This is a genomic window from Nonomuraea coxensis DSM 45129 (genome assembly GCF_019397265.1).
Lineage (GTDB): Bacteria > Actinomycetota > Actinomycetes > Streptosporangiales > Streptosporangiaceae > Nonomuraea > Nonomuraea coxensis.
The window spans coordinates 8,907,455-8,963,901 of record NZ_CP068985.1 but is presented as its reverse complement, the minus strand read 5'-3'; the positions used below and the strand labels follow the sequence as shown (position 1 = coordinate 8,963,901).

Here is a 56,447-nt window from a genome sequence, read left to right as displayed (position 1 = left end):
CTGCGCACGCGCGAGTTCGCCGACCTGGCCGACGCCTGGCACGCGGGCGACGTGCCCCGCGCCCGCGCGCTCGGGCACCGGCTGGCCGCCCTGTCGGCCGCGCTGTTCGCCGAGCCCAACCCGACCGTGCTGAAGGGCGTCCTGCACGCCCGGGGCCTCATCCCGACCCCGGACGTACGGCTTCCGCTGCTGCCCGCGAGCCCCGCATCGGTGGCCGCGGCTCTATAGAGCGCGACCGGCCTCCCTGATGGCCGTGCCGACCTCGCCCACCCGGTCGGCCAGCAGGCCGATCGCGCCCACCGTGCGGGTGGCCGGGTCGTCCTCCGCGCCGCCGAGCGCCTTGGCCTTCAGGTAGGCGCGTTTGATCTCCGCCCACCTCTCGGCCTGCGCCGGGGTGAGCCGGCCGCGCAGCTCGGCCAGCTTGAGCAGGTTCGCCTCGGCGTCGGAGGTGAGCGTCTGCGCCTCGCCCAGGTAGTGGTCGTCGATCACGGCCTCCAGCTCGTCCTCGTTCATGGCGGGGACGATCCGCTCGGCCAGCTTGTTCATGTTCCGGTAGGAGCCCTGCAGCCGGTACGGCGGCTCGGTGCGGGCCGCGTCCGACTGCCCGGCCGAGGCGATGTAGGCCCGGTTGTTGGCCAGCACGACCTCCTGGGCCCGTACGAGCTTGGCGAGGACGGCGAGGATCTGCTCCAGCTCCGGCTTGGTGTACGGGTGCCTGAGCTGGTCGGCGCGGGCCGCCGGGTCGCCCTTCGCCAGCCGGATCAGCAGCTCCACGTCCGCGTGGTCGCGGCCGGCGAGCGGGGCCAGCACCGGGTTGCTGGTGAGCGCGTTGTCGACGTAGCTGAGCGCGAACAGCTCGTCCCTGCCGGACAGCACGTCGCCCAGGTTCCAGACGTCGGCCCGGTTGGCCAGCATGTCCGGGATGCGGAAGCGGCGGCCGGACTCGGTGTACGGGTTGCCCGCCATGCAGACCGCGAACCGCTTGCCGCGCAGGTCGTAGGTGCGGGTGCGGCCGTTCCAGACGCCCTCGATGCGGCGCTGGGCGTCGCACAGCGAGATGAACTTCTGCAGCAGCTCCGGCGAGGTGTGCTGGATGTCGTCCAGGTAGAGCAGCGTGTTGTTGCCCGTCTCCAGCGCGAAGGAGATCTTCTCGACCTCCTGCCTGGCGGTGGCGTCGGGGGCCTCGGCCGGGTCGAGCGAGGTGACCTGGTGGCCGAGCGCGGGGCCGTTCACCTTGACGAAGACGAGGCCGAGGCGGCTGGCCACGTACTCCATGAGGGTCGTCTTGCCGTAGCCGGGCGGGGAGATGAGCAGGAGCAGCCCCATCTGGTCGGTGCGTTTGCCCGCCCCCGCCGCGCCGAGCTGCTTGGCCAGGTTGTCGCCGATCAGCGGCAGGTAGACCTCGTCGAGCAGGCGGTTGCGGACGAACGCGCTCATCACCTTCGGCTTGTACTCGTCCAGGCGCAGCCGGGCCCGCTCGGCCTCGACCAGCTCGGTGCGGCGGCGCTGGTACGCCCGGTAGGCCGGCACCCGCTCCTCCATGAAGCGGCGGGTGCGCGGCAGGAACTCCTCCAGCCGGACGTCCAGCGCGCGGTCCTTGACGCGGGGGTGGGCGCCGAGCAGGCCGGTCACCGTGGCGGTGGTGGCGGCGCTGGAGTCGTGGCGCGGCAGGTCGCCGCAGAGCAGCACGGCGACGGCCTCGGCCGTCTCCGGCCCCTGGTGGTAGGCGGTCAGCCAGGCGTGGGCGAGTTGCACCCGCTCGGGGAGCGGCACCGCGCGCAGGTCCTCCTCGAACTCCCGCGTCCTGACCGGGCCGAGGCCGGCGCGGAACCCGTCGAGGACGTCGCGGGCCGCCTTGCCGGTCACGAATCCGTCCGGGCCGCTTCCCAGCTCCTCGACCAGGTACTCGCCGGCCGCCGCCGTGTCTTCCGCCGCACCCGTGCCCAGCTCCGCCGCGAAGGCGGCGATCAGCGTCCCCAGCTCGCCGGCCAGGGCGTCCAGCGCGGGCGTGGGGCCGAACAGGTCGCGGGCGCGCGCCAGCGACACGGCCCGCGTGGCGAATGTTTTACGTGAAACGTCGTCGGCGCCGAAGGCCCAGAAGAGCTGGGCCAGGGCCCGCGCCTCGGGCGGGTAGCGCAGCAGCCCGGCGCCCTCGCGCAGGCGGACCAGCGTGTCCAGGATGGCGGTCGCGTCGTGGTCGTGGACGCCGCGCTCGTAGCCCTCGTCGTAGCGGGATTCGGCGGCCTGCCGTACGAGGTCGGCGAGCGGCGCGCCGGGGGCGACGACGGGCAGGAGGGAGGCGGCCAGGTGCTCGGCGCGGTAGACCTCCGCGGTCTCCGAGACGAGGAGCTGGTCCCAGAACGGCCGGGTGTCGGCAAAGGAGGCGGGCGTGGGGGAGCGGTAGTCGGTGCCGGTGACGGCGAAGTGCATGGTGCCGTCGTGCGGGACCAGCGTCAGGTCGATCGGCTGGGTGTTGACCGCGAAGCGGTGGTGGCCGAGGCGCAGGGTCTCGCCGCCGTCGGAGAACAGCTCCAGGCGGTCCCGCAGGGCCCGGCCGGCCTCCTGCTGGGCGGCCTTGATCCGCCCGTCCAGCTCCTCGGCCCGTACGGCGTCGCCCAGCGACCGCAGCTCGCCGGCCGTCGAGCGCACCTTGGCCACCATCGGGTCGGTGGCGAAGTAGGTGTTGACCTCGTCCGGGGACCCCAGCGCCGCCAGCCGCCGGGTGATCGTCCCCAGCACCCGGTCGGCGGAGGCGAACAGCCGGTCGGCCCGCCGCGCCAGCTCGTCGAGCTGCGCCTGCTTGCGCGCCGAGAACGCCTCGTAGACGTCGTCCCGCTTGGCGGCGAGCTGCGCGGCGAAGTCGTCGAACTCGCCGAAGCGCGACTCCAGGCCCTCCAGCCGCAGCATGAGCCGGCCGAGCTGCTCGTCGCACGCGGCGGGCGTGCCGGCCACCGCCAGCGCGCCCGTCACGGCCTGGCCGAGCAGGGCGAACTCGGCGGCGAACGCGGCCCGCCCCTCGGTGCCCAGCAGCTCGCGCCGCCGCCCGTCGAGGAGGGCCCGCGCCCGGTTGACGCCGCCCAGGACCTCGGCGATGCGCGCCAGCACGGACGTGCGCACGGTCGCGTCGGCGATCTCCAGCGAGCCGACGACCTCGGTGACCACCTCAAGCCCCTCGGCCTGCTCGGCCAGCCGCTCGGCGACGGGCGCGGCCTCGGCGACCGTCGCGATGGCGGTGGCCTCGGCGGCGAGCCGCTCGACGGCGGCGTGGTAGGAGGTGAAGGCGTCCGCGCCGGACAGGAAGCCCACCGCCCGCCGCCCGGTCGCGGCCAGCTCCTCGGCCACGGACTCGGTCAGCGCGTCCAGCGCGGCCAGGTCGATGTAGCGGACCTCGCGCAGCGTCACCAGGTGGCCCTGCGCGCGGCGCAGCGCGGCGAGCGTGCTCACCCAGGCGTCGGCGTTCCCGGGGCTGCCGGCGCGGGCCTGCCGGACCAGGTGGGTGGTCTCCTGCGTGACCTGGTCGAGGGTGCCGCGGGCCTGGCGGGTGAGCTGCTCGACGTTCTCGTACTCGTCGAGGACCTGCTCGGCGGTGGCCCGTACGTCGGCGAGCGGCCCGTGCAGGCCGTGCTCGCCGAGCCAGTGGTAGGAGTCGAAGGCCCGCGCGCAGGCGGCGATCAGCCCCTCGAACGTCCCCGCCGACGGCGCCATCTCCTCGACCATCCTGGCCACGGACAGGCAGTCGGAGATGCCGCGCACCAGCTCCGCGTTGCCGATGCGCTCCAGCGGATGCCCGCCGGCGGGCTGGGCGGCGGCGTAGGTGTCGGAGACGTACGGGGTCTGCCACACCTGCATCGGGTGGACCCGGGTCGGCTCCTCGGAGGTGGCGCGGAAGACCACCATCGTGCCGTCGTCGAAGAGCGAGTACCCGTGACAGACGATGGGCGTGGCCACCTCCTTCCTGATCACGTTGTACGGCAGCAGCAGCGAGCGCCCGTCGCCCCGGGCGTGGAAGACGTACAGGACGTCCTCACCGTTGGGCGCCCGGACCGTCCGCTCGAACTCCAGGTCGCTCACGTCCGTGTCGAACGTCCTGCTGACCCCGGTCGACAGGTAGTAGCCGCCGGGGAAGATCAGCCCCTGGTCCTCGGGCAGGCGCCGGCACGCCTGGCCGATGCCGTCCAGCCGGGTGACGGCCTTCGTGCGGGTGTTGAAGACCAGGTGCCGCCACTCGGTCTCCTTGTACGGCCGGATCCGCATGAGCACGAGCGGTCCCACGCGGGCGTACTCGACGTCGGCGTCGGCGAGGCTCTGCAGCGGCTCGTCGACCGGCTCGCTGTAGATGCCCGCCCCGGTCTCGGTGTTGTCCTCGACCTTGATCGTCAGGTCGCCGCCCAGGGTCTCGACGAACACCTCGCCCTGGATCGAGATGTGCGGATGCCGGCCCAGAACGTGGTCGTCGCGGGTGGTCGGCGTCCACTCGAAGTCGTGCGACGGCGGGAAGACGTGGTCGCGCTCGCCCCGGTTGTCCAGGTACGTGGGCACGCCGGCCGCGTCCACGGCCCAGCGCAGCACCCGAATGTCCGCCGGGCCGGTCCTGAACACCGCCAGCAGCTTGCCGTCCACCCGGCGGAGCTGCTGGAGCCGCGTCTCCTTGTAGTAGCGGTAGAGCTCGGCGAAGTCCTTCGCGAACGTCGGGTCGGCCAGCGCGTCCAGCCGGTCCGCCGCGAACGTGAACGCGTCGCCGTCACGGGTGAAGCGGTGCACGGCGAACACGTCGGCCACGCTCGTCTCGGGCTTCAGCCCGATGAAGACGTTGTAGCCGAACAGCATCACGCCGCCGACGGAGACGATGTCCCTGGGGACGCAGTTGTTCTCCGTACGGATGCGCTCGGTGCCGAGCAGGCGCAGCTCCGCGCCGCCGAACACCTTCAGCCGCTCCCGGTTGAGCGCCCCGGCGGCCGCCGCCAGGGCCTTGGCCTGGGCCTGGAGGCGGTTGCGCAGGACTTCGTACGTCCCCGCCTCCAGCCCTGTGTCCGTCACGCTCACTTGGCCCCGGCCAGCGCGTTCACCGGGGAGTCGGCCAGGCCGAGGCGGCGCGCGGTGTCCAGCAGCTCGCCGAGGGCGCCGGCCTGCGGGCCGCCGTCCTGGATGAGCCTCATGAGCAGCGCGGAGACGGTGACGTTCTTCAGGTCCTCGGTGCTGACCCCGCCGACGACCCGGGCGAGGTCGGCGGCGATGCTGGCCTGCCCGTTGACGTACGGCGCCGCGAGCGCCGTGGCGATCTGTGAGTGCTCGACGAACCCGTCCACGGCCTTGCCCGCCGTGATCGAGCCCACGACCTTGTCGAAGAACGTCGACTCGCCGCCCACGATGTCGATGCTGGCGTTGGCGAGCCCGGCGGCCAGCACACTGGCCTGCGACTCGGCCACGGCCCGGGAGACGTCGATGTGCTTGAGCCGGATCTCCTTCTCGGCCTCCAGACGCAGGCGGTACTCCTCGTGCGCCCGGCTCGCCTCGTCCAGCGCGGCCAGCGCGGCGGCCTTCTCGGTGAGGCCTTCGGCCTCCGACTTCAGCTTCTCGCCCACGGCGGCGGCCTCGGCGGCCAGCCTCTCGCGCAGCGCGACGGCCTCGGCGCGGCCGACCTTCTCGATGGCCGCGGCGTCGCGCTCCTTGACCTGCACCTGGGCCAGCCCGCTCGCCGCGGTCTCGGCCTGCACGCCCTCGGCGAGCCGGATCTTGGCCCGCGCCTCCAGCTCGGCGGCCTGCTGACGGGACTCGGCCAGCACCAGCTCCTCGCGGGCCCTGAACTTCGCGGCGGCCTCGGCGGCCTCGGCGGCCTTGATGTCCTTGACCAGGTTCTCCTGGGCCTCGGCCTCGGCGGCGATGACGACCTGCTGGCGGGTGCGCTCGGCCTCCTCGACCACGCGCAGCCGCTTGATGGCCTCCTCCTGCTCGGCCACGGTCTTGTCGACGGCGACGCGCTCGCGGATGACCTCGGCGATGAGCCGCTTCTCGGACTGGACCTCCTTGTCCTTGGCGATGCGCGACAGCTCGGTCTCCCGCTCGCGGGCGATGACCTCCAGGACGCGGTCCTTCTCGATGCGCTCGCTCTCGATGGCGATGACCCGCTCGCGGTTCTTCTCGGCGACGGCGACCTCGCGGGCCAGGTTCTCGCGCTGGACGCCGATCGACTCGTCCGCCTTGATGTTGGCGCTCTGGGCGCGCAGCCGCTCCTCGGCCTGGACGCGGGCGATCTCCGCCTCCTCGCGGGCCTTGACGGTCTCGATCTCGCGCCGCTGCTTCAGCTCGGCGTCGGCCTGGCGGCGCTGGAGTTCGAGTATGGCCTCGCGGGCGTCGACGTTCTGGCGGGTGATCTCCTTCTCCTCCTGGCGCTGGAACTCGTTCGTGCGGACGTGCTCGATGGCCGTCAGCTCGGTGATCTTCCTGATGCCCTGCGCGTCGAGGATGTTGTTCTTGTCGAGCTGGAGCATGCTGGTCTGCTCCAGGTAGTCGATGGCGGCGTCCTCCAGGCTGTAGCCGTTGAGGTCGGTGCCGATGAGCCGGACGATCTCGTCACGGAACTCGTCCCGCTTGGTGTAGAGGTCGACGAAGTCGAGGTGCTTGCCCGCGGTCTTCAGCGCCTCGGAGAACTTCGCGTTGAACAGCGCCTGCAGCGTGGCCTCGTCGCTGGCGCGGGCGGTGCCGATGGCCTGGGCGACCTTGATGACGTCCTCGGCGGTCTTGTTCACCCGGACGAAGAAGGTGATCCTGATGTCCGCCCTGATGTTGTCCCGGCAGATCAGGCCCTCCCGGCCGGTCCGCTCGATCTCGATGGTCTTGACCGAGATGTCCATGATCTCGGCCTTGTGGACGACGGGCAGCACGACCGCGCCCGTGAACGTCACGTCCACCTTGTTGACTTTCGAGACGATGAGCGCTTTGCCCTGTTCGACCTTACGGAAAAGCCGGCCGATGATGACGATCAGACCGATCGCCACCACCAGGACAACCGCCAGGAATACCCCGAACCCTGTCGAGATGACGTCCATCAAACCTCGCTTTCATGCGGCATGACCCAGAAGAATTCGCCGTCTTTGTCGTAGTCGAAGATGAGGGCGCGGTCGCCGCGGGACAGGCGGTCGGCGCCGGTCGTACGGACCTGCACCAGGGCTGTCGAGCCGTCGGCCGCGGTGACCTCGGCCTGGCCGAAGTCAGGGGTCGCCGAGCCGGTCCGGATGACGCACGCCTGGCCGACGAAGTCGCCGCGCGAGTGCCGGTCCCCGTCCGGGACCAGCCTGCGCAGCGGTCCGAGCAGGCCGCGGGTGACGAGCCAGGCGAGGCCGGCGGCGGCGAAGGGCACGGCGATCAGCGGGCCGCCGCTCACGACCTGGCTGCCGATCAGGCACAGCAGCCAGGCGAGCGCGATCAGCAGCGAGAGCGTGACGCCGGCCGGAGCTCCCCCGAGGCCCAGCCAGACGGCGTCGCTGTCGTCCAGCTCCAGGACGCCGGTGACGACGATCAGCCAATAACCGACGACCACCACGAGAAGGAAGCTGAAAACGACAGTCGGAAAACTCAACACCGTGCTGAAGAACTCGCCCATCTTGCCCCGTTGTGTCCATCCCCGTATCGATGTCTCGACGGACTATATCTAGATAAAGTACGAGTAAAGAGGAAAGTTCCCGAAATGGGATACAAAGTCGGATGGACTTGATCTCAACCTCGGTTGAGGTAGCACGCTGGGCCCATGAGTGAGTCGATGAGGGCCGCGGCGTTCGCCACGCCGGGCGGCCCCGAGGTGCTGAAGGTGATGGAGCTGCCCGCCCCGCAGGCGGGTCCTGGCCAGGTGCGGGTGCGCGTACGGGCCGCCGGTGTGCAGCCCTTCGACGCGGCGGTGCGCGGCGGCTGGCTGCCGCCGTACCTGGGCGAGGTGGACTTCCCGCGCATCCCGGGCAACGAGTTCGCCGGGGTGGTGGACCAGGTCGGCGCGGGCGTGCGCGGCGTGGCCGCCGGGGACGAGGTGCTGGGCTTCTCCCGGCTGTTCGCCTACGCCGAGTACGTCGTGGTGGACGCCGCCGACGTGGCCCCCAAGCCGTCCGGCGTGCCGTGGGAGGTGGCGGGCGGGCTGACCGCGGGCGTGCAGACCGCCGAACTGGCCCTCGACCAGCTCGGGCTGAAGGAAGGGGAGACGCTGCTCGTGCACGGCGCGGCCGGCGCCGTCGGCACGGCCGCGGCGCAGATCGCCCGTACCCGCGGGGTGCGGGTGATCGGCACCGCCCGCGAGGTCAACCACGACCACCTGCGCGAGCTGGGCGCCGAGCCGGTCGTGTACGGCGAGGGGCTGGCCGACCGGGTGCGGGCCCTCGCGCCCGGCGGCGTGGACGCCGCCCTGGACGGCGCGGGGGGCCACGCGCTGGACGTCTCCCTGGAACTGGTCGCCGACCCCGGCCGCGTCGTCACGCTGGTCGAGCACGGGCGGGCCGCCGGGCTGGGCGTGCAGGTGACGCGCGGTGAGCGCACGGCCGAGCGGCTGGGGCGCTACGCGCGGCTGTACGCGGAGGGGCGCTTCGCCTGGACGGTGCGGCGGACGTACCCGCTGGAGGCGGCGGCGGACGCGCACCGCGAGATCGAGACCGGCCACGGCCGCGGCAAGATCGTCCTCACGGTCTAGGGCCGGCGGCCGTGCCGAGGGCCTGAGGGCGGCGGCAGTGCCGAGGACCTGAGGCCGGCGGCCGTGCCGAGGGCCTAGAGCCGGTGCTGGATCGCCGCGGCGAGCGTGACGTGCGTCTCGTCGAGGTGGTCCGCCCCGGCCTCGACGTCCCACAGGGCGTTCTGCAGCACCCGGCCGAGCGTCCAGCGGGCCGCGCGGGCGGGGTCGAGGCCGAGCCCGGCGGCCATCAGGTCGAAGCGGCGCAGCACCGCCCGCCCCACGTCGCCGGTGGCCACCAAATCGTCCCACCGGTTGCGCAGCGCGGGCAGCAGGTCGAAGCCGGGGTCGCCGGCCAGCGGCTTGGGATCGATGGCCAGCCACGGCTCGCGGTCGGCCGCCAGCACGTTGTCGTAGTGCAGGTCCCAGTGCAGCAGCCGGTCGCCGGGCTCGGCCACGACCTCGGCGAGCGCGCCGGCGCAGTCGCGCAGCAGGCGGCGGTCCCGCTCGCGCGGCAGCGCGGTGTGCGCCTGGTCCACGTCGTCGAGCAGGTCCTGGGCGATGTCCGCCAGGCGGCGCAGGCCGGGCGGGGCGGGACGGGAGACCAGGCGGGCGAGGAGGGCGGTGAGGATCTCCAGCGCCGCGAGGTCGTCAGGCAGCGCCGACAGCGAGCGCCCGGCGTGCAGGCGCTCCAGCAGCAGGGTGCCGGTCGCCGGGTCGGCGGCGAGCAGGCGGACCACGCCGTCGCCGTCCCAGGCGGCGAGGCCCACGGCCTCGGTGGCGTTCTCGTCGTTGACCGGCTGCAGCTTGAGCGCGGCCGGCCTCGCCGTCCCATTTGACGTGCGAGGCGGTCAGCGCCTCAGGGACCACGATCCTCATGGGCGACCGGCGGCCCTAGAAGTGCCAGGGGAAGGGCGACCAGTCGGGTTCGCGCTTCTCCAGGAACGAGTCGCGCCCCTCGGCCGCCTCGTCCGTCATGTAGGCGAGCCGCGTGGCCTCGCCCGCGAACACCTGCTGCCCGACCATCCCGTCGTCGATCAGGTTGAAGGCGAACTTGAGCATCCGCTGCGCGGTCGGCGACTTGCCGTTGATCTTGCGGGCCCACTCCAGGGCCGTGCTCTCCAGCTCGGCGTGCGGCACCACGGCGTTGACCATGCCCATGCGGCAGGCGTCCTCGGCGGTGTAGGTGTCGCCGAGGAAGAAGATCTCCCGCGCGAACTTCTGCCCGACCTGGCGGGCGAGGTAGGCCGAGCCGAAGCCGCCGTCGAAGCTGGCGACGTCGGCGTCGGTCTGCTTGAAGCGGGCGTGCTCGGCGCTGGCCAGCGTGAGGTCGGCCACCACGTGGAGGCTGTGGCCGCCGCCCGCGGCCCAGCCGGGCACCACGCAGATCACGACCTTCGGCATGAAGCGGATGAGCCGCTGCACCTCCAGGATGTGCAGGCGGCCGGTCGAGGCCGAGCCGTCGGCGTACTGGTAGCCGTCCTTGCCCCGGATGCGCTGGTCGCCGCCGGAGCAGAAGGCCCAGCCGCCGTCCTTGGGCGAGGGGCCGTTGCCGGTGAGCAGCACGCAGCCGACGTCGGTCGTCTGCCGGGCGTGGTCGAGTGCCCGGTAGAGCTCGTCCACCGTCTGCGGGCGGAAGGCGTTGCGCACCTCGGGACGGTTGAAGGCGATGCGCACGGTGCCCTGGTCGACCGCCCGGTGGTAGGTGATGTCGGTGAAGTCGAATCCCTCGACCGCCTGCCACGCCTTGGGATCGAACAGCTCGGAGACCATGGCCAGGAGCCTACTTGATCTGGCCCTCCGCCCATTCGGCCCCACCGCGCGGCGGCCCCGCTAGGTGACCTCGGCTCTCAGCTCGGCGAGCAGCTCGCCCTGGTCGGCGAGCATGTCGGTGAGAATCCGGCGGGCGGCGCCGAGCAGATCGGCCAGCTCGGGCGTGGCCAGCGTGTAGACCACCGTGCTGCCCTCGCGGATGGCGCTCACGATCCCCGCCCTGCGCAGGACCGCGAGCTGCTGGGAAAGGCTCGACGGCTCGATGTCGATCTGGGCCAGCAGGTCCCTGACGGGTAGGGGCCCTTCCTGAAGAAGCTCCAACACTCTGATGCGAGCGGGGTGGCCGAGCGTACGGAAGAAGTCGGCTTTGGCCTGATAGACCTCCACGTGCATACTGCAAGACTAATCCAGTGCGGTTGCATAATTCTTCAAGTCGTAACGTCGTTGGATAGTATGGCGGCGGGGACTAGGGAGTAGCCATGGGCCGAGGAAGAGCCAAGGCGAAGCAGACGAAGGTCGCTCGCCAGCTGAAGTACGCCAACCACAACATCGACTACGACCGGCTTCGCGAGGAGCTGGGCGCCGACACGCGGCGCGAGGAGCTGTACCCGTCCACGGCCTCGGAGCAGGAGTCCGAGCGCGGGCGATGACCCGCCCGGCCCGGCCGGGCGGGCGTGCCCGCGGCGCCGGAGCCGGGCGGCGACCCACCCGGCGGGTCACGGCGCGGTGTGACGGATGATCGCGGCGGCCAGCTCCGCGTGGACCTGGGGCGGCATCGTGTGCCCCATCCCGTCGATCATCAGCAGCTCCGCGCCGGGGATCCGCTCGGCGATGAGGGCTCCGTGCCCGGGCTTGGCGGGCTCGTGGGTGCCCTCGATCACCAGCGTCGGCGCCTGCACCCGCCCGAGCACGCCCTCAGGCTCGAAGTCGGGGCAGGCCGCGTGCGCCAGGCGGTGGTTGGTCACGGACGACAGGTCCCGGGCCCGCTCCAGCACCCGTTCCTGGAGCCGGCGCTCGGCGTCCTCGTCGAACGGCAGCGCCGTGCCGTGCAGCACCCGGGCCTCGTCGATCATCCGCCGCACCTGCTCGCGCCGGTCGGCGGGCGGCGGCGCGGTGATCATCCTGGTGTAGTACGCCACGAACTCCGGCCGGGGCGGCGGCAGGCTCCCCTCCGGCTGCGGCTGCCCGGTGAGCGCCCGCAGGATGGTCGCGCCCTCGTGCCCGCCCAGCGGCGAGGAGCCGATCACGGTGAGGGTGCGCACCCGTTCGGGCCGCTCCACGGCGATGAACTGGCCGAGCAGGCCGCCCGCCGAGTGGCAGACGAGATGCGCGGACTCCAGCCCGTACCCGTCCATCACCCGCAGCACGTCGTCCCTGATGTCGTGCCAGGTGTACGGCTGCTCGGCGAAGTCGAAGGTGGCGGAGCGGCCGGTGTCGCGGTGGTCGTACCTGATGACCCGGCGGCCCGCGGCGACCAGTCGCCCGACGAGCTCGTCCGGCCACAGGACGCCCTGCGACATCGACCCCATCACCAGCAGGATCGGCGGGTGCGCGGGGTCCCCGAACTCCTCGGTCCACAGGTCCCCGCCGTTGATCTCGATCATGTTCGTTGTCATGGGCTCAACCCTGCCGGGCGCGGGCGCGGACGCCTTCCGTAGGACTACTGGCCGTCACGAGCAGCCGGGCCAGCTCGGTACGGGTCGTGACGCCCAGCTTGGGATAGATCTTGTAGAGGTGGTACTCCACGGTGCGCGGGCTGAGGAACAGCCGGGCCGCGACCTCCTTGCTGGAGGCGCCTTCCGCCACCAGCCGGGCGATGCGCAGCTCCTGCGGCGTCAGCACGGTCTCGGGGTCGCCGGCCGCGGGCCGGGCCGCCGCCTCACCCGCCGCGCGCAGCTCGCCGCGCGCCCGCTCCGCCCAGGGGGCCGCGCCCAGCCGCTCGAACGTCTCCAGCGCCGCCCGCAGGTGGTTCCTGGCCTGGCCGGGCCGCTGGGCGCGGCGCAGCCGCTCGCCGTACAGCAGCGCGGTGCGCGCCCGCTCCACGGGCTCGCCGTGCCGGCTCAGCGCCTCCTCGAACAGCTCGGCGTCCGCTCCGGGGGCGGCGAGCAGGGCGCGGCAGCGGGCCAGCAGCGCCCGCGCCTCGTCGGTGACGGCGTGCGCCACCCACCGCTCGTACGCCGCCAGCGCCTCCGCCGCGTCCGCGTGCTCGCCCGCCGCGAGGGCGGCCTCCACCCGGTCCGGGGTGGAGCGCCAGGTCACCGTGGGATGGCCGGCGCCGGGTCCGGCCGCGGCGAGCGCCGCGAACCGGGCGTGCGCCGCCGCGTACCGGCCGAGGCCGAGGTCCAGGAGCGCCAGCGCGTACCCGGCGACGCCGGCGCGCAGGCCGATCCGGTGCGGGACGGCGATGGCGAGCGCCTCCTCCGCCAGGTCGCGGCAGCGTTCCTCCTCGCCGCGCAGCGCGGCCACGACGGCCAGGTTGGCGAGGTGGGCGGCGACCGAGTTGGTGTAGCCGGCCTCGCGGGCGAGCTGCAGGCCCTCCTCGGCGACGGCGGCGCTCTCGGCCAGGCGGCCCTTGAAACGCTCGCCCGTGGCCACGAACTCCAGCACGACCGGGAGCTGCCCCACCATCCCCGACACGCGGGCCACGCGCCCGGCCCGCTCGACCAGCTCGGCGGAGACGTCGGACTCCCCGAGATAGCTCGCCGCCGCCGACGCCCACAGCAGCTCCGCCGCCAGGCTCAGCTCGCCGGTCCGGGCCAGCGCCCCGCGCAGCAGCTCGCCGCCGCTGCCGTCCTCCAGCATGGCGCCGATGCCGGTCACCACGTCGCGGAGGAAGCCGGGCGGGTGCCTGCTCGCCCGGCGGCCCAGCTCCACGATGGCGGGCACGTCGCCCACATAACCGGCCGCCTCGGAGGCGTCGGCCAGCAGCTCGATGCCCTCGCCCGCGGAGAGGATCCTGACGGCCTCGGAGGCGTCGCCGCTGTTCAGCTCGAACCGGCCGCGCAGCTGCGCGATCTCCTCCAGCAGCCCGCCCTCCCCGCTCTCCCCGCGCTCGGCGAGCTCGCGGGCCTCGGCGAGGTGGCTCTGGGCCTGGCCGGGACGGCCGGCGAGCCAGGCGGCGGTGGCGGCGTCCTTGAGGCGTCCGGCCCTGCGCAGGGGATCGGGGGTGAGCTCGGCGGCGCGGGCGAACGCCGTGGCCGCGTCCCCGTGGCCGCCGCGCTCGCGGGCCCGCCCGGCGGCGGCGGCGAGCTCGGCGGCGATCGGCTCGTCCGGGCCCAGGGCGGCCGCGGCCAGGTGCAGCGCCCGCCGGTCGCCCGTCACCAGGCCGGCCAGGGTGGCGTGCGCGGCCCGCACCTCGGCGGACGTGGCGGCGGCGTGCGCGGCCGACCGGACGAGCGGATGCCGGAACCTGACCGTCCCGTCGGCCACGGTCACGAGCCCGGCGGCCTCCACCTCGTGCAGCACCTCCGCGGCGGCCGCTCCGGCCCGTACGACGAGGGCGAGGTCGGCCTCCAGGGACGCGAGCAGCAGGAACCGGCGGGCGGCCGGGGACAGCCTGGCCACCTGCTCGCCGAACAGCTGCTCGCCGCCGGGCAGCGGATCCGGCAGGGGCGCCTGCCCGGCGAGCTGCGCGGGCGACAGCGCGGCCACGCCCTCGCGCAGCACGAGCGGGTTGCCCCCGGTCAGGGCCGCCAGCCGCCGTACGACGTCCGGGGCGACGGGCCCGCCCGTGGCGAGCAGGGCGGCGCAGCTCTCCTCGTCCAGGCCGCCGACCCGCAGCTCCGGCACGCCCGTGAGCGGCGCGTCCCCGCGGACGGAGAAGAGCACGGCGACGCGCTCGGTGCGCAGCCGCCTGGCCGCGAACAGCAGGGCGTCGGCCGAGGCCCGGTCCACCCACTGGACGTCGTCCACCAGGCACAGGAGCCCGTCCGGGGCCGCCGCCTCGGCCAGCAGCGACAGCGCCCCCGCCCCCACCAGGAACCGGTCGGAGTGGGGGGTGTCCGCGAGGCCGAGGGCGGCGGACAGCGCGTCGCGCTGCGGGCCGGGCAGCGCGTCCAGGAGGCCGGTCACCGGCCGCAGGAGCTGGTGCAGGGCGGCGAAGGCGAGGTCGGACTCCGGTTCGATGCCGTCGGCGCGCAGCACCCGCATCCCGTCCGCGACCGCGAGGGAGGCGGCCAGGTCGAGGAGGGCGGACTTGCCGACGCCGGCCTGCCCGCGCAGCGCCAGGGCGCCGCCCTCGCCGTCGCGGGCCGAGTCGAGCAGAGCGGTGACGGCGGTGGTCTCCCCAGCTCTCCCATAAAGCACGAAAAGGACTTTATCCGGCGCGGAACGGTCGTCAGGTGGCGCAGGAGTCGTGCGTGGCGTCGAAGCCCTTGATCGCCTCGCTGTCGTCGGCGCGCAGCGCCTTCAAACCCTTCCAGTCGTCGCCGATCACCAGGACCAGGTTGTTGGTCCGGGCCGCGGGCAGCTCGCGCAGCGTCGCGCCGAGCAGGTCGCCGGTGAGAGTGGGGACGCGGGTCTCGCCGTTGGGGCCGTAGAGGACGGTGGTCTTCGCGTACGGCTTGCGGGCGGTGTCGCCGATCTTGGTGATGTGGTAGCCGCGCTGTTCGAGGAAGGCGGCGACCTGGGTGCCGAGGCCGCCGCGCCAGGTGCCGTTGCGCAGCTCGATCTGGATCTTGGAGCGGCCCACCTTGGCCTGGCCGCCCTTGACGCCCTCGACGCTCTGGTCCTTGGCGACGATCTGGAACAGCCGGTTGGCCTGCGGCTGTGTCCACTCCACCCGGCCCGGCTGGGTGAGGGAGTAGTGCCACGGGGTCGTGATGAACCGGATCTTGCCGACGTCGAGCCCCTGGAGGCTGGTGGCGAGGTCCTTCATCACACCGGTGGTCAGGTCGCGGTCGGTGGTGACCGCCTTGGTGGCGGCGTCGAGCAGGCCGAACAGCTTGGCCGGGTCGGTCAGCGTCTCGCCGCTCATCACCTGCTTCACCATCGAGGCGATGAACATCTGCTGCCGCTGGATGCGCCCGATGTCGGAGCCGTCGCCGAAGCTGTAGCGGGCGCGGACGTAGCCGAGCGCCTGCTCGCCGTTGAGCTTCTGCCGGCCGGCGGGCAGGTGCAGCAGCGCCTTCTTGTCGTCCACGCGCTGCGGCAGGCAGACCTCGACGCCGCCGAGGGCGTTGACGATGCCCTTGAAGCCGGTGAAGTCGACCTTCACGAAGTGGTCGATGCGGATGTGGGTGAGGTGCTCGATCGTCTTCCACGTGCAGCCGATGCCGCCGGAGTTGAACGACTCGTTGATCATGCCGAGGTGCGCCCGCTGCCCGGGGAACGCGCCCACGGCCCGGCAGGCCGGAAGCTGCACGAGCGAGTCGCGCGGGAAGCTGACGACCATCGCGTTGTCGCGCTTCGACGACACGTGCATCAGCATGATCGTGTCGGTGCGCTCGCCCGCGATGGAGCGGCCGTACCTGGCGTTCTTGCCGTCGCGCTGGTCGGAGCCGACCACCAGGACGTTCATGGCGGTGCCGGCGACCTTGGGCGGGCGGGTCGTGCCGAGGTCGTCGGCGGTGACGGCCTCGTGCTTGATGTTGCCGTTGAGCTTGGCGAGCACGCCGACCGCGACGCCCACCACCAGCAGGACGACGGTCACCGAGATCGCCAGCGCCCACCGCAGCCAGCGGCGGCGCCGGCGCGGCTGCGCGCCCGGCCCGGAGGGCGGCGCGTCGACAAGCCCGCTGCTCACGTGACTCCCCAAGGGACAGGGCCGAAGGGAGGCCGCCCCCTGGCCAAGAGCCTCGCCGTACAGATCTCGGCCGTGGATCGAGCCCGAGTGTACTCAGTCGGAGGGCCGTGCGGGCCCGGTCCCGGACGTACGGCCGAGAGGACCCGATATGTTCACCTGCCCGCCATGCTCACTCGGGCAGGGGCACCCGCAGGGACACCACGCCGCGCAGGTCGAGCCAGGCCGCGCCGGGGCCGCGGACGAGCCGCATCAGCACCTCCTCGCAGCCGGGGCAGCGGGCCACCAGGCCGGGCTCCGGCCCGTAGACGCGCATCTCGCCGACCGGGCCGGTGCGCCCGCAGTGGACGCAGCGGCCGGTGGCGGCGGTGAGGTCCACGGCGAAGAGCTCGCCGAGCGGGCCGGCCAGGACGTTGCCGTCCAGGTGGTCAGCGGTCATGTCACCCTCCGGTCGGGCCGAATCGTTCGGTACGGACGCGCTCCGGCGCGTGCCCGAGCGCCAGCAGCAGGTCGGCGGCGGCCTCCACGAACCCGGTCGGCCCGCACACGTAGCAGTCGGCCTCGAACCCGGTCGGCCAGCCGCCCTCCGCCAGGTCGGCCAGGGTGACCCGCCCGGCCGGGCGGGACACGCCGTCGGGCGCGGCCCTGGTGTAGAGGTAGGTGACGTCCAGGCCGGGATCGGGCCGGCGCAGCTCCTCGGCGTAGTAGCGGCTCTCCGGGTCGCGCAGCGAGTAGACCAGGCGGAACGGCGCCCGGCTGCCCACCCGCCGGCGCTCCCTGATCATCGCCATCAGCGGGACGATCCCGGACCCGCCGCCGACCAGCAGCACCGGGGCCCTGCTCGCCGGCCGCCAGACGAACCAGCCGCCCACCGGCCCCCGGATCTCGACCAGGTCGCCGGGCTCCATCACCTCGGTCAGGTACGGCGACACCTCGCCGTCCGGCACGGTCTCCACCGTCAGCGCGACCAGCTCGCCGTCCGGCGGCGCGGCCAGCGAGTAGCTGCGCTGCGCCGTGTAGCCGTCGCCGGCCGTCAGCCGCACGTCCACGTGCTGGCCCGCCAGGTGGCCCGGCCAGCCGGGCACCTCGAACACGAGCGTGCGCGCGGTGGCCGTCTCCACCCTGACCTCGCGCAGGCGGGCGGCCCGCCAGGGCAGGCGGCCGCGCACCTCAGTCGCCCTCGTAACGCTGCTCGCGCCACGGGTCGCCGTAGTTGTGGTAGCCCGCGGTCTCCCAGAAGCCCGGATGGTCCTCGTCGAGCAGGTGGATGCCGCGCACCCACTTGGCCGACTTCCACAGGTAGAGGTGCGGCACGAGCAGCCGGGCGGGGCCGCCGTGCTGGGGTGCCAGCTCCTCGCCGTCGAAACGGTGCACGATCCACGCCTTGCCGTCGAGCAGGTCCTCCACCGGCAGGTTGGTGGTGTAGCCGCCGTAGGAGTGGACCAGGGCGTGGTCGGCGGCGCTCTCGACGTCCTCGAAGAGCACGTCGAGGGAGACGCCCTGCCACGTGGTGCCCAGCTTTGACCACTTGGTGACGCAGTGCAGGTCGACGGTCGGCGTCTCCTGGGGGAGCGCCATCAGCTCGTCCCACGTCCAGCGGTGCGTCCGGCCGTCCTCCGTGCCGACGGTGAACTCCCACCGCTCGCGCGGCACCCGCGGCGTCGGCCCGGCGGACAGCACGGGGAAGTCCTCGACGAGGTACTGGCCGGGAGGCAGCCGGTCGTCGTCGTCCCTGCGCCTCCCCTGGAAGCCGCGCGAAACGATGCCCACGAAGCGCTCCTCCCTAGTGATCCACGTCCATTCCACCATGCCGGGGGGCGACCAGCCCGGATTCGTAGGCGAACACCACGAGTTGCGCGCGGTCACGGGCGCGGAGCTTGGTCATCGCCCGGCTGACGTGCGTCTTCGCGGTGGTGGGACTGATCACCATATGGGCGGCGATCTCGTCGTTGGACAGGCCGCGGGCGACCAGCGCGGTGACCTCGCGCTCGCGGTTGGTCAGCACGCCCAGGGCCTCGGGGGACGGGCCGGGGCGGCGGGAGACGTACTCGCCGATCAGGCGGCGGGTGATCGCGGGGGACAGCAGCGCGTCGCCACGGGCCGCCACGCGCACGCCCTGGAGCAGGTCGGCGGGCTCGGTGTCCTTCACCAGGAAGCCGCCGGCGCCGGCGCGCAGGGCGTTGACGACGTACTCGTCGAGGCCGTAGTTGGTGAGGATCACGACGTGCGTGCCGGACAGGCGCTCGTCGGCGGCGATGCGGCGGGTGGCCTCGATGCCGTCCATGACCGGCATCTGGATGTCGACCAGCGCCACGTCGGGGCGGTGCTCCAGGGCCAGTGCGACGGCCTGCTCGCCGTTCGCGGCCTCGGCGACCACCTCCAGGTCGTCCTCGGCCTCCAGCAGGGCGCGGAAGCCGCCGCGGATGAGCGCCTGGTCGTCGGCGAGCAGCACGCGGATCACGCCGGCTCCCGCAGCGGCAGCGCGGCGTGGACGGTGAAGCCGCCCTCGGGGCGGGGCTCGGTGCGCAGCCGGCCGCCGAGCGCCGTCACGCGCTCGCTCATGCCGCGCAGGCCGGTGCCGGGGACGGGGGGCTCGCCGGCCGACGCCCTGCCGTCGTCGTCCACCTGGACCACCAGCTCGGCGTCCGCGTACTCGACGCGCACCCGGGCCGCCGCCGCTCCCGCGTGGCGGGAGACGTTGGTGAGCGCCTCCTGGACGATCCGGTACGCGGCCCGGTCCACCTCAGGCGGCAGCGCGCGCCGGGCTCCCGAGACGGTCACCGTGGTCGGCAGGCCGATCGAGCGGGCCCGCCGCACCAGGTCGTCGAGCCGGTCCAGCCCGCTCGGCACGTCCTCCTCCACGGCGGGCGGCTGCGGGGTGTCGTCGCGCAGCACCTCCAGGGTGGCGCGCAGCTCGCGCATGGCGTCACCGCTCGCCTCCTGGATCGCCAGCAGCGCCGCGGGGACCTCCTCGCCCCGCTTGCGGGCCAGGTGGACGGCCACCCCGGCCTGCACCTTGATGACGGAGATGCTGTGGGTGAGCGAGTCGTGCAGCTCCCGGGCGATGCGCAGCCGCTCCTCGCCCGCCCGCCGCCTGGCGACCTCCTCGCGGGTGCGCTCGGCCTCGGCGGCCCGCTGCTCGGCCTGCTCCAGGTACGCCTGCCGGTGCCGCGTCACCGTCGCCGCCACCCCCGCCGCCACGAACCAGCCGAGCAGCAGCGTCGTGCTCTGGAGGATCTCCTTGTCGCTCCGGTTGGTGACGGTGGCGAGGTCGGCGGCGAGGCCCGCGCCCAGGAAGACGGCGGCGGCGAGCGCGGGCAGCAGGCGGTGGCCGTGCCTGACCGCGCCGAACACCGCGATCAGCACGGGGAACGCGGCCGGCGGGCCGGGCTGGGCGTGCACGGCGTAGCCGAGCATGGCGGCCGTGCTGACGGCCAGCGCCGTCAGGGGAGCCCGCCGCCAGGCCACGAGCGCGAGCGAGCCGGCGAGGACGGCCCCGAGGTCGATGGCGAGGCCGATCGCGAGGCCGTTCGCGAGGCCGTTCGTGCGGCCGGCCGGGCTATCGCCCGCCGCGCCGGCGAGCACGTTGACCGTCAGCATGACGGCGACGACCCCGGCGAGCAGCGCGTCCTGGGCGGACGGCCCCAAGCGCTCCAGATACCTCACCTCTGCAGATTAGGGTTTTTCCCGGCGGCGATCCTCCGCAGAAGGGCGTAATCTCCGGCTACTTCCGGCGTAGTACGCGGCGGGCGTCCCGGTTCGCCGGCGTACGGGGAGATGCATCCGGCGGCACGACGACCGCGAGCCGGCCGGGGCCGCACGATGTCCGGCATGGACACGACCAGAAACAGGGGCCAGTTCCGCTACGTGACCCCCGTGCCGCCCGACGCCGCGACCGGGCGGGTCGCCGACGTGTACCGGCAGCTCGCCGACGACTTCGGCATGGCGCGCATGGCGGTCTTCCTGACGCTGTCGCCCGCGCCCGAGGTGCTGGCGGCCACCTGGGCCGCGCTGCGCGAGACGCTGCTCGCGGGGGACGTCTCACGCACCGGCAAGGAGGTCGTGGCGCTGGGGGTGTCGCTGGCCAACCGGTGCCCGTTCTGCGTGGCGGCGCACACCACGCTGCTGCACGCGACCGGCGACCACCGGCTCGCCGAGACCGTCGCCGCCGGTGGCGTCCCTGACGATCCCGGGCACGCGCGGCTGCTGGCCTGGGCCAAGGAGCGGGGCCCCGCGCCGTTCCCCGCCGAGCAGGCGCCCGAGTACGTCGGAACGGCGCTCACCTTCCACTTCGTCAACCGGGTCGCCTCGGCGCTGCTCACCGAGAACCTGCTGCCGGGCAACCTGCAGAAGTCGCGGCTGGTGCGGAGCGTGGGCGGGCGGGCGATGGCGCGGGCGGTGCGCAGGCGGCTGCCCGGCGGCGCGAGCCTGCCGCTGATCGCCGACCTCGGCGGGCGTCCCGCGCCCGGCTGGGCCGGGGGCACGCCCGCGGGCGTCGCCTACGCGGCGCTGCGCACGGTCGCGGGCGACGGGGGCGACCTGCTCAGCGCCGCCGCCCGTGCCGCCGTCGCCGGCGCGGTCGCCGCGTGGGACGGCGAGCACCCGCCGATGGGCAACGCCTGGCTGGACGGGCCGCTCGCCGGCCTCCCGCCCGCCGACCGGCCCGCGGCCCGGCTGGCCCTGCTCGCGGCGCTGGCCCCGTACCGCGTGACGGACGCCGACGTGGCCGCCTGGCGCGACCCAGGAACGGACGCCGCGCAGCGGATCGCCGCCACGACCGCCGCCGGGCGCGTGCCCGGCGCGGACGTCTCGCGGCCTCTCGTGGCCGGGGACGCCGCGCTGGTGCGGCTCGTCGCTCATGGGGCGATGCTCGCGACCGAGCGGGCCGAGACCCTGATCACCGCGGGCCTCCCGGCCCCCGTCGCGAAAGGACGATCATGAGCACTCCCCACTGGACCCTGCGGGCGCTCAGGGTCGTCGTGCCGCTGCATGTGGTGGCGCTGCTGTTCCAGGCGGTCACGGCGGGCCTGCTGCTGTCCGAGCCGGGCGGTCGCGCCGCGCACATGGCGTCGGCGGTGGTCCTGGCCGTCGTCGGCGTCCTGCACCTCGCCGCCGCGCTCCTGGCCTGGCGGAGCGGCGGCGCGCCGGTGACGTACGTCCCGCCCGCGGCCCTGCTCATGGTGGCGACCGTCGTGGTGTCGATTCTCGGCATGATGCACGTGAAGACGCTTCACGTGCCCCTCGGGGTGATGATGTTCGGCACGGGCGTCTTCCAGCTCACCCGCGTGGGCTACGCCTGGGGCGGGAGGCGGTCGGAACGGGGCCAGACGTACTCCAGGTCGTCCGGCTCCTCGTCGCCGAACTTCGGCCGGTAGTAGGCCGGGTCCTTGCGCAGCAGGGCCGACCGGTGGCTGCGGTGCAGGGCCTCGTCGCCGAGCCAGGGCGGCAGCTCGCCGGCCGTGGCGAGCTCGGGCTGGCGGCGGATCTCGGGGGTGCCGCGGAGCCGGGCCAGCTCGGCGGTCATGGTGGCCGCGCAGGTGTCGGCGCGGCCCAGGGCGCACCAGGTGTCGCAGACCTCCAGGCCGTAGCGGATGAGCGCCTCCTCGTACCCGGCCCACATCTTGACGACGGGGTGGTGCCGCCAGCCGTACCCGGGGACCGTGAGGGCGCGCAGGATCTGCAGGGTCTCCACCCGCTGCTTGCCGAGCCGTAGCGGGTCGAGCACCTCCGCGGTCGCCACAAAATCCGGATAAGGCAGGAACGTCTGCATCGGCCACCCCCTCTGACCTGGGTCTACCCGTGGATCGTATGGACCGCCCGCCGGAGCGCGCTCACAATCGGCCCATGGGAGACGGATATGTCGGCGCCAGGACGCCGCGACGGGAAGACGCCCGGCTGCTGACCGGGCGGGCCAGGTACGTCGGCAACGTCCGGTTGCCCGGCCAGGCGTACGCGCACGTGATCCGCAGCCCCATCGCCCACGGGCGGCTGCTCGGCTGCGACGCCAAGGGAGCCTGGTCGGCCGAGGGCGTGCTCGACGTGATCGTCCCCTCGGACGCCGCGGGCCTCCGCCTGCCCTGCGTCAACCTCGCCCCGGGCCAGCGCCTCACCGGCTACCCGGTGCTGGACGAGACCATCAGGTACGCGGGCCAGCCCCTCGCCCTCGTCGTCGCCCGTACCCCCGAGGCGGCCAGGGACGCCGCCGACCTCGTCGACCTGGAGCTCGCCGAGCTGCCCGCGGTGGTCGGCGTGGAGCGGGCGGCGGCGGAGGACGCCCCGCTGCTCCACCCCGACCTCGGCACGAACGTCGTCACCGACTTCCGGCTCGGCGACGACGACTGCGCGGCCGTGATCGAGGCGGCGCCGCACGTGGTGGAGATGACGTTCCGGATGGGGCGGGTCTCGCCGCACCCCATCGAGCCGCGCGGCGTCGTGGCCGACTGGTCCGGCGACGAGCTGACCGTGCACATCTCCACCCAGGCGCCGCACCACGTGCGCGAGCACCTGGCCGAGGCGCTCGGCCTCTCGCACGACCGGGTACGGGTGATCGCCGGCGACACCGGCGGCGGCTTCGGCGCCAAGGAGCACGTCTACCCGGACGAGACGCTGGTCTGCCTGGCCGCGACGCGCCTCGGCCGGCCCGTGGCCTGGACGGAGGCCCCGGGGGACCGCCTGCTCGCCACCCTGCCCGCGCGGGCCGCCGTGCACCGGGCGCGGCTGGCCCTGGACCACGACGGGCGCTTCCTCGCGCTGGAGACGGACGTGCTCGCCGACCTCGGCGCCCACCCGTCGAACGCGGGCGCCTCGACGGCGGCGGTGACCGCCACGATGCTGCCGGGGCCGTACCGGTTCGAGCGCGCCGCCGTCCGCGTGCGGGCCGTGGTGACCACGACGACCCCCACCGGCTCCTACCGCGGCTTCGGCCAGCCGGAGGGGACCCTGACGAGGGAGCGGCTGATCGACGAGGCCGCGCGCAGGCTCGGCGTCGACCCGGTCGAGCTGCGGCTGCGCAACCTGCTGGGGCCGGACGAGCTGCCGTGCGTGACCCGCGTCCACCAGCGCTACGACTCCGGCGACTATCCGCGCGCCCTGCGGACGCTGCGCGACCTGGTCGAGCCGGTGGTCAAGGACGACGGCAGGCGGCGCGGCATCGGCTGGTCCTGCCACGTCGAGAGCACCGGCATGGGGCCGTCCGACGACCTCAGGGCCATCGGGGTGCAGGCCGGCGGCTACGAGACGGCGGTGCTGCGGATGGAGCAGGACGCCTCGGTGGTCGTCTCCTCGGGCGTGGTCGGCATGGGCCAGGGCATCGAGACCGCGCTGGCGCAGCTCGCCGCCGACCGGGTGGGGGTGCCGCTGGAGCGGGTGCGGGTGGTGCTGGGGGACACGGCGGCGACGCCGTACTCGTCGGTGGGGTCGATCGCCAGCCGGGCGCTGACGCTCGGCGGCGGGGCGCTGGTGCAGGCGGCGGCGCGGCTGCGGGACAAGCTGGTGGCCATCGCCGCGCACCGGCTGGAGGCCGCGCAGGAGGACCTGGAGATCGCCGGCGACGCCGTACGGGTCAAGGGCGACCCGCAGGCGTCGGTGCCGCTGCGCGAGCTGGCCACGTCCGCCTGGCGGGGCTGGGACCTGCCTCCAGGCATGCCGCCAGGACTGGAGGAGCGGGTCAGCTACGACCCGCCCGGCTACACCTACGCCTACGGCGCGCACGCGGCGGCCGTCGCCGTGGACCCGGAGACGGGCGCGGTCGAGGTCGAGCGCTACTGGGCTGTCAACGACGCGGGCGTGCTGGTGAACCCCGCCGTGGTGGAGGGCCAGATCCACGGCGGCGTCGCCCAGGGGCTCGGGCAGGCGCTGACCGAGGACATCGGCTACACCGAGGAGGGCCAGCCGATCATCGACTACCTGCTGCCGACCACCCGGGAGGTTCCGGACATCCAGGTCGTCCTGCTGGAGACGCCCTCGCCGATCACGCCGGGCGGCATGAAGGGGGTGGGCGAGGCGGGCACGATCGGCCCGCCGGCCGCCGTCGCCAACGCGGTCGCCGCCGCCCTTCCCGAGATCGCCGGCCGGGTCACGGACGTGCCGCTGACCCCGGCGGTGGTGTGGTCGCTGCTGCGCGACCGCTGAGGTTCCGTTCGCCTTTCCTGACGTTCGCGATTTCTCACCGGAAACATCGAGCCGGACGGCCGTCTCGTGCGTACACGTTTCGACAGCCGCCTCAGTTCACCCGTGAACCCCCGGAAGCGAGACGGAATGACGACCACCCTGCGATCGCCCCGCCGGCGCGGGACGCGGTACGTGTGGCCGCTGCGGGAGGACGCCCGGACGGTCGCCCACGCGCGTACGGTCATCCGCCGCCACCTGTCGGCCCTCGGCCTGCGCCCGGACCTCGTCGACGACGCCGTGCTCATGGTGAGCGAGCTGGTGACCAACGCCTTCATGTACGGCGAGGCCCCGTATGAGCTGCTGCTGCACGTGGACGCCAAGGACGTCGTGTGCGTGGTCGTGGACGGCGGCCCCGCCCCGCCCGCCCCCGCGCCGCCCGACCTGGAGGCCGAGCACGGGCGCGGCCTGCGCATCGTGGCCCGGCTCTCCGACGGCTTCTACGGCTGCCACCCCCAGCGGTACGCCACGCACCCCGAGCTGGTGGGCAAGGGCACCTGGTTCGCCCTGCCCCGCGAGGGCGCGGCGTGCGCCGTGGTGCCGATCCGTCCCGGGACCTGACACGTCGTTCGCGGGGATGACACCCGCCGGGCGGACGCCGACAATCAGGAGGGTGCGGCGGCGGGCGTTCCTGCGGGCCGGCGGGGTGGCGGCGGCCGGGCTGGCCGGGGCGCTGACGCCGGCCGGGGTCGCGCGCACGCCCGACGACTGCTTCGTCCGCTTACGCCGCCGCTGGCGCGAGCTGGCCACGGGCTCCGGCTACGACCCGGCGGCCGAGCCGTACCGGACGAAGCTGGCCGTCCTGGGCCGGGCCGCCGCCCGCCACCGGGACACGATGGCGGCGGGTCCCGGCGGGCTCTGGCCGGACCAGCCGTTCCCCTCCTTCGCCGCGACGCCGGGCCGCCTGCGGACGATGGCGCGCGCGTACGCGCTGCCCGGCACCGGACTGACGGGCGACCCCGCGCTCGCCGAGGCGGTGGCCGCCGGGATCGACCACTACCGGCGGCACGTGTATGCGGCCGGCGCCTACCCGGCGGGCAACTGGTGGCACTGGCAGATCGGCGTCCCGAAAGCGCTGCTCGACGCTGCCGTGCTGGTCGAGCCGCTGCTCGGCGAGCAGCGCCGGCGCGCGCTGGCCGGAGCCGTCGACCACTTCGTCCCCGAGCACCGCCTCGGCTCCTACAGCGGCACCAGCACCGCCGCCAACCGCGTGGACCTGTGCCTGGTGACGCTCCTGCGGGCGATGCTCGACGCCGACCACGGCAGGGCGGACCTCGCGGCCGCCGCGCTGGCGCCGGTGTTCCGCTACGTCGGCGAAGGCGACGGCTTCTACCGGGACGGCTCGTTCATCCAGCACGAGTACGTCCCCTACCAGGGCTCCTACGGCGTGACGCTGCTGTCGGGCGCGGCCCTGATCTTCGCGCTGCTGCGCGGCTCGCCGTGGGAGGTCACGCATCCGGTGGCCTTTGAAGTGGTGGAGCGCTCGTTCGCTCCTTTCGTGCACGACGGGGCGTGCATGGACCTCGTACGCGGGCGCGACATCGCCCGCCGCCCCTTCGGCGACCACGAGCGCGGCCACGCGCTCGCCGCCGCGATCCTGCTGCTCGGCGAGGTGGCCCCGGCCGCGTACCGGGCCCGCTGGCAGGCGCTGGTGAAGGGCTGGGCGGCGCGGAGCGGCCATCGGCCCGCGCTGGAGCCCGCCGCGCACGCCCGCCTGGCCGCGGTCGAGGCCGATCCCGCGGTGCCCGCCGCGCCAGAACCGGCCGGGCACCGGCTGCTGCCCATGAGCGCGCGGGCGGTGCACCGGCGGCCCGGCTGGTGCGCGGCGCTCAGCATGTCCTCCTACCGCATCGGCCACTACGAGCACGGCAACGGCGAGAACGCGCGCGGCCGGCACACCGGCTCCGGGATGCTCTACTGGTGGGCCGACGGCCACGGCGACCAGTACTCCGACTCCTTCTGGCCCACCGTCGACCCCTACCGCCTGCCCGGCACGACCGTCTCGGCCAAGCGGCTGCCGGACGGCGCGGGCGGCGCGTGGGGCGACACCCGTACGCCGTGGCGGTGGGTCGGCGGGGCCACGGACGGCACGTACGCGACCGTCGGCCAGCACCTGAGCGGGCTGGAAAGCACGCTGGAGGCGTTCGCGTCGTGGTTCTTCCTCGACGACGCCGTGGTCTGCCTCGGCGCGGGCATCACCGCCGAGGACGGCACGCCGGTCGAGACGATCGTCGACAACCGCAGGACCGCCGCGAGGCTCGTCCTGGGGGAGGGCTGGGCGCACCTGGAGGGCCACGGCGGCTACCTGGTGCCCGGCGGAGGGCTGCGCACGCTGCGGGAGCGCCGTGCGGGCGGCGGGGTCGCCCGCGACTACGTCACGCTCTGGCTCGACCACGGCACCGACCCCCGCGCGGCCGGCTACCACTACGTCCTGCTGCCCGGCGCGACCCTGGAGGAGACCCGGGCCCGCGCGGCCGATCCCGGCCGGCCGCGGGTGCTCGCCAACTCCACCGGCGCGCAGGCTGTGCGCGTGCCCGCCCTCGGCCTCACCGCCGCGAACTTCTGGCTCGCCGGATCGGCCGGCGGCCTGACCGCCTCCGCCCCGTGCGCGGTCCTGGCCCGCGAGCACGGCGACGGCACGGCCACGCTGGCGGTCTCCGATCCCCGGCGCGACCTGGAGGAGCTGGCCGTCACCTGGGACCGGCCGGTCGCCGGCCTGCTCGCCGGGGACGCCCTCCTGGCCGGCTCCACCCTGTCCTTCCGTGGTCTCGCCGCCAGGGAGGGCGCCTCGGTCACCGTCCGCCTGGCCCTTTGACAGGGCGTACGCGGGTCAGAGTGGGTTGTCGGGCGATCGGATCCACACGTTCGTGCCCTGCGGGCCCACGGTGACGCCGAAGTCCCGCCAGGACGGCTCGCCCAGGTCCACCCAGCGGGCGTACGCCCGCAGCACCTCGTCCCACAGCGGCCGCTCACCGGCCTGCTGCACCGCGATCCGCGAGCCCGGCCGGCAGGTGACGGCGGCCCACGAGCCGGGCACGTCGGGGTCGGACAGCCACATGCGCCACCAGTCTCCCTCTTCGTCGCTGCCGCTGCCGGTCGTCGTGACCGCCCCGGTCAGCGCGGAGACGGTCAGATCGACGCCCGCGTCGAGCTGGTCGAACGCCCGCGGATCCAGCGCCGTCCAATACTGCCGGCGCTCGTCCCCCGGCGGGGCCTCGTCCGTGGCCGGCCGCTGGGAGCGCATCCACATGTACTCCGCGAAGTCCACGATCCCGCCGCGCGCGGTCCTGTCCTGCTGGACCTGCAGCCGAAGGCAGAAGCCGATGCCGAAACCGGGCCGCCACGGCGCCACGATCAGCGCGCCGGGCCGGCACTGCTCGACCCACGCGTACGGGACATGCCGGATGCCGCATGTCACGTGCACGCGGTCGTACGGCGCCCGCCCCGGAACCCCGGCGGCGCCGTCGCCGACGACCAGCCGCGGCCGGACGCCGACGGCGGCGAGGTTCCTGGCGGCCTGCTCCGCGACGCCGGCGTCGACCTCGACCGAGGTCACGCTCCCATGAGCGCCGACCAGGTGGCAGAGCAGGGCGGCGGTGTAGCCGGTGCCGGTGCCGATCTCCAGCACGCGCATGCCGTCCTCGACCGCGAGGTGATGCAGGAAGTCGGCGACGGTGCCCGGTTCGGACGCCGATGAGGTGAAGTCGCCGCGCAGCTCCGTCAGCGGCGTCGCGCCGTCGTCGAGCTGGGTGACGATCGACTTGCCGCCGTACACCGCCCGGTACCAGGCGTCCGGGTCGGCGTGGCGGTCGATCAGGCGCGGTTCGCCGGCGTCATCCCGGATGATGCCGAGGTCCGGGATGAACTGGTCGCGGGGCACGGCGCGGACGGCGTCGGCGATGGCCGGGCCGACGTGGCCGCGCTTCCGCGGGTCGAGCGTGGCGACGAGCCGGTCCAGGTGGCTGGTCAGGTCCACGGCTACTTCTTGCCGCCCTTGCCACCACCGTGCTTACCGCCGCGAGCGGTGCCCTGCTGGTCGCTGGTGCTGCCGCTGCCTTTGTCCTTGCCCTGCTCGAAGGGCCGGTCGGTGGGGCCTTTGCCGCCGTGCTTACCGCCCATGAGGTCTGCTCCTTCGCCGGATCGTCGCTCAACGTCACCATACGTGTACGCGTCGCGGGCGGCAATGGCGTGGGGGTCAGCCCCGGAAGGGCGTGCGAACTCCCCGAACTCTCCCGCGAAAAAAATCCCGGCCGTCGTGTCGAATCGGCCGGATCCCGGTCGACGCGTTGATGACGAAACGCCCTACAGGCTGGTGAAAGGGTTCAGACAGATGACGCAGAAGATCAGGACGTACCTGTGGTTCGACAACCAGGCGGAGGAGGCCGCGGTCTTCTACACCTCGTTGTTCGCCGGCTCGCGGATCGTGCACGTCCAGCGCAACGGCGAGGCCGGCCCGGGGCCGGCCGGCACGGCGATGCTGGTCGAGTTCGAGCTGGCCGGCCAGAGTTTCCTCGCGCTGAACGGCGGCCCCCACTTCACCTTCAACGAGGCGGTCTCGCTGTACGTGACCTGCGAGACGCAGGAGGAGGTGGACGAGCTGTGGGCCAAGCTCACCGCGGACGGCGGCGAGGAGTCGCAGTGCGGCTGGCTCAAGGACCGGTGGGGTCTGTCCTGGCAGATCGTGCCGAGCCGCCTGCCCGAGCTGATCACCGACCCCGACCCTGACCGGGCCGGGCGTGCGATGAAGGCGATGCTCGGCATGCGCAAGATCGACATCCGGGCGTTGGAGGCGGCCGCCGCGGGCTGACCTGGGGCGGGGCGCCTCACCGGTCGGCCAGCCCGTACGGCAGGTCGGGCCGCTGCGCGGCGATGTGCATCAGCCGGTTGTACTTGATGACGCGCTCGCCGCGCGCCGGGGCGCCCCCCTTGAACTGCCCGCAGCCGGTGGCCACGGCCAGCTCGGCGATGAAGTCGTCCACGGTCTCGCCGGAGCGGTGGGAGACCATGCGCGCGTAGCCGTGCTTGCGGCACAGGTCCATGGCCTGGAGCGTCTCGGTGACGGTGCCGGCCTGGTTGACCTTGATGAGCGCCGCGTTGGCGACGGCGCCGGCGATGCCCTGCTCGATGACGGCGGGGTTGGTGCAGAACACGTCGTCGCCGACGAGCTGGAGCCGCTCGCCGAGTCGTTCGGTGAGCCGCCGCCAGCCGTCGGCGTCGTCCTCGGCCATGCCGTCCTCGATGCTCCAGATGGGGAAGTCGGCGGCGAGGTCCGCGTACAGCTCGATCAGCTCCGGGCCGGACAGCCGTTCGCCGGCCACCCGGTAGGCGCCGTCGGCGTCGCGGAACCGGGTGGCGGCCGGGTCGAGCGCGATGGCGACCTGGTCGCGGGCGGCGGTGTAGCCGGCGTCGTCGATGGCCCGCATCAGCGCCGTCAGCACCTCGCGGGGGCGGGTGAAGTCGGGCGCGAAGCCGCCGTCGTCGCCCTGCCCGGTGGGCCGTCCTGCGGCGGCCAGGTTCGCGCGCAGCACGGCGTAGATCTCGACCCCGGCCCGTACGGCCTCGGCCATCGACGGCGCGCCGATCGGGGCGATCATGAACTCCTGGAAGTCGAGCTGGTTGGAGGCGTGCATGCCGCCGCTCACCATGTTGAAGTGCGGCACCGGCATCCTGGGCCGGACCGTGGACGGGGACAGGAACTCCCACAGCTGCTGGCCGTGCGCCGCCGCGACGGCCCGCGCGACGGCCATCGACACGCCCACGGTGGCGTTGCCGCCGAGCCGGCTCTTGTCCGGGGTGCCGTCCAGCTCGATGAGGGCCTGGTCGACGTCGGCGAGCGAGTACCAGGGCCGGCCCTTCAACCGGTGGAAGATGGTGCCGGTGATGCGCGCGGCCGCCCGTGTCACGCCGGCGCCGGCGTACCTGCCGCTGTCGCCGTCACGCAGTTCGACGGCCTCGCGGGCGCCGGTGGAGGCGCCGGAGGGAACGCCGGCCCACCCGGTCGCGCCGCCGGCCAGGGTGACGGTGACCGACAGGGTGGGGCGACCGCGGGAGTCCAGGATCTGCATGGCGCCCAGGTCGATGATGTGGAACGCGCACACGGCTCCTCCAGATGGGTACGTCACCGTCCCCTTGACGGTGTCATGGTCGTCGGCACGTACATAGGGCAGATCAACCTGACTTTCTTGGACAAGTCCGGCACAAGTCACATACAACCCACTGTTTAGCGCGGTGGTCCATCCTTGGCGATCGACAACACCGTCACGACAGGGGGACCACATGACCATCGACCACAGGGCGCTGCGCGGGCTGACGCTGTCCGCCGGCGACGACGGCTTCGAGCAGGCGGCGCTGGCCTGGAACCGCGCGGTGCCGCAGCGGGTCTCCGCCGTGGTCGAGGCCGAGGGCGCCGCCGACGTGGCCGCCGTGGTCCGCCAGGCCGCCGCGTCCGGGCTCCGGGTCACCACGCAGCCGAGCGGCCACGGCGCCACCAGCGGCCTCGACGGCGAGATCCTCATCCGCACCTCCCGGATGCGCGCCGTGGAGGTCCGCCCCGGCGAGCGCGTGGCGCGGGTCGAGGCCGGGGCCTCGTGGGGCGAACTGCTGACCGCCGCCGCCAAGCACGACCTCACCGGCCCCGCGGGCAGCTCGCCCGTCGTCAGCGTGACCGGCTACACCCTGGGCGGCGGCCTCAGCTGGTACGGCCGCGCCCGCGGCCTGGCCGCCAACTCCGTGCGCGCCCTGGAGATCGTGGACGCCGACGGCGCCACCTCCCGGGTCACCGCCGACTCCGACCCCGACCTGTTCTGGGCCCTGCGCGGCGGCGGCGGCGACTTCGCCGTGGTGACCGCGCTGGAGCTGGAGCTGTTCCCCGCCGCCCGCCTGTACGGCGGCCGCATGCTGTGGCCCGCCGCCCGCGCCGCCGAGGTCATGGCCGCCTTCCGCGAGATCACCGCGAGCGCGCCCGAGGAGCTGACCCTGTGGTTCACCCTCGCGGAGTTCCCGCCCTTCCCCGAGGTGCCCGAGCCGCTGCGCGGCCTCGCCGCCGTCATGGTGGACCTCACGTTCCTCGGCGACGCCGCCGCCGGCCGTGACCTGGTGCGCCCGCTGGAGTCGGTGCCCGGCCTGCTGCTGGACACCCGCGGCGAGCTGCCGGTCGCCGAGCTGGGCTCCGTCTGCGCCGAGCCGACCGAGCCCATGCCCGTCCTGTCGCGCGGGGAGCTGCTGACCGACCTCGGCGACGACGCCGTGGCGGCCCTGCTGGCGGCGACGGCCGAGGGCATCGCGCCGCTGGCGACGGTCCAGGTGCGCCACCTCGGCGGCGCGCTGGCCAGGCCCCGCGCGGACGGCGGCGCCTGCGGGCACCTGGCGGAGCCGTACCTGCTGAGCATGATCGCCCCCGCGCCGGTGCCCGAGCTGGTGGCGGCGGGGACGGCCAGGATGGGCGCGATCGCCGGGGCGGTGGCGGCGCACACCACCGGGCTCAAGCCGTTCACGTTCCTCGGCGACGGCGAGCCGGCCGCGGCGGCGTTCCCGGCCGCCACGCTGGAGCGGCTGCGCGCGATCAAGCGCGCCCGCGACCCGCGCGGGGTGTTCCGCTCCAACTTCCCGGTGCTCGGCTGAGCCTCCGGCCGGGTCGCCGTCGCCCGGCGACCCGGCCGTTCTTTGGGTCAAACACATTGAGTCGTTCTCAGTAACCGAAGATCGCGTTGTGTGATGCCGATATGGTCCAATCGTGCTCGCGGTGCAGTAGCACGAGTGCGGCTCGGACGATCTGCCCGATGCGCCAGGGGTCGAGGCTGACTCGGCGCAGAGCCTTGAAGGTGACGGTGAGCAGGGCGTTCGCGCGTTCGCCGACGCCGCGCAGGCCCCGCAGCAGCTTGTTGTAGGTGTGCTGGTCGTCGCTGAGTATGGCCTGGCCGCGCTTCTTCTTCACCGGCACCCGGATGACGTCGGCGGCGCCTTCATATCCCAGGTCGGCCAGGGCCGGCACCGTGTCCCGCGCGGTGGCCAGGGTGGCGATGATGCCGTGGGTGCGGGCGCAGGTCATGTCATGTTCGCGGCCGGGGCGTACGTCGGAGACCCACAACGGCCAGCCGTCCGGGGCGGAGATCACCTGGATGTTGCCGCCGTGGTGCTTGTGTTTGCCCGACCACCACAGGTCGGCGCCGTTCGGGCCGGGCGTGGCGACGCGGTCGGTGGCGATGACGATGCCGTCGAGGTTGACGTGAGTCAGGCCCGTGTCGGCTGCGCTGTCGAGCACCTGCCGCAGGCCGGGGGCGTGGGCTGCCAGGACGTCGATGCCTTCGTGCAGGTAGCGGTAGGCGGTCTTGCGGCTGATGTGGTGGTCGGTGGCCAGTTGCTTGATCCGGGTGTTGTCGAGGAACCAGCGAAGGATCAAGACTGCCTGGGCGAAGCAGCCCAGCGCCCGGCGTCCTTTGCGGGTGCCGCGACGGCGGCGTTCAGTGTGCAGCAGGGCGGCCAGGAACAGCACAGTCTCGCGACGTACGTCGAGGGTCGCGGTGTATGTGACACTAGTGGGCACGTGAAGCCTCTGGTTCTGAAGTTGATCTCTAGTCAAGACCACTTCTACCAGGGGCTTTACGCTTGCTGATCACTAGGTTGGCTTGCCGGGTCCAAGGAGATCACGCACAGCAACTGTTCGTTACCGACAACGGCTCATTGGGAGGAATCACAAGAAGGTTGGCGATCGAGCCAATCGACTCGTATGGCGTTATCGTTGGTTGGGGCTTTGACCGCTGTACGAGGAGAGCGGCATGCCTGGTCTTGGTCGGGATGTCCTGATCGGGAGGCAATGCAGGCAGCGGCGTCAAGCATCCAGAAGTTGTCCGACGGCAGTCAAGGGGCGGTCTCCATCGGTAACATTCCAGATCATCTATCGGATTTGGGGGAAGTTAACGAACCCTGGGCTATATCAACTGTGCGAGTACGGGGCTCAGGTGCTCCCGGCGCGGATATTGAAGGCATGGCTGCTCCTGGGAAGCTGGTTCTTGACCAGGATGGCTGGCACGTCGACTACCAGATGGAGTCGGATCGTCCGTTGAGCGTCCAGCTAGAGGCGATCGAGTCCTTTCTGGTAAACGCTCAAGACCTCCTACTGGTTGATGGAGCGACGCCGCCTGAAGTAAGTCTCCATCTAAGCTGGACTCCGCGTGAGCCTCAAGACGGAATAATATTGGGTCATCGAACTTACGCGGGGATAGCTCGGTTTCGGCTTGAGCGGGTGGTTGCGCAGCGTGATCGGAGGCGTTGATTGCTCGTGTTGCGGAAGCCGTACGCGCAGCGCGCTTCGAGCTTGATCACGCGATTGGTCCCTTCGCTCTTGGCATTGGTGATGCCCGTGCGGATGAACGCCTCGATCTCGGCCCACCAGGCGGCGATGCTCTGGGCCAAGGTGACCAGTTCGGGCAGGTAGGCGTGGTCGGCGCACCAGGCGAAAAAGGCGTGCAGGCGGTGGGCGATCCGCGAGCGGGCCGGGTTGGTCCGGGCCAGCGCGAGCAGGTGACGCAGTTTCTCCTTGGCGTGCCAGCCTGCCAGCAGATGCCTGCCGGCGGTGCCGATCCTGCCCACGTCGCGTTCCAGGACGGCACGCTGCTCGGCGGTCAACTCCTCGGCATTGGCGCGCAGCAGGCGGCGGTGGTCGTATTCGGGGTCGCCCTTGCGTCCACGGCGTCCGCGCATCTTCCAGGTCAGCCGCCGCCGCAGCTCAGCGAGCTTGGCGTTGGCCAGTTGCACCAGGTGGAAATGGTCCACCACGATGATCGCGTGTGGCAGCGCGGCGCGGATCGCCGAGCGAAACACCGCGCACATGTCGATCGCCACGTAGGAGACGGCGTTGCGCCATGCGGCGGGCCGGGCGTTCAACCAGGCCGTGACCGACGTCGCCACGCGGCCTTCGACCTGGCCGAGCAGCCCTTGCTCCCCGCACAGATCGGTGAAGCCGACATGCCATCGGTCGGCGATCAGCCGGTACTTGCCGGTGGCCGCATCCTGTTCCCAGCGGGGAGCGCCCCGCCGGATCTCATCGATCCCGATTGCCGAGGTCGGCAGCGGCTCGGCGGGCAGCACCTCGGTGGCATAGGCGCGCATCTCGCGCATCGCCACCGGCCAGGACAGCCGATGGTCACGCCCGGCCTGGGAGATGGTGCGCCCGCCGTCCACCACGCTGCGCCCGCAGGCCCGCCGCAACCTGGCGGTGGTCCGCATCCTCGCGCCGACCTGCGGAACCTGCTCGGTGAACGATCCGCGCCGACAGCGTTCCTCCCGGCACACCCAGCGGCGTTTGTGCCACAGCAGGCTGATCGTCTCACCGCCGGCGCACAGGTCGCGGGGCGAGGTGAGCACACGTTCCTTGACCCGGGTGGCGAACACCCCGCACGCCGGGCAGGCCCGTGCCGTCTCATCATCAGTGATCATGTGGACCACCCGATGGCCGTCATCGTCGCGTTCCACCCGCACCACCGCCACGCCTTCCAGGCCCAGCAGCAGTGTCGCATCCGAAGAAATCTCTATAGTGTTCTGCACGCCCGTGGTTTCTTGAAGATCGACTGCCTAGACAACAGTCATGATCCACAAGAGCCGCGGGCATCTTGCATCCGGGGTGATCTTCAGCCTTAGCCGTCACTCAACGTGACCAGAGAGCGGACTCCTGCCGCCCCTCCCCGATCAAACTCGAAGACCCATAATATTCACCCAGAGTTTGATACGGGTGATGGCGAGGTTGAATATCTTTGTGTTGCTCGATACTTACATTGATCGCGACTGAATCCCAATGCGTCACGTAGCTGGAGTCAGCGGCGATTCAACTATGAGCGGCCTGGTGAAGAGGTGGTTCGTCACCTTGCCTGACCGGCCATGAGCTGCCGCCACAGAATCTCGGCCTCGCGGATCTTCACTCGCGGGCTCTCGGCGATGGCCCACGGTACGACGGAGCGGTCGTACCGCCGGATGAATGCCTGCCCGCCGGCCCGGCAGTCCTCGAAAATCAGCGGGCGGCATTCGCAGGTGTAGCGCCGGACGCGTGCCGGACTCGGGCTGGGCTGCACCTCAACCCACTTCACTCGCACCGCGTCCGGCCGCGTTGCGGCGGGGTGCGTTCCGTGGAAGTCGTAGTCATCCGACACAGGCTCACCGTCCTTCGTCAACGCCACGCCTCAAGCTAGCAGTCCTGTAAGTACCTGTCTATTCCATGCAGCTCCGTGAAGCTTCACGATCCGGCGTGAAAGGGCGTGAAACGCCCTCCTACTCTCATGGTGTGGCCAGATATGTCGAGCACACGCGCAGCTGGGAGTTCGACGAGGATCGTTCCCGCTGGGAGCAGATCCTCGAAGTCCTCAACGCGCGCATCGACTCGGGCGAGTGGGGCCCGAAGTTCAAGATCTCCGAAGTCAAGCTCATGGAAGAGTTCGGAGTCGCCCGCCCCACCATACGCAAGGCCATGGAACGCCTCAGAAGCGCCGACAAGGTCTACACCGTGCCCAACCTGGGCAGCTTCGTGAAGGCCGACAGCGAGACCGATTAGCGCGCAAGCACTTCAGTCCGGGTCGCCGGGGACGGTGAGGCCGGTCTCGTACGCGGCGATCACCGCCTGCACCCGGTCGCGCAGGCCGAGCTTGGTCAGCACGTTGCTGACGTGCGTCTTCACCGTGTGCTCGCTGACCACCATGGCCTGCGCGATCTCCGCGTTGGACAGGCCGCGCGCGATCAGCCGCAGCGTCTCCCGCTCGCGCGTGGTCAGCGCCGCCAGCCGTTCGGGCGCCACCTGCCCGGCCGGGCGGGCGGCCCTGCCGGCGAACTCGGCGATCAGCTTCGTGGTGATCGCCGGGGCGAGGAGGGACTGCCCGGCGGCGACCACCCGTACGGCGTGGACGAGGTCGTCGCGGCGCACGTCCTTCAGCAGGAACCCGCTCGCGCCCGCGCGCAGCGCGTCGTAGACGTAGTCGTCGAGGTCGAACGTGGTCAGCATGATCACCCGGCAGGGGCCGTCCGCGCAGACCAGCCGGGCCGCCTCGATGCCGTCCATGACCGGCATCCGGATGTCGAGCAGCAGCACGTCAGGCCGGTGCTCGCGCACCGCCGCGACGGCCTGCGCGCCGTCGCCCGCCTCGGCGACGACCTGGATGTCCGGCTGGGCGTCGAGGATCATGGCGAACCCGGCCCGCACCAGTTCCTGGTCGTCGGCCACGACCACCCGTACGCTCACGCCGCCGCCTTTCCCGGAAGCGGCAGGCGGACGCGGACCCGGAAGCCGGCCCCGCCGGGGAGTGGCCCCGCCTCCGCGTCGCCGCCGCAGGCCGCCGCGCGCTCGCGGATGCCGATCAGGCCGTTGCCGCCGGAGGGGAACGCCGGTCCCCGCCCGCGGCCGTCGTCGGTGACGTCGATCGTCAGCGCGTCGTCCCGCCAGGTGAGGGCGAGGCCGGCGCGGGTCGCGCCGGCGTGCCTGACGATGTTGGTGAGGGCTTCCTGCACGATCCGGTACGCCGCCACCTCGGCGTCCGGCGGCAGCCGCCGCGGCTCGCCGTCCGCGGTGTGGACGACCTCGATCCCGGCCGCCCTGACCTGCTCGGCGAGGGCGGGCAGCCCGTCGATCGTGGGCTGCGGCGCCCGCGGGCCTTCTTCCTCCTTGAGCACGTCGAGCAGGCGGCGGAGCTGGCCCATCGCGTCCCGCCCCGCGGCGGAGATGGCGTCGAAGGCGGCCACCGCCCGCGCCGGGTCCGCGGCCACCGCGACGGGGCCGGCCTCGGCCTGCACCACCATGAGACTGACGGCGTGGGCGAGGATGTCGTGCATGTCGCGGGCGATCCTGGCCCGCTCGCGCTCGGCGGCCCGCTCGGCGGCGACCCGCCGCTCGCGGACGAGCTGGGCGGCGCGCTCCTCCAGCGCCGCCGCGTGGGCGCGGGAGGCGGCCGCCGCCCGGCCGACGGCGTAGGCGGTGACGAACAGCACCACGCCGCGGATCGCGGTGTCGGACGAGCCGACGAGCAGCAGCCCGCCGCCGGACGAGACGGCGAACAGCACGATCCTGACCCATCGGGCGCAGGTCGCGGCCACCGTGTAGAGGGCGATCAGGGCGCCGTACCAGACGGGCTGGGCGGCCACGCCGTCCACGAGGTCGTAGCAGGCGATGGCCAGGAGCGCGGCCACCAGGGCGACGGCCGGGGCGCGCCGCCGCCACACCAGCGGCAGCGTGGCGAGCGTGACGACGACGTACCCCCACCAGTGCCAGGGGCCGCCCGCCGGGTTGTCGCGGCCGAGGAACGGCCAGAGCTGCGCGACCCAGACCAGCGCCGCCAGGCCGGCGTCCACCCAGATCGGGGGCAGCGTGTTCGCCCACCGGCGGAGCGGGACGAGGAACCGTACGTCGGACACGGCATCCCATCCTGCCGCCCGCGTCATGCGTACGCGGCGGCGGGCCGAACAGGAGCGGCGGCGGAGGCGCGGGCCAGCGGGACGAACGACACGAGCAGGCAGAGCGCGCCGAGCGGGATGAGGTCCTTGTCCACGAACGGCAGCGCGAGGTCGGCCAGCACCAGCACGGGCGTCCACAGCTTGACCCGGCGCTGCACGGCGAGCTGCGTGACCAGGGCGAGCTGGCCGACGTAGAAGAGGAACGGCAGGACGTCGTAGACCGCGAACGACACGCCGGTCACGGACTGCACCTGGTCGAACAGCACGCCCATGGCGGCGTGGTCGGCCGCCATGAACCCGACGACGAGGTCGATCCCGAACTGCGCGAGCAGCGCGGCCACGCCGACGGTGCCGGCGGTCGCGGTGACGGTCGCGAGCGCGCCGCCTCCCGCCATCCGCCGCATCCGCCAGTAGATGGGGACGAACAGCAGCAGGGCGGCGACGAAGGCGAGATGCCCGGTGGTCCAGGCGAGGCCGGGGCCCCGGCTGCCGTCGAGCCCGTCGAGGATGCGGATCACGCCGTAGGCGAGGACGAGCAGGGGAGCGGCGACGAAGGCGGTGCGGAGGTTCATGCCGCTCATCGTGCTCGGCGGAGGGGGGACGGGACATCGCCGGTGGGAGCGATCCCGCCGCTCCCTCCTGAGGGTGAGCCGCCGGCAGGAGAGCGGGCCGCCGATTTTGGCGGGCCGCAACCGGCACGCAAGGCGGCGCCACGATCATGAGGGCCATGCGTGCCGGAGACGCGGTGAAATGCGCGATTTATCATGTGCGCGACACATGACCATCAAGCTCATGCTGCTGAGAGTGGCGGGACCGCTGCTCGTGCGGGTGGCGGTCCTCTCCGGTATGCGGCGGAGCCGCCTCGCGCTCGTCCTGCTCAACCGCACGCTGGTCTACCTCGCGCTCACCGCCGTCGTCGGCGCGGTCTACTTCGGCATCATCGCGCTCGGCCGGCCGCTCACCTCCTCGGCAGGGCTGGTGGCGGCGCTCGTCGCGGGCGTGCTCTTCCATCCGGTACGGGTCGGGCTGCAGGGGGCTGCGGACCGGCTGTTCGGGATGGAACGGGATCCGTACCGGCTGGCCGACCGGGTCAACCGGCGGGTCCAGGAGGCTCCGGGACCGGCCGAGGCGCTGGCCTCCGCCGTCGCCGCGACCCGCAGGGCGTTACGCGCCCCCGGCGTCGCCGTCGAGGTGGTGCTGCCCGGCGGACGCTCGCGCACGGTCGCCGACGGCGAGGTGGGCACGAGCCCGACGGTGCTGCGGCTGGAGTGGCAGGGCACCTCGATGGGCTGGCTCCTGGTGGCGGGCGAGCCCCGGAACCGCGCCCTGCTGGACATGCTGGCCCGCCAGCTCGCCGAGGTCGCCCACGCCGTACGCCTCAGCGCCGACCTGCGGCGCTCCCGCGAGCGCATGCTCCTCACCCGCGAGGAGGAGCGGCACAAGCTCCGCCGCGACCTCTACGACGGCCTCGGCCCCACCCTCACCGAGCTGGCGCTGAGCGCCGACGAGGCGCGGATCAGCCTGGCCGGCGGCCCCGAGGCGGTCGATCCGCTGCTGACCCGGATGCGCCGGCGCATGACCGAGGCCGTCGTGGACGTGCGCGAGCTGGTGTACGGCCTGCGCCCGCCCGCCCTCGACGGCGCCGACCTCGGCGAGCTGGGCCTGGAGGGCGCGCTCCGCACCCTGGCCGACGGCCCCGGGGCGCGCGTGGACGTCGCGGTGTCCGGCCCGCTCGGCGACCTGCCCGCCGCCGTGGAGGTGGCCGCGTACCGGATCGCGCACGAGGCGGTGGCCGGGGTGCGCAGGCACGCCCGCGCCACCACCACCCTGATCCGGGTGGAGCGGCGGCCCGGCGGCCTCCGCCTGTCGGTGGCCGACGACGGCATCGGCCTGCCCGAGCAGCGCCGCGAGGGCGCCGCCCGGCTGCGGCACCGCGCCGAGGAGCTGGGCGGCACGTACGAGCACGACACCCGCCCAGGCGGCGGCACCGAGGTCGTGGTGGAACTTCCGGTCAAGGAGCCCGCATGACGACCGCCACCGGAAGCACACCGGCCGCGCGCCGGGCGCTCCTCGCCGTCGTGTGGACCCTGGCGGTGGCCGCGCCCGCCGCCACGATCGTCACCAGCGTCCTCGGCGCCCAGCTCACCGACTGGAACGAGCTGGACGGCGGCCCCGACCCGGTCGGGCTGCTGTTCCCCGCGGCCGGGGCCTTCCTCATCACGCACCGGCCGCGGCTGCTGTTCCCGTGGCTGCTCTGGGGCACGGGCGTGCTCTGGGCGGTCTACCTGCTGCTGTTCGCCCTGACCGCCTGGACGCACGCCTTCGCCCCTGGCCCGCTGACGCCGTACCTCGGCTGGCCGTCGCTCTGGCTCTGGCTCCTGGTGGTGCCGACGTTCTCCGGGATCATGCCGCTGCTCTTCCCCGACGGCCGGCTGCCCTCGAAGCGGTGGCGGCCGGTGCTCTACGGCCATCTCGTCCTCATGGCCGGTCACTCGCTGCTGCTCGGGCTGAGCCCCGACCCCGAGTTCGAGCTGGGGCTGGACATCGAGAACCCGTTCGGCGTGCCGGCGCTGGGCCGGATCCCCGAGGTCGTCGAGTCCTGGATCGGGCTCCCCATGATCCTGCTCAGCCTGCTGAGCGTCGCCTCCCTGGGCTTCCGCTACCGGGCGGCCACGCCCGAGGTGCGCCGGCAGATCGCCTGGTACCTGTGGGCGATGGTGATCTTCCTGGGCTACTGGGTGGGCAGCCAGGGGTCGGAGGATCCCGTGGTGATCGGCCTGCGCATCTTCCTGACGGCCGGCATCCCCATCGCCGTCGTGGCCTCGGCGCTGCGCCACCAGCTCTACGGCATCCGCCTCATCCTCGACCGCACCCTCGTCTACGGCACGCTCGCCGTCGTGGCCGGGCTCACGTACTCGGGGCTCATCTGGGCGGCCGACAGCGTCGCCGGCGACTACGGGACGCTCGCCGGGCTGGCCGCGGCCCTCGCCACCGCCGCGGTCTTCCATCCCGTACGGCTGCGCCTGCAACGCTCGGTGGACCGCCTCTTCAACGTCGAGCGCGACCCTTACCGGGCCGCCGACCTGCTCAGCCGCGCCGTGCAGCGGGCCGGCGACCCGGCCGCCGCGCTGGCGGAGGCGCTGTCGATCGTGCGCACCACGCTGGGCGCGCGCGGCGCGGTCGTACGGGTGGCGGGGGAGCCCGTCGTGTCGTTCGCGGACGGCGAGCCGGGCGCCCGGCCGCGCGAGGTCGCGCTGGTCTGGCACGGCGAGCACGTGGGCCGCCTGCTGCTGGCCGGCGGCCGGCAGAGCCGGCAGCAGCTCGACGTCATGGCCAAGCACCTGGCCGAGCTGGCGCACGCGGTCCGACTCAGCACCGACCTGCACGACTCGCGCGAGCGCATCACCGCCACCCGCGACGAGGAGCGCCGCCGTCTCGGCCGTGAGCTGCACGACGGCCTCGGCCCCAGCCTGACCAGCGTCACCATGACCCTGGACGAGGCCCGCCGCCGCCTGGAACGCGATCCGGGCTCGGTGGACGAGCTGCTGGTCCGGTTCAGGGAGGAGATGACCGCCACGCTGGACTCGGTCCGCGAGCTGGTGGATGGCCTGCGGCCGCCCGCGCTGGAGGAGCTGGGCCTGCCCGGCGCGCTGCGCGACGTCGCCCGCGACGTCCCCGGGCCCTGCGTGGAGATCCGCACGGCGGGCGAGCCGCTGGACGACCTGCCCGCCGGGGTGGAGACGGCCGCGTACCGCATCGTCCAGGAGGCGCTCACCAACGCCCGCAGGCACGCCCGCGCGAGCCGGATCGAGGTCACGCTGGCCCGCGGCGACGGCGTCCTGCGGGTGACGGTCGCCGACGACGGTGTGGGCCTGCCCGAGGAGCCGTCACCGGGCGTGGGGCTGACCTCGATGCGCGAGCGGGCGGCCGAGATCGGCGGCACGTGCGCCATCGCCGCCCGCCCGTCGGGCGGCACCGCCGTCACGGCGACCCTGCCGCTCCCGCCCGGCCTCTCATGAGGAGCCCCGGGCGGCCTTCCGACGGTGCCCAGGTGCGGCTCGTGCGGGGCGCGGACCCGGGTGCGGGCACACCACAACGGGACAGAACCGAACCGACGCGCGGACAAAGGGCGGCCACGGAATGGGCAAGCTTTCCGGGAGGCGGCCACCGCGTTCTCGCCACCGGGCCGCCGGCCGCGCACAGTGGGAACGTGGAACAGTCATTGGGCGTGCTCGCCGGCTACGACGGCTCCGACCACTCCATGCAGGCCCTCGACTGGGCGATGGACGAGGCCGAGCTGCGGAGGCTTCCCCTGACCGTCTGCCATGCCTGGCAGTGGCCGTACGGCGAGGGCGACCCGGGAGGCCGCGACTCGCTCCGCCGCGCCGCCGAGCACGTGCTGTGGCACGGCGCCGACTGCGCGCGCACCGGCTCCAGCGGCCTCGACGTGCGAGGCGACCTGTACGAGGGCTCGCCCACCGAGCGCCTGGAGGAGCTGTCGGCGCGGGCCGAGCTGCTCGTGGTCGGCTCGCGCGGCCTCCGCGGGATGGCGCGGGCGGTCATCGGCTCCGTGGCGAGCCACGCGGCGGCCCACGCGCGCTGCCCGGTCGTCGTCGTACGCGGCAGGGGCGCGCTGCCGCGCAGGCCGGACCCGGGCCCGATCGTGGCCGGCGTGACCGACGACGGCAAGGCCGACGCCGTGCTCGGCTTCGCCTGCGAGGAGGCCGCCATGCGGCGCCTGCCGCTGCTCGTCGTGTACTCCTGGCACCAGCCTCCGGTGGCGTGGGCGGGGATGACGTACCCGGCGTTCGACCCGATGGCGCTCAAGGAGGCGTCGGAGGACTGGCTCCCCGCCACGGCCGCGCCGTGGCGCGGCAGGTATCCCGGCCTCGCCGTCGAGCTCCGCGCCGTGAACGAGCGGGCGGCGGAGTCGGTCGCCGGCGTCGCCGAGGCGACCCTGGTCGTGGTCGGGAGTCCGCACGGGCGGTTCGGCTCCGTGGCCTCGGCCCTGCTGCGGCAGGCGCCCTGCCCGGTGGCGATCGTCAGGCAGCGGGAGGGCGACCACCCCGCCTGACCCCCGGCCCCTGTGGTTTTCCGCACAAGGGAACGGCCGCAGGCCGCATGGCGGCCACACCCAGGGCCCTCCTAGTCTCGGACCCATGACGAAGAGGGCCGGCACGCGCTGGGCGGTACGCGGACTGTGGCTGGTCGGCGCGCTGACGAGCGGCAGCATCGACGGCGTCGGCTACCTGCTGAAGGACCGGGTGGCCCAGGTCGGCGACTTCCTCGACGCGCTGGAGCGGGTGGGCGCGGGCGGCACCGCCTTCAAGCTGGAGCTGTCGCACACGACGGGTTACAGCCGCCGCGTCCTCGCCGTGCTGCGTTATCTGGGCTCCTGACCGCCGGGCCGGTGAAATTTTCACTGGTTGAAAGTTTTATCGGAATGGCGTCCGGCCAGCGTGCGCGGTCTTTTCTCGACTTTGTCGGCAACCGGGTCTGACGAGCCGGAGTTGACATGTCGGCGCCGGATTCTTGACGCTCTTGGGAGCGCTCCCATGTCTTTTTCAACCGGAATCTGGAAAGGACGCCGTCATGGAACCACTGATCAAACAGCAGGACCTTTTCCTGGCGCTGTACCGCATCGTGCTGGGGCTGCTGTTCGCCTGCCACGGCGCGGCCACCCTGTTCGGCGTCCTGGGCGGCCCGCAGGGCGGGACCCCGGCCTTCGCGGAGTGGCCGGGCTGGTGGGCCGCCGTCATCCAGCTCGTCGCCGGCGGCCTCGTCCTCCTCGGCGTGGCCACCCGCGTCGCCGCCGTCATCTGCTCGGGCACCATGGCCTACGCCTACTTCGTCGTCCACCAGCCGCAGGCGTTGTTCCCCATCGAGAACGGCGGCGAGAAAGCCGCCCTTTTCTGCTGGGGTTTCCTGCTCATCGCCGTGCTCGGTCCCGGCCGCTGGGCGCTGTCCACGCTGCGCGCTCCCCAGGAATCGCTCGCGCACGACTGAAATCCGTTCCGGGAACGCCCGCCTCAGAACGCCAGCTTGTCCAGCAGCGTCTGCAGGCGGGCGCTCTCGCGTTCCGGGCGGGCCAGCGTGAAGATGCTGCGGCTGATGTTCAGCCAGGGCAGGTCGACCACCACGACGTCCGGGCTGTGGTCGCGCAGCGCGAGGTCGGGGATGAGGGCCGCGCCGAGCCCCGCGCCGATCAGCGAGAGGGTGACCTTGAAGTCGTCGGAGTGGCAGACCACCCGCGGATGCAGCTTCCAGTGGCCGAGCAGGGCCTCGAGGAGCGAGGCGTCGCTGCTGCCCGGATGGTGCATGATCCACGGCAGGTCGACGAGCTGCTCGGCCCGGTGCGGTGACAGGTCGGGCCAGGCCCGCGGCAGGACGAGCCGGTAGCGGTCCTCGGCGACCCACCGCCGCGACAGCGTCGAGGGCCAGGACAAGCCCGAGTTGCCCACCTGGTAGACGATCGCCGCGTCCATCTCGCCGCCCGCGCCGAGCCGCGCGATGAGCTGCGAGGGCTCGGCCACCGACAGCCGGATCCCGGCCCGCTCCTCCGGCTCCAGGTCCCGCAGCACGCTCGCCAGCAGGTCGCAGATGCTGGGGAAGACGCCCAGGCGGACCTGCGGCTGGCTGTTCCTGTGCACCTCCCTGACCGTCGCCACCATGCGCTCGATGTCGGCGAGCAGGGTCTCCGCCTGCCTGGCCAGCACCTCGGCGGCGCTGGTCGGCAGCACGCTGTGGGCGAAGCGCTCGAACAGCCGCACCCCGGTCTCTCGCTCCAGCGAGGCCATCTGCTGGGAGACGGCGGAGGAGGTGTAGCCGAGCCGGTTGGCCGCAGCCGCGAAGGATCCCAACCGCACGACCTCACGCAGCGTGCGGAGATGTTCAGGCTTCAGCATAAGCTTTCCTTGCTCTGAGCGGCGCTAAATGTCGTGTTTATAGCGCTTCCGACCTTGTTTTCGCCACCCCTACAGTCAGTCGCACCACTCCTCGAACCCCTGGAAGATCCAAGAGCATGCGCGTATACCGCAACGCCTCCATCCGCACCGGCGGCACGGGGGACACCGGCCGGCCCGTCGCCCAGGCGATGGCGGTGGACGGCGAGCTGATCGTCGCCGTCGGCTCCGAGGCCGAGGTGCGCGAGGCCGCGGGCCCGGGAGCCGAGCTGGTGGACCTCGACGGCGCGGCCGTCCTGCCCGGCCTCTACGACGCCCACATCCACACCGCCCAGTACGCCCAGAGCCTCGGCGGAGTCGACCTCCGCGACGTGCGCTCCCTGGACGAGGCCCTGGCCACGGTGGCCGAGCACGCCGCGCGGCTGCGGCCGGGCGGATGGCTGTTCGGCGGCCGGTGGAACAGCAACATCTGGGACCCGCCCGTCCAGCCCGACCGGTACGCCCTCGACTCGGTCTGCCCCGACCTGCCCGTGGCGCTGCCCAACGTCGACGGCCACACCGTCTGGGCCAACTCCGCCGCCCTGCGGATGGCCGGGATCGACGCCACCACCCCGGACCCGGTCGGCGGCGAGATCGTCAGGTTCGCCGACGGCGAGCCCACCGGCATCCTGCGCGAGTCCGCCTCATACCCGCTGCGCGCCCTCATGGTCACCGGCGACCTGCGCGACCGGCTCCGCGCCGGCCAGGAGGAACTGCTCTCGTTCGGCCTGACCAGCGTGCACGACATCGACGGCGAGGACTGCCGCGCCGCCTACCTGGAGCTGCGCGAGGCCGGCGAGCTGAAGATCCGCGTGCACAAGGCGATCCCCACGGTCCACCTGGAGGCGGCCATCGCCGAGGGCCGCCGCACCGGCCAGGGCGACGACTGGTTCCGCACCGGGCCGGTCAAGGTGTTCAGCGACGGGGCGCTCGGCTCGCACACCTGCCACATGCACCAAGCTTTCGCCGGCGAACACGACAACACCGGCATCGCGGTCACTCCGTACGAAGACCTCGTCCGGATCTTCAGCACCGCGGCGGCGGCCGGGATCGCGGTCGCCACCCACGCCATCGGCGACCGCGCCAACCGGCTGGTCCTCGACGCCTACGAGAAGATCGGGCCCACCCCCGGCCTGAGGCACCGCATCGAACACGCCCAGCACCTGCGCCCCGAGGACCTCACCAGGATGGCCAGGCTCGGCGTCGTCGCCTCGATGCAGCCGGTGCACTGCACCACGGACATCGCGCTGGTCGACGCGCTGCTCGCCGGGCACGACCTGGCCTCGTACGCCTGGCGCGGCATGCTCAACGCCGGCGTCGCGCTGGCCTTCGGCTCGGACGCCCCGGTGGAGAGCCCCGACCCGTGGGCCGCGCTGCACGCCGCCGTCACCCGTACCCGCGCGGACGGCACCCCGGCCGGCGGCTGGCAGCCCGAACAGCGGCTGAGCATGGCGGAGGCGATCACCGCGCACACGCTCGGCGCCGCGTACGCGGCCGGCGAGAGCGACCGCAAGGGCCTCCTGGCCCCCGGCATGCTCGCCGACTTCATCGCCGTGGACACCGACCCCTACCTGGAAACGCCGGAGGCCGTGCTCCGCACCCAGGTCCTCACCACCGTCGTCGGCGGCGAAGTCCGCTGGCAGCGCCTCTGACAAGGAGCCCCCCTCGTGAAGATCCGTACCATCACCGTCCTGGCCGCCGGCGCGTTGCTGGCCGCCACCACGGCCTGTGGCGCCCAGTCCCTGGACGGAGGCTCGACCGAGGCCGAGGGCGCGGCGCCCGCGGTCACGCTGGACCAGGCGCCCGCCGAGGAGAAGGCCGCCGACGTCATCAACGCCATCACGCCGGACGAGAGCCTGGCCGCCAAGGTGCCCGCGAAGCTCAAGTCCGACGGGCTGAAGGTCGTCAGCTCCATCGGCTACCCGCCCATGGAGCTGTACGCGAGCGACGGCAAGACGGCGATCGGCTTCGACCCCGCCCTGGCCAGGGCCATCGCGAGGAAGCTCGGCGTCAAGGTGACGATCACCGACGAGGAGTTCAACTCTCAGATCCCCGGCGTGCTGACCGGCCGCTACGACTTCGTCATCTCCTCCATGACCGACTCGCCGGAGCGCCAGAAGCAGGTCACCTTCGTCGACTACGTGCAGGCCGGCGCCGGCATGATCGTCAAGAAGGGCAACCCGGCCGGGATCAACGGCCCGGCCGACCTGTGCGGCAAGACGGTCTCCGTGGTCGACAACGGCTCGTCCATGGAGCTGGCCGAGCAGTACTCCGCCGACTGCGAGAAGTCCGGCAAGAAGGCCGTGAACCTGCTGAAGTTCCCCGGCGACCAGGAGGCCCTGCTCCAGGTCACCGGCGGACGGGCGCAGGCCACCATCACCGACTACGTGGTGGCGGCGTACAAGCTCGACGACCCCAAGCTGGAGATCGAGGCGCTCGCCCTGGAGGGCACCGAGAGCCCGTGGGGCATCGGCATGAAGCCGGACAACCAGCAGCTCATCGACTCGGTCAAGGGCGCCCTCGACTCCCTCATCGCCAGCGGCGAGTACGGCAAGCTGCTGGCGGCGTGGAACCTGGACAAGCTGGCCGTCCAGTCCGCGGTGATCAACGGCGGTAAGTGAGCATGCGCACGGAACCCTTCACCGGGCCTTCCGGAGAGCACATCCCGGTCGTCAGGACGCGGCACTGGGGCCGGCTCGCCGCCGCGGCCGTCGCGATCGTGGCGGCCGGCTGGCTGGTCTACGTGATGGTGGTGAACCCGCGCCTGCACTGGGACAAGGTCGCCGAGTACCTGTTCCATGACCGCATCCTGGACGGCATCTGGGTCACCATCGAGATCTCGGTGCTGGCGACCGTGCTCGGACTGGTGCTGGGCGTGGGGATGGCGATCCTGCGGCTGTCGCACAACCCGGTGCTGAGCGGGCTCGCCACGCTCTACATCTGGTTCTTCCGCGGCACGCCGGTGCTGGTGCAGCTCATCTTCTGGTACAACCTGGCGTTCCTGTTCCCCGAGCTGGTGCTCAAGGTGCCGTTCACCATGATCGGCGTCAAGTGGGACACGAACGAGGTGATGACCGGCTTCACCGCGGCCATGCTGGGGCTCGGGCTGAACCTGGCGGCGTACTTCGCCGAGACCGTGCGCGCCGGCATCCAGGCCGTGGACCAGGGCCAGACCGAGGCGGCGTACGCGCTCGGCATGACCCCGGCCAAGCGCATGCGGGTGATCGTGCTGCCGCAGGCGCTGCGCATCATCATCCCGCCGACCGGCAACGAGTTCATCTCCATGCTGAAGACGACCTCGCTGGTCTACGTGGTCGCCGGGCACGACCTGATGACGAACGCCAGCCAGATCTACAAGGCGAACAACCTGATCATGGAGCTGCTGATCGTGGCGAGCCTGTGGTACATGCTCATGACCGCCATCGCGACCTTCCTGCAGAGCAGGCTGGAGCGGCGCTTCGGCTCCGACGCCGTCCGGCTGGTCCGCGGCGGCGGGCGGACCGCGAGGCTCCTGTCCAAGGCGGCGGCGTGAGCCCGGTCGTGCACGCCACGGGCGTGCGCATGAGCTACGGCGAGACGCAGGTGCTCAACGGCGTGGACTTCGCCGTCGCGCCCGGCGAGGTGAGCTGCGTCATCGGGCCGTCGGGGTCGGGCAAGTCGACCTTCCTGCGCTGCGTCAACGGGCTGGAGCCGGTGCTCGGCGGCAGCCTGCGGGTGCTCGGCGAGGAGGTCGGCTACAACCTCCGCGAGGGCCGCTACCGGCCGTGGTCGCCGAAGGAGTTCGCCGCCTTCCGCCGCAGGATCGGCATGGTGTTCCAGCGCTTCAACCTGTTCGCCCACCAGAGCGCGCTGGAGAACGTGGCCTGCGCCCCCGTCCACGTCCTCGGACTGCCCGCCGAGCAGGCGCGGCGGACGGCGATGGAGCACCTGGAGCGGGTGGGCCTCGCCGCGCACGCGCACAAGCGGCCCCACCAGCTCTCCGGCGGCCAGCAGCAGCGCGTCGCCATCGCCAGGGCGCTGGCGATGAGCCCCGAGCTGATGCTGTTCGACGAGCCCACGTCCGCGCTGGACCCGGAGCTGGTGGACGAGGTGCTGGAGGTCATGCGCGGCCTCGCCGCCGACGGCATGACGATGGTCGTGGTCACCCACGAGATCGCCTTCGCGAGGGAGGTCGGCGACCGGCTGACGTTCTTCGCCGACGGCGTCGTGGTCGAGAGCGGCCCGCCCGCCGAGCTGGTCGCCAACCCCGGGCACGAGCGGACCAGGGCGTTCCTGTCCAGTGTCCTCAGCCAGCGGGAGAAGGTCGACTGATCGTCGGGTCCCGGCGGGGCCGGGACCCGATGATCAACCGCTGCCCCTGCGCCGTACCGCGTCGAGGTAGACGGTGATGGCGTCCCGGTTCGGGGGCGGCCATGAAGAGCGAGCACTACATCTACCTCGATCAGCCCGACCTCGCCGTCCGCTCCCACGCCTGACGGGCCGCTGCTCCGTGCTCACCGCCGAGGCGACGAGAACCGTAGATGTTGAGAGACTCGTCCCATGCACAACGGACGGCCCCTCACCCTCGTCGGCGCGATCTTCGCGCTGGCCGGACTGGTCCTGCTCGGCGTCACCGTCGCGCTGACCGCCTCCACGGCGAGCTTCCTGGCCTCGGCCCAGCGCACGGAGGGGACCGTGACCGGGCTGACCGCGCGGACCACCACGTCACGGGACTCCGACGGCTACACGCGCCGCAGCACCACGTGGTACCCGACCGTGGAGTTCACCGCCGGCGGCAGGCAGTACTCGTTCCAGAGCTCCACCGGCAACAACCCGCCTGCCTACAGAGAGGGCGAAGGCGTGCCCGTCGCCTACGACCCCGGCAATCCGTCCGACGCGCGGATCTCCACGTTCTGGTCGGCGTTCCTGGCCCCGGTGATCACCGGCGGGCTGGGCGCGGTGTTCGCCTCGATCGGCACGATCCTGTTCGTCCTGGGACGGCGGAGCGCCAAGAAGCGCTGATCCCTGGGGATCCTCGAAGAGGACCGGTTCATGCGCGTGCTCGGCTCCGCCGCCGTCGAGCTGACCACCTGCACCTTCGCCGCCGAGCAGCAGTTCCTCGCCTCGGCCGACGACGGCGGGACGCTGCTGAGGAGCATCCCACCTTCGCGCCGTCATCGGCCGCGAGCTCAGCGAGGACGAGCGCCGCGGCCTCCCCGCGGGCCTGCCGGACGTCATCTGCCCGCTCTGAAGGGGGCCCGGACGGGTTAGGCTGCGGCGGTCGTCTGGTCGACGGTGTTGCTGGTGTGGAGCACCGTTCCGCCGGTCTCGGCGTCCCACCACTTGAGCCGGGCCCGGTACGCCGTGCTCGGCGTCAGACCGCTCCGCGAGCACGTGATCGTCTCGGGGTTGCCGGTGACGAGGCGCCGCGGGCCTTCGGAGAAGCCGCCGGCGCCCGCGACGGTCCACGACGCGCACGAGACCCACCCGCTCTTCTGCGCGGGATCGACCCGGGTCGTCCACTCGATCGAGGTCGAGGTCGGTGCCGCCGGTCCGGCGGTGGTGGTCATCACCGGAGTGCCGGCGAACAGCGTGCCGGTCACCGCCGCGCGCCACGCCTGCACGCTCGCGTCGTCGCCGCCCAGGGCGTACTCCGGCCAGCCGTAGGCGTCGAAGTACGTGACGAAGCGCGCGCCGGCCGTGTTGCGCATCCACTTCGCGATGTCGCGCAGCATCGCCGGACGGTTGGCGTGGTCGCGCACGCCGAGCTCGGCCACGGCGTACGGCTTGCCCTGCGACCTGGCGACCTCAAGGCCGGGGCGGCTCGCGTTGTGGGCGGCCATCGTCTCGGAGTTCGCCTCGTTGAAGCCGTAGACGTCCCAGGCCATGACGTCGACGTACTGGGAGCCGGGGTAGTAGTCCTGCCAGCGCCGGCCGCTGGCCGGGGTGAGCGTCCAGTCCATCAGGATCGTGGTGGCGGACAGGCGCGCGTTCCCGGCCTCGTCGGCGAGGCCGTCGATGCGTCTCCACGCCGCCCGGTAGTCCGCCGCGGTGAAGACCCCGTCCTCGATCTCGTTCTCGGGCTCGTGGTAGAAGCACCAGAAGACGTCCCGGTCCCGGGGCGCGCTCGCGAACCACGCGCGCAACTGGGCGTCGTGCTTGCCGGCCAGCACGTCCTTCGGCGCGTACTTGAACGACACGATGGTCGTCCGGCCCGGGGTGTTGAGCTTCGCGTCGGTCCAGGCGCCGGGGGCGCCGGAGTAGAAGACCCGCAGCGCCGGGGGCTTGCCGTAGGCGGCGTCCGTGGCCGCCAGCGCCTGGGCGAACGTCTGCCCCGGCGCCTGATGGACGGAGGAGCCGAAAATGGTGGGGGTGTCCGCGTGGGCCGGCGCCTGAAGGCCGAACAGCACGGCGCCGGCGGCAGCCGCCGCGGCGATGATGCGTTTCACGGTCGTTTCCTTTCCATAGGGTTCTTGAGCGGGCGGAGCACCACGCCGAGCACCTGCTCGGCGCGCACCGCCCCGAACTGCCGGGAGTCCCAGCTCGACTCGGGGTTGTCGCCCAGGACGATGAGTTCTCCTGCGCGTACGACGCCCTCGGGCCGCCGCGCCCAGCCGGGCAGGAAGTCGGGCTCCGCGTCGCCCGCCACCGCCACGACCCGTTTGACCACCAGCGACGGGTCGGAAGCGCCCGCGGGCGCTCCCGGCCGGCACGGCCCCGGCTCGCTGACCACCACGATGTCGCCCCTGGCCGGCGTCACCCCGGTCGTGCGCCGTACCAGCACCCGGTCTCCGTGCCGGAGGGTCGGCGCCATGCTGGGCCCGTTCACCGAGACCACCACGACGCGCCGCCGGAGCACGACGACCGCGAGCACGACGACCGCGAGCACGGTGAGGGCGAGGGCGCAGGCCCCGGCGAGGACGGCGGTCACGCGATCGTCTCCGGGTCGGCGGTGCGGTAGCCGGCCGCCTGCAGCGCGAAGAGCCGCGCGTACTCCCCGTCGTGCGCCAGCAGGTCGGCGTGGGTGCCGCGCTCGACGATCCGCCCGCCGGAGAGGACGACGATCAGGTCGGCCTCCCGTACGACGCCCAGGCGGTGCGAGATGAGCACGCTGGTCAGCCCGCTCCTGTGCGCCCTGAGCCGGGCGTGCACCCCGTGCTCCGCCTCCGCGTCCAGGGCGGAGCTCGGCTCGTCGAGCACGAGAAGGTCCGGCTTGTCGAGCACGAGACCTCGGGCGATCGACAGCCGCTGCCACTGCCCGCCGGACAGGACCACCCCGGTGTCCGGGTCGGCCCGGTCGGCCTCCGAGTAGAAGATCCGGGTGAGCAGCGTCTCGTAGCCGTGCCGGAGCCTGGTGATGACCTCGTGCACGCCGGCCTGCCGCGCCGCGCGCTCGATCCGGGGAGGATCGGACAACGCGGTCAGGTCTCCGATGCCGATGTTCTCCCTGGCCGTGAGGTCGTACGCGGTCGCGTCCTGGAAGACGGCCCTGACCCGGCGCCGCAGCTCCACCGGGTCGAGGTCCCGCAGGTCGACGCCGTCCCAGAGGATCGCCCCCCGGGTCGGGTCGTAGAAGCGGCACAGCAGCTTGATCAGCGTGGTCTTGCCCGCGCCGTTGAGCCCGACGACGGCGGTCGCGCGCCCGGCCGGGAGCGTGAGGCTCACGCCGCTGAGCACCCAGGGCTGGTCGTCGGCGTAGCGGAACCACACGTCGCGCAGCTCGATGCCGCGCCGCAGCGGCGCGACCGGCGTCGGGTCCTCACGGACCGGCAGGTCCGGGCCAGCGTCGACCACGGCCAGGTAGCGCTCGAAGAGCGCCAGCGCCTGGTGCACGCACACCGCCTCGGTGACCAGGTTGGCGAGGGCTCCCTGGACGGCGCCGACCGCGGCGACCACGAGCGCCACGTCGCCGACCGTGAGCGTCCCCGCCACGGCCGAGCGGACCACCCACAGCAGCAGGGCGCCCGCCACCGTCGCGCCCAGCACGGCCAGCCCACCCTGGACGGCCAGCCGGCGCCGGTCGATCCCCCGGTGCGCGTCGTTGATCGTCCTGATCTCCGCCGCCATGCGACGCCAGAGGTACGGGCCGGCGCCGAACAGCCGCAGCTCCTTCGCGGTCCTCGGATCGGTCAGCAGGCCGGAGTAGAACAGCTCCCGGCGTTCGGCCTGGCCGATCTCGGTCACCATCGCGACCCTGCGCCTGCTGAGTGCGAGCTCGGCCAGCAGGGCGGGGACGGCGGCGAGCACGACCGCGACGGCGATCCAGGGGTCGAGCACGAGCAGGGTGCCCGCGAAGCCGCTGACCGTGACCACGGCCTGGACGGCGCCGAGGCCGCCGTCCAGCACGTCGCCCGGTCCGCTCACGCCGCTCGACCTGGCGATCTGCAGGCGGTCGAGGAACGCGGGATCCTCGAAACGGCGAAGGCCGACGAAGCGGTCCACCGCGGCGTACAGCCGGGAGTTGGCCAGCAGCTGCACGCGCCGGCCCGTCTCCGCCTGCAGGTAGCGGACGGCGTGCGGGACGAACGCGACGGCCACCCCGACGGCGACCAGCGCGGTGGTCAGCCCGAGCACGTCCAGCCACCGCACCTGGCCGGCCACGAGCCGGTCGATCATGAACTTCGTCAGCCACGCGGCCGTCGGCGGGGCCAGCCCGCTGAGGAGGGACAGGCCCAGGTAGGCCGTGGCCTGCGCGGGAGCGGCGTGCCGGGCGAGCGACAACGCCCGCCTGGCGACATGAGGTGACATCGGAGCGGTGATTCTCAACCCGCGGCCGACAGGGCGGCGGCGTCCCGGCCGGCGACGGCGTGGAGCTGGTAGTGCGACGCGGTCACCAGGCCGTCCGACACCAGGACGAAGGCCGGGAACCCGGTCACCCCGAACGCCTGCTGCACCGGCCCGCCGTCGGGCTCCACCACCACCGTCGCCACCGGGCTGAGACGTTCGACGGTCTCCGCGGTCTCCTCGCCGGCGCCCACGACGACGGCCAGCCGCGTGCCCCGGCCTCCCGGCCGGTCCGCCGCGAACTCCACGAAGGCGGGCAACTGCTCCTCGCACGGCGTACAACCGGGGGAGAAGAAGCCGACCAGCGGGCGGTCGCCGAACGTCCCGAGGGTGACCGGCTCGCCGTCCACGGCGACGGCGGTGAACGCGCCGACCGGCGAGCCGTCGCGGAGCGCGACCTCACCGAACGACGAGAGCGCGCCCGCGTCCGCGGCGGCCCCGCCGCTCCGCAGGGCGGCCAGCTCCGCGGAGTGCTCACGTAACCGGCGTACGACGCCGACGGCGAGCATCAGGTTGAGGGCGCCCAGCAGGCCGACGAGAACCAGGGCCGCGACCACGTATGCCATCGAGTCTCCTCCAGGAGGTCGGAGAGGGTGGGAAAAGCTCGACCAGGTCGTCAAGCAAGGTGACGATCACGCCGCCCGCGTCGCGGTGTCGCCAAGGCGCGCAGGGCCCGCCCGCCGCACGGCCTGCTCGCCGCGGAGGCGAGAAGGACCACCACGAGCAGGCCCTGGCACACCACAACGGAAAACGTCACTCAGCAGGCGCCCTTGGTCACGATGTTGCAGGGGCCCCACTCGTAGGTGCCGTCGACGCGCAGGCACCGCTTCCGCTGGTACAGGTAGACGCCCTTGCAGTAGCAGAACAGGATGTCGCAGCTCGCGGCACGCGCCTGCGCCTTCGGCGCGAGGGCGCCGACAAGGCGGTCGGTGAAACCGGTGATCATACGGGTCATGTGACCTTACCTCCCGTGCGGCCGGGTCGCCCAGCGCGGCCCGGCCGTCATCAGCAAAGCCGACCGGCGATCACCGCACCATGACGTTCACCCCGACGTTGGAGCGGACGTTGAGCCGGACGTTGATCACGACATAAGGTGTGGAACCTCACAGCCGCCAACCCGGGGAGGCGCAAGACGTGGGGGACGCTTTCGGCGTGCTGCTTCGATCCCACCGGCTCCGCAACCATCTCACCCAGGAAGCGCTCGCCGAGCGGGCGGGCATCAGCTCCCGCTCGGTCGCCGAGCTGGAACGGGGCCGGGGCCGCAGTCCACGCCCCCGTTCGCTGGAGCAACTGGCCACGGCGCTGGACCTGGACGGCGAGGAGCGGGAGGAGTTCATCGCCGCCGGCCACACACTGTTCTGGGCGAGCCGCACCGGCCGGGCGGACCGCGAAGCCGGGGGCCCGCGCGTCCCCGACGTCAGCCTGACCTGCAGGCAGCTCCCCTCGGACGCCCCCGACTTCGTCGGGCGCGACGACGAGCTCGCCCTCCTGGCCGCGGTCCTCGACCCCGGCAACGACAACGCGCGGCTGGCGGTGCTCTCCGGACCGCCCGGCGTCGGCAAGACGGCCCTGGCCGTGCACGCGGGTCATCGCTTCGCGTCATGGTTCCCCGACGGGCAGCTCTACGCGGCGCTGCGCGGCGCCACCGCCGACCCCGTCGACCCCGCCGACGTGCTCGCCCAGTGGCTGCGGGCGCTCGGCGTGGACGGGTCGGCCCTGCCCGCCGGCGTGGACGCCCGCGCCGCGCTGTTCCGTGACCGGCTGGCCGTCCAGCGGGTGCTCCTCGTCATCGACGACGCAGGCGGCTACCGCCAGGTGGAGCAGCTCCTGCCGGCCAAGGGCGTCGCGACGGTGATCACCAGCCGATTACCCCTGACCGGCCTTCCCGGCGTGACCTCCATCGACCTGCGGCCGCTGTCCGGCCCGACGGCCGTGCAGCTGCTCTGCCAGGTGGCCGGCGAGGACCGGGTACGGGCGGAGCCCACGGCGGCCGTCGAGCTGGTCTCGGCGTGCGGCGGGCTGCCCCTGGCCGTACGGATCGCCGGGGCGCGGCTGGCCGCGCGTCCGCACTGGAGCGTCGAGGCGCTCAACGAGCTGCTGGCCGACGAACGAAGACGGCTCAACGAGCTGCGCCACGGCGACCTGGCCGTGCGCCCGGGGCTGCACCTCGCCCACGAAGGGCTCACCCCCACAGCCGCCCGAGCGTTCGCGCTGCTCGGCGAGCTGGGAGTGCCGTCCTTCCCCGAGTGGGCGGTGGCCGCGCTGCTGGGCGTCGATCCGGCCGCGGGAACCGCCGTCCTCGAAGAGCTGCTCGACGCGCGCCTGCTGGAGGCGCTCGGCCCCGACCGGGCCGGCCAGCCGCGCTACCGCTTCCACGACATCACCCGCCTGTACGCCCGCGAGCGGCGCGAGGCCACGATCTCCCAAGCCGAGTGGACCGCCGCGCTGGCCCGCGCCGCCGCCGGCTGGCTGGCCCTGGCCAGGCACGCGCAGGACCACCTCGACTGCCTGCGCTTCTACCTCGACGACAGGGACCACCCCGCGGCCGTCACCGACCAGCGGGCCGCCGCCGCCCTCGCCGACCAGCCCGTCGAGTGGTTCGAGGCCGAGCGGGAGGCGCTGGCCGTGCTGGTGTCGGCCTGCGCGGAGGCGGGTCTCGCCGCGACGGCGCGCTGCCTGGCCGGCTGCGGCTCCGACTTCTACGAGCTGCGGGGCTACTACGACGACTGGCGGCGGGCCATGACCGTCGCGCGGACCGCCTGCCGGAGCGCCGGCGACCGCGCCGGGGAGGCGGCGATGCTGCGCGGGCTCGGCAGCAGCCTCATCGAGCTCGACGACCCGAAGGCCGCCACGTCGGCGCTGACCTCCGGGAGGGCGCTGGCGGAGGAGATCGGCGACCTGGCCGGCGCCGCCCTGGCCGGCAAGGAGCTCGGCTTCATGCTGAACCTCATCGGCCGCGTCCAGGAGGCGGAGGCCGAGCTGCGCACGGCCGTCG

General features: G+C 73.1%; 50 protein-coding genes and 2 pseudogenes (2 of these 52 running past the window's edge). 22 read left to right on the top strand and 30 right to left on the bottom strand.

Features of this window, described 5'->3' with window-relative positions:
• Positions 1–228, top strand: the 3' end of a protein-coding gene (locus Nocox_RS42050) for a dihydrodipicolinate synthase family protein (RefSeq protein ID WP_026214296.1). The gene continues 627 nt to the left of window position 1, outside the view; the window shows 228 of its 855 coding nt (coding positions 628–855); its start codon lies off the left edge, out of view; the stop codon is at positions 226–228.
• Here the strand turns inward: Nocox_RS42050 and Nocox_RS42045 are convergent.
• From Nocox_RS42045 to Nocox_RS42035, 3 genes are read right to left on the bottom strand one after another with little or no spacing between them, the layout of a single operon-like run.
• Positions 223–5,043 (bottom strand): DNA repair ATPase, encoded by a 4,821-nt coding sequence (locus tag Nocox_RS42045; protein WP_020542968.1) that lies wholly within the window; start codon positions 5,041–5,043, stop codon positions 223–225. The genes Nocox_RS42050 and Nocox_RS42045 overlap by 6 nt on opposite strands.
• Positions 5,040–7,046 carry a flotillin family protein gene (locus Nocox_RS42040; RefSeq protein ID WP_020542967.1) on the bottom strand — a complete coding sequence of 669 codons (2,007 nt, stop codon included), beginning with the start codon at positions 7,044–7,046 and terminating at the stop codon, positions 5,040–5,042. Before Nocox_RS42040 ends, Nocox_RS42045 begins: the two co-directional genes overlap by 4 nt.
• A complete protein-coding gene (locus Nocox_RS42035) occupies positions 7,046–7,600 on the bottom strand; it encodes a hypothetical protein (protein ID WP_026214295.1) in 555 nt (184 codons plus the stop codon). The genes Nocox_RS42040 and Nocox_RS42035 overlap by 1 nt, the downstream gene beginning before the upstream one ends.
• A gap of 156 nt (positions 7,601–7,756) precedes the next feature.
• On the opposite strand from Nocox_RS42035, the gene Nocox_RS42030 reads away from it, so the two are divergent.
• The gene (locus Nocox_RS42030; RefSeq protein WP_020542965.1) at positions 7,757–8,668 is read left to right on the top strand and encodes an NADP-dependent oxidoreductase; all 912 of its coding nucleotides are present in this window, start codon (positions 7,757–7,759) and stop codon (positions 8,666–8,668) included.
• A gap of 74 nt (positions 8,669–8,742) precedes the next feature.
• On the opposite strand, the pseudogene Nocox_RS42025 reads toward Nocox_RS42030, so the two are convergent.
• The 3 genes and pseudogenes from Nocox_RS42025 to Nocox_RS42015 all read right to left on the bottom strand — a co-directional run.
• Positions 8,743–9,495: pseudogene (locus Nocox_RS42025) on the bottom strand (aminoglycoside phosphotransferase family protein); the annotation flags it as partial.
• A 43-nt stretch (positions 9,496–9,538) separates the two neighbouring features.
• Positions 9,539–10,417 (bottom strand): 1,4-dihydroxy-2-naphthoyl-CoA synthase, encoded by an 879-nt coding sequence (locus tag Nocox_RS42020; protein ID WP_020542963.1) that lies wholly within the window; start codon positions 10,415–10,417, stop codon positions 9,539–9,541.
• Between the two features lie 60 nt (positions 10,418–10,477).
• Entirely contained in the window at positions 10,478–10,810 is a 333-nt protein-coding gene (locus Nocox_RS42015; RefSeq protein WP_020542962.1) for an ArsR/SmtB family transcription factor, read from the bottom strand.
• An 86-nt stretch (positions 10,811–10,896) separates the two neighbouring features.
• On the opposite strand from Nocox_RS42015, the gene Nocox_RS44365 reads away from it, so the two are divergent.
• Positions 10,897–11,067: a DUF3073 family protein gene (locus Nocox_RS44365; RefSeq protein WP_020542961.1), complete on the top strand. Its 171-nt coding sequence runs from the start codon at positions 10,897–10,899 to the stop codon at positions 11,065–11,067.
• Between the two features lie 66 nt (positions 11,068–11,133).
• On the opposite strand, the gene Nocox_RS42005 is transcribed toward Nocox_RS44365, so the two are convergent.
• The 8 genes from Nocox_RS42005 to Nocox_RS43885 all read right to left on the bottom strand — a co-directional run bounded on the left by Nocox_RS42005 (position 11,134) and on the right by Nocox_RS43885 (position 19,823).
• The gene (locus tag Nocox_RS42005; RefSeq protein WP_246649697.1) at positions 11,134–12,033 is read right to left on the bottom strand and encodes an alpha/beta fold hydrolase; all 900 of its coding nucleotides are present in this window, start codon (positions 12,031–12,033) and stop codon (positions 11,134–11,136) included.
• A gap of 4 nt (positions 12,034–12,037) precedes the next feature.
• Entirely contained in the window at positions 12,038–14,722 is a 2,685-nt protein-coding gene (locus Nocox_RS42000) for a helix-turn-helix transcriptional regulator (protein ID WP_020542959.1), read from the bottom strand.
• Positions 14,723–14,753: 31 nt separating this feature from the next.
• On the bottom strand, positions 14,754–16,160 hold the full coding sequence (locus Nocox_RS41995) for an LCP family protein (RefSeq protein ID WP_020542958.1): 1,407 nt from the start codon (positions 16,158–16,160) through the stop codon (positions 14,754–14,756).
• Positions 16,161–16,329: 169 nt separating this feature from the next.
• Complete coding sequence (locus tag Nocox_RS41990; protein ID WP_020542957.1) at positions 16,330–16,596, bottom strand: DUF6510 family protein; 267 nt, start codon at positions 16,594–16,596, stop codon at positions 16,330–16,332.
• A 1-nt stretch (position 16,597) separates the two neighbouring features.
• A complete protein-coding gene (locus Nocox_RS41985) occupies positions 16,598–17,326 on the bottom strand; it encodes a ferredoxin reductase (protein WP_020542956.1) in 729 nt (242 codons plus the stop codon).
• A gap of 1 nt (position 17,327) precedes the next feature.
• Positions 17,328–17,927, bottom strand: a complete 600-nt coding sequence (locus tag Nocox_RS41980) for a sulfite oxidase-like oxidoreductase (RefSeq protein WP_020542955.1) — start codon at positions 17,925–17,927, stop codon at positions 17,328–17,330.
• A 13-nt stretch (positions 17,928–17,940) separates the two neighbouring features.
• Entirely contained in the window at positions 17,941–18,618 is a 678-nt protein-coding gene (locus Nocox_RS41975) for a response regulator (RefSeq protein ID WP_020542954.1), read from the bottom strand.
• Complete coding sequence (locus Nocox_RS43885; protein ID WP_026214294.1) at positions 18,615–19,823, bottom strand: sensor histidine kinase; 1,209 nt, start codon at positions 19,821–19,823, stop codon at positions 18,615–18,617. Before Nocox_RS43885 ends, Nocox_RS41975 begins: the two co-directional genes overlap by 4 nt.
• A 165-nt stretch (positions 19,824–19,988) precedes the next feature.
• Between Nocox_RS43885 and Nocox_RS41965 the strand changes: the two genes are divergently transcribed.
• Both Nocox_RS41965 and Nocox_RS41960 read left to right on the top strand, forming a co-directional pair.
• Positions 19,989–21,098, top strand: coding sequence for a carboxymuconolactone decarboxylase family protein (locus Nocox_RS41965; protein WP_020542952.1), 1,110 nt, complete (start codon positions 19,989–19,991; stop codon positions 21,096–21,098).
• Complete coding sequence (locus tag Nocox_RS41960) at positions 21,095–21,532, top strand: hypothetical protein (protein ID WP_020542951.1); 438 nt, start codon at positions 21,095–21,097, stop codon at positions 21,530–21,532. The genes Nocox_RS41965 and Nocox_RS41960 overlap by 4 nt, the downstream gene beginning before the upstream one ends.
• Here the strand turns inward: Nocox_RS41960 and Nocox_RS41955 are convergent.
• Positions 21,448–21,897 (bottom strand): MSMEG_6728 family protein, encoded by a 450-nt coding sequence (locus Nocox_RS41955; protein WP_020542950.1) that lies wholly within the window; start codon positions 21,895–21,897, stop codon positions 21,448–21,450. The two genes, Nocox_RS41960 and Nocox_RS41955, sit on opposite strands and share 85 nt — an antisense overlap.
• A 104-nt stretch (positions 21,898–22,001) precedes the next feature.
• On the opposite strand from Nocox_RS41955, the gene Nocox_RS41950 reads away from it, so the two are divergent.
• The 3 genes from Nocox_RS41950 to Nocox_RS41940 all read left to right on the top strand — a co-directional run bounded on the left by Nocox_RS41950 (position 22,002) and on the right by Nocox_RS41940 (position 27,138).
• Complete coding sequence (locus tag Nocox_RS41950) at positions 22,002–24,287, top strand: xanthine dehydrogenase family protein molybdopterin-binding subunit (RefSeq protein WP_020542949.1); 2,286 nt, start codon at positions 22,002–22,004, stop codon at positions 24,285–24,287.
• Between the two features lie 126 nt (positions 24,288–24,413).
• Complete coding sequence (locus Nocox_RS41945) at positions 24,414–24,884, top strand: ATP-binding protein (protein ID WP_020542948.1); 471 nt, start codon at positions 24,414–24,416, stop codon at positions 24,882–24,884.
• A gap of 52 nt (positions 24,885–24,936) precedes the next feature.
• The gene (locus Nocox_RS41940) at positions 24,937–27,138 is read left to right on the top strand and encodes a polysaccharide lyase 8 family protein (RefSeq protein ID WP_020542947.1); all 2,202 of its coding nucleotides are present in this window, start codon (positions 24,937–24,939) and stop codon (positions 27,136–27,138) included.
• A gap of 15 nt (positions 27,139–27,153) precedes the next feature.
• Here the strand turns inward: Nocox_RS41940 and Nocox_RS41935 are convergent, their stop codons facing one another.
• Both Nocox_RS41935 and Nocox_RS41930 read right to left on the bottom strand, forming a co-directional pair.
• Positions 27,154–28,299 carry a methyltransferase domain-containing protein gene (locus Nocox_RS41935; protein WP_020542946.1) on the bottom strand — a complete coding sequence of 382 codons (1,146 nt, stop codon included), beginning with the start codon at positions 28,297–28,299 and terminating at the stop codon, positions 27,154–27,156.
• A 2-nt stretch (positions 28,300–28,301) separates the two neighbouring features.
• Positions 28,302–28,442, bottom strand: a complete 141-nt coding sequence (locus Nocox_RS41930; RefSeq protein WP_020542945.1) for a hypothetical protein — start codon at positions 28,440–28,442, stop codon at positions 28,302–28,304.
• A 211-nt stretch (positions 28,443–28,653) separates the two neighbouring features.
• Here Nocox_RS41930 and Nocox_RS41925 point away from each other — a divergent pair, with 211 nt between their 5' ends.
• On the top strand, positions 28,654–29,130 hold the full coding sequence (locus Nocox_RS41925; protein ID WP_020542944.1) for a VOC family protein: 477 nt from the start codon (positions 28,654–28,656) through the stop codon (positions 29,128–29,130).
• 16 nt (positions 29,131–29,146) lie between these two features.
• On the opposite strand, the gene eno is transcribed toward Nocox_RS41925, so the two are convergent.
• Complete coding sequence (eno, locus tag Nocox_RS41920; RefSeq protein WP_020542943.1) at positions 29,147–30,421, bottom strand: phosphopyruvate hydratase; 1,275 nt, start codon at positions 30,419–30,421, stop codon at positions 29,147–29,149.
• Between the two features lie 178 nt (positions 30,422–30,599).
• On the opposite strand from eno, the gene Nocox_RS41915 reads away from it, so the two are divergent.
• On the top strand, positions 30,600–31,943 hold the full coding sequence (locus Nocox_RS41915; RefSeq protein WP_020542942.1) for an FAD-binding oxidoreductase: 1,344 nt from the start codon (positions 30,600–30,602) through the stop codon (positions 31,941–31,943).
• Between the two features lie 67 nt (positions 31,944–32,010).
• On the opposite strand, the gene Nocox_RS41910 is transcribed toward Nocox_RS41915, so the two are convergent.
• From Nocox_RS41910 to Nocox_RS41900, 3 genes are all read right to left on the bottom strand, one after another.
• Positions 32,011–32,865, bottom strand: a complete 855-nt coding sequence (locus Nocox_RS41910; protein WP_219495500.1) for an HARBI1 family protein — start codon at positions 32,863–32,865, stop codon at positions 32,011–32,013.
• Positions 32,866–33,530: 665 nt separating this feature from the next.
• Positions 33,531–34,865 (bottom strand): ISL3 family transposase, encoded by a 1,335-nt coding sequence (locus Nocox_RS41905; RefSeq protein WP_063711730.1) that lies wholly within the window; start codon positions 34,863–34,865, stop codon positions 33,531–33,533.
• 311 nt (positions 34,866–35,176) lie between these two features.
• Positions 35,177–35,464 carry a hypothetical protein gene (locus Nocox_RS41900; RefSeq protein ID WP_026213890.1) on the bottom strand — a complete coding sequence of 96 codons (288 nt, stop codon included), beginning with the start codon at positions 35,462–35,464 and terminating at the stop codon, positions 35,177–35,179.
• A 131-nt stretch (positions 35,465–35,595) separates the two neighbouring features.
• Between Nocox_RS41900 and Nocox_RS41895 the strand changes: the two genes are divergently transcribed.
• The gene (locus Nocox_RS41895; protein ID WP_020540987.1) at positions 35,596–35,862 is read left to right on the top strand and encodes a winged helix-turn-helix domain-containing protein; all 267 of its coding nucleotides are present in this window, start codon (positions 35,596–35,598) and stop codon (positions 35,860–35,862) included.
• 12 nt (positions 35,863–35,874) lie between these two features.
• Here Nocox_RS41895 and Nocox_RS41890 read toward each other — a convergent pair whose 3' ends face one another.
• The 3 genes from Nocox_RS41890 to Nocox_RS41880 are packed head-to-tail and all read right to left on the bottom strand — an operon-like array spanning position 35,875 to position 38,320.
• Positions 35,875–36,543 (bottom strand): response regulator, encoded by a 669-nt coding sequence (locus Nocox_RS41890; protein ID WP_020540986.1) that lies wholly within the window; start codon positions 36,541–36,543, stop codon positions 35,875–35,877.
• On the bottom strand, positions 36,540–37,709 hold the full coding sequence (locus Nocox_RS41885) for a sensor histidine kinase (protein WP_020540985.1): 1,170 nt from the start codon (positions 37,707–37,709) through the stop codon (positions 36,540–36,542). Before Nocox_RS41885 ends, Nocox_RS41890 begins: the two co-directional genes overlap by 4 nt.
• 23 nt (positions 37,710–37,732) lie before the next feature.
• Positions 37,733–38,320, bottom strand: a complete 588-nt coding sequence (locus Nocox_RS41880) for a hypothetical protein (RefSeq protein WP_020540984.1) — start codon at positions 38,318–38,320, stop codon at positions 37,733–37,735.
• 205 nt (positions 38,321–38,525) lie between these two features.
• Here Nocox_RS41880 and Nocox_RS41875 point away from each other — a divergent pair, with 205 nt between their 5' ends.
• From Nocox_RS41875 to Nocox_RS41855, 5 genes and pseudogenes are all read left to right on the top strand, one after another.
• Complete coding sequence (locus Nocox_RS41875) at positions 38,526–39,776, top strand: sensor histidine kinase (protein WP_020540983.1); 1,251 nt, start codon at positions 38,526–38,528, stop codon at positions 39,774–39,776.
• Entirely contained in the window at positions 39,773–41,767 is a 1,995-nt protein-coding gene (locus Nocox_RS41870) for a sensor histidine kinase (protein ID WP_020540982.1), read from the top strand. The genes Nocox_RS41875 and Nocox_RS41870 overlap by 4 nt, the downstream gene beginning before the upstream one ends.
• Positions 41,768–41,958: 191 nt before the next feature.
• A complete protein-coding gene (locus Nocox_RS41865) occupies positions 41,959–42,822 on the top strand; it encodes a universal stress protein (RefSeq protein ID WP_246649696.1) in 864 nt (287 codons plus the stop codon).
• 142 nt (positions 42,823–42,964) lie between these two features.
• Positions 42,965–43,147: pseudogene (locus tag Nocox_RS41860) on the top strand (DNA-binding response regulator); the annotation flags it as partial.
• 193 nt (positions 43,148–43,340) lie between these two features.
• Complete coding sequence (locus Nocox_RS41855) at positions 43,341–43,754, top strand: DoxX family protein (protein ID WP_020540979.1); 414 nt, start codon at positions 43,341–43,343, stop codon at positions 43,752–43,754.
• A 23-nt stretch (positions 43,755–43,777) separates the two neighbouring features.
• Here Nocox_RS41855 and Nocox_RS41850 read toward each other — a convergent pair whose 3' ends face one another.
• On the bottom strand, positions 43,778–44,653 hold the full coding sequence (locus Nocox_RS41850; protein WP_020540978.1) for a LysR family transcriptional regulator: 876 nt from the start codon (positions 44,651–44,653) through the stop codon (positions 43,778–43,780).
• A 116-nt stretch (positions 44,654–44,769) separates the two neighbouring features.
• Between Nocox_RS41850 and Nocox_RS41845 the strand changes: the two genes are divergently transcribed.
• The 5 genes from Nocox_RS41845 (at position 44,770) to Nocox_RS41825 (ending at position 49,690) form a co-directional block, all read left to right on the top strand.
• Positions 44,770–46,341: an amidohydrolase gene (locus Nocox_RS41845; RefSeq protein WP_020540977.1), complete on the top strand. Its 1,572-nt coding sequence runs from the start codon at positions 44,770–44,772 to the stop codon at positions 46,339–46,341.
• Between the two features lie 15 nt (positions 46,342–46,356).
• Complete coding sequence (locus tag Nocox_RS41840; RefSeq protein ID WP_020540976.1) at positions 46,357–47,310, top strand: ABC transporter substrate-binding protein; 954 nt, start codon at positions 46,357–46,359, stop codon at positions 47,308–47,310.
• Between the two features lie 2 nt (positions 47,311–47,312).
• Positions 47,313–48,221: an amino acid ABC transporter permease gene (locus tag Nocox_RS41835; protein WP_033408023.1), complete on the top strand. Its 909-nt coding sequence runs from the start codon at positions 47,313–47,315 to the stop codon at positions 48,219–48,221.
• A 29-nt stretch (positions 48,222–48,250) separates the two neighbouring features.
• Complete coding sequence (locus tag Nocox_RS41830; protein WP_051112441.1) at positions 48,251–49,000, top strand: amino acid ABC transporter ATP-binding protein; 750 nt, start codon at positions 48,251–48,253, stop codon at positions 48,998–49,000.
• Positions 49,001–49,228: 228 nt separating this feature from the next.
• Positions 49,229–49,690 (top strand): DUF3592 domain-containing protein, encoded by a 462-nt coding sequence (locus Nocox_RS41825; RefSeq protein ID WP_020540973.1) that lies wholly within the window; start codon positions 49,229–49,231, stop codon positions 49,688–49,690.
• A gap of 245 nt (positions 49,691–49,935) precedes the next feature.
• Here the strand turns inward: Nocox_RS41825 and Nocox_RS41820 are convergent, their stop codons facing one another.
• The 5 genes from Nocox_RS41820 to Nocox_RS41800 all read right to left on the bottom strand — a co-directional run bounded on the left by Nocox_RS41820 (position 49,936) and on the right by Nocox_RS41800 (position 54,407).
• Positions 49,936–51,117, bottom strand: a complete 1,182-nt coding sequence (locus Nocox_RS41820) for a glycoside hydrolase family 26 protein (protein ID WP_020540972.1) — start codon at positions 51,115–51,117, stop codon at positions 49,936–49,938.
• Positions 51,114–51,599, bottom strand: a complete 486-nt coding sequence (gene lepB, locus Nocox_RS41815) for a signal peptidase I (RefSeq protein WP_020540971.1) — start codon at positions 51,597–51,599, stop codon at positions 51,114–51,116. Before lepB ends, Nocox_RS41820 begins: the two co-directional genes overlap by 4 nt.
• Complete coding sequence (locus tag Nocox_RS41810; protein WP_033408020.1) at positions 51,596–53,416, bottom strand: ABC transporter ATP-binding protein; 1,821 nt, start codon at positions 53,414–53,416, stop codon at positions 51,596–51,598. Before Nocox_RS41810 ends, lepB begins: the two co-directional genes overlap by 4 nt.
• Positions 53,417–53,430: 14 nt before the next feature.
• Positions 53,431–54,018, bottom strand: a complete 588-nt coding sequence (locus Nocox_RS41805) for a TlpA family protein disulfide reductase (RefSeq protein WP_020540969.1) — start codon at positions 54,016–54,018, stop codon at positions 53,431–53,433.
• A 191-nt stretch (positions 54,019–54,209) separates the two neighbouring features.
• Complete coding sequence (locus Nocox_RS41800) at positions 54,210–54,407, bottom strand: hypothetical protein (protein ID WP_157382801.1); 198 nt, start codon at positions 54,405–54,407, stop codon at positions 54,210–54,212.
• 197 nt (positions 54,408–54,604) lie between these two features.
• Here Nocox_RS41800 and Nocox_RS41795 point away from each other — a divergent pair, with 197 nt between their 5' ends.
• A protein-coding gene (locus tag Nocox_RS41795) for an ATP-binding protein (RefSeq protein WP_169576994.1) crosses the window boundary here: on the top strand, positions 54,605–56,447 show its 5' portion. It continues 683 nt past the right edge of the window; 1,843 of the gene's 2,526 nt are visible here — the first part of the coding sequence; its start codon is at positions 54,605–54,607; its stop codon lies beyond the right edge, outside the window.

What these genes read in the sequence shown, in the direction of transcription:
- Nocox_RS42040 (WP_020542967.1), bottom strand. Translation starts at nt 7,046, where the DNA reads ATGGACGTCATCTCGACAGGGTTCGGGGTATTCCTGGCGGTTGTCCTG.
- Nocox_RS42035 (WP_026214295.1), bottom strand. Translation starts at nt 7,600, where the DNA reads ATGGGCGAGTTCTTCAGCACGGTGTTGAGTTTTCCGACTGTCGTTTTC.
- Nocox_RS42030 (WP_020542965.1), top strand. Translation starts at nt 7,757, where the DNA reads ATGAGGGCCGCGGCGTTCGCCACGCCGGGCGGCCCCGAGGTGCTGAAG.
- Nocox_RS42020 (WP_020542963.1), bottom strand. Translation starts at nt 10,417, where the DNA reads ATGGTCTCCGAGCTGTTCGATCCCAAGGCGTGGCAGGCGGTCGAGGGA.
- Nocox_RS42015 (WP_020542962.1), bottom strand. Translation starts at nt 10,810, where the DNA reads ATGCACGTGGAGGTCTATCAGGCCAAAGCCGACTTCTTCCGTACGCTC.
- Nocox_RS44365 (WP_020542961.1), top strand. Translation starts at nt 10,897, where the DNA reads ATGGGCCGAGGAAGAGCCAAGGCGAAGCAGACGAAGGTCGCTCGCCAG.
- Nocox_RS42005 (WP_246649697.1), bottom strand. Translation starts at nt 12,033, where the DNA reads ATGACAACGAACATGATCGAGATCAACGGCGGGGACCTGTGGACCGAG.
- Nocox_RS41990 (WP_020542957.1), bottom strand. Translation starts at nt 16,596, where the DNA reads ATGACCGCTGACCACCTGGACGGCAACGTCCTGGCCGGCCCGCTCGGC.
- Nocox_RS41965 (WP_020542952.1), top strand. Translation starts at nt 19,989, where the DNA reads ATGGACACGACCAGAAACAGGGGCCAGTTCCGCTACGTGACCCCCGTG.
- Nocox_RS41960 (WP_020542951.1), top strand. Translation starts at nt 21,095, where the DNA reads ATGAGCACTCCCCACTGGACCCTGCGGGCGCTCAGGGTCGTCGTGCCG.
- Nocox_RS41950 (WP_020542949.1), top strand. Translation starts at nt 22,002, where the DNA reads ATGGGAGACGGATATGTCGGCGCCAGGACGCCGCGACGGGAAGACGCC.
- Nocox_RS41945 (WP_020542948.1), top strand. Translation starts at nt 24,414, where the DNA reads ATGACGACCACCCTGCGATCGCCCCGCCGGCGCGGGACGCGGTACGTG.
- Nocox_RS41930 (WP_020542945.1), bottom strand. Translation starts at nt 28,442, where the DNA reads ATGGGCGGTAAGCACGGCGGCAAAGGCCCCACCGACCGGCCCTTCGAG.
- Nocox_RS41925 (WP_020542944.1), top strand. Translation starts at nt 28,654, where the DNA reads ATGACGCAGAAGATCAGGACGTACCTGTGGTTCGACAACCAGGCGGAG.
- Nocox_RS41915 (WP_020542942.1), top strand. Translation starts at nt 30,600, where the DNA reads ATGACCATCGACCACAGGGCGCTGCGCGGGCTGACGCTGTCCGCCGGC.
- Nocox_RS41880 (WP_020540984.1), bottom strand. Translation starts at nt 38,320, where the DNA reads ATGAACCTCCGCACCGCCTTCGTCGCCGCTCCCCTGCTCGTCCTCGCC.
- Nocox_RS41875 (WP_020540983.1), top strand. Translation starts at nt 38,526, where the DNA reads ATGACCATCAAGCTCATGCTGCTGAGAGTGGCGGGACCGCTGCTCGTG.
- Nocox_RS41870 (WP_020540982.1), top strand. Translation starts at nt 39,773, where the DNA reads ATGACGACCGCCACCGGAAGCACACCGGCCGCGCGCCGGGCGCTCCTC.
- Nocox_RS41855 (WP_020540979.1), top strand. Translation starts at nt 43,341, where the DNA reads ATGGAACCACTGATCAAACAGCAGGACCTTTTCCTGGCGCTGTACCGC.
- Nocox_RS41850 (WP_020540978.1), bottom strand. Translation starts at nt 44,653, where the DNA reads ATGCTGAAGCCTGAACATCTCCGCACGCTGCGTGAGGTCGTGCGGTTG.
- Nocox_RS41845 (WP_020540977.1), top strand. Translation starts at nt 44,770, where the DNA reads ATGCGCGTATACCGCAACGCCTCCATCCGCACCGGCGGCACGGGGGAC.
- Nocox_RS41835 (WP_033408023.1), top strand. Translation starts at nt 47,313, where the DNA reads ATGCGCACGGAACCCTTCACCGGGCCTTCCGGAGAGCACATCCCGGTC.
- Nocox_RS41830 (WP_051112441.1), top strand. Translation starts at nt 48,251, where the DNA reads ATGAGCTACGGCGAGACGCAGGTGCTCAACGGCGTGGACTTCGCCGTC.
- Nocox_RS41825 (WP_020540973.1), top strand. Translation starts at nt 49,229, where the DNA reads ATGCACAACGGACGGCCCCTCACCCTCGTCGGCGCGATCTTCGCGCTG.
- Nocox_RS41810 (WP_033408020.1), bottom strand. Translation starts at nt 53,416, where the DNA reads ATGTCACCTCATGTCGCCAGGCGGGCGTTGTCGCTCGCCCGGCACGCC.
- Nocox_RS41805 (WP_020540969.1), bottom strand. Translation starts at nt 54,018, where the DNA reads ATGGCATACGTGGTCGCGGCCCTGGTTCTCGTCGGCCTGCTGGGCGCC.
- Nocox_RS41800 (WP_157382801.1), bottom strand. Translation starts at nt 54,407, where the DNA reads ATGACCCGTATGATCACCGGTTTCACCGACCGCCTTGTCGGCGCCCTC.